The organism is Providencia sp. PROV150 (genome assembly GCF_028481025.1).
Classification (GTDB): Bacteria; Pseudomonadota; Gammaproteobacteria; order Enterobacterales; family Enterobacteriaceae; genus Providencia; species Providencia hangzhouensis.
On record NZ_JAMPPJ010000007.1, the window covers coordinates 115343 to 173013 of the forward strand.

General features: G+C 40.3%; 51 protein-coding genes and 1 other annotated feature (2 of these 52 running past the window's edge). Of the genes, 23 read left to right on the forward strand and 28 right to left on the reverse strand.

Annotated elements, in window-relative coordinates; all coding sequences use genetic code 11:
• The 3 genes in view from hisC to hisG are tightly spaced (at most 6 nt apart) and all read right to left on the reverse strand, a layout consistent with a single transcriptional unit that may run on beyond the window.
• Window positions 1-52, reverse strand: the start of a protein-coding gene (gene hisC, locus PSE83_RS07245) for a histidinol-phosphate transaminase (protein WP_004256456.1). It extends 1019 nt beyond the left edge of the window; 52 of the gene's 1071 nt are visible here — the first part of the coding sequence; its start codon is at window positions 50-52; its stop codon lies off the left edge, out of view.
• A gap of 3 nt (window positions 53-55) precedes the next feature.
• Entirely contained in the window at window positions 56-1372 is a 1317-nt protein-coding gene (hisD, locus tag PSE83_RS07250; RefSeq protein ID WP_004256453.1) for a histidinol dehydrogenase, read from the reverse strand.
• 6 nt (window positions 1373-1378) lie between these two features.
• Entirely contained in the window at window positions 1379-2278 is a 900-nt protein-coding gene (gene hisG / locus PSE83_RS07255; protein ID WP_004256451.1) for an ATP phosphoribosyltransferase, read from the reverse strand.
• Window positions 2279-2332: 54 nt separating this feature from the next.
• Window positions 2333-2460: a sequence feature (His leader region), on the reverse strand.
• A gap of 268 nt (window positions 2461-2728) precedes the next feature.
• Here hisG and PSE83_RS07260 point away from each other — a divergent pair.
• Window positions 2729-3556, forward strand: a complete 828-nt coding sequence (locus tag PSE83_RS07260; protein WP_004256449.1) for an SDR family oxidoreductase — start codon at window positions 2729-2731, stop codon at window positions 3554-3556.
• Here the strand turns inward: PSE83_RS07260 and PSE83_RS07265 are convergent, their stop codons facing one another.
• A complete protein-coding gene (locus PSE83_RS07265; RefSeq protein WP_004256447.1) occupies window positions 3557-4180 on the reverse strand; it encodes a glutathione S-transferase family protein in 624 nt (207 codons plus the stop codon).
• 217 nt (window positions 4181-4397) lie between these two features.
• Here PSE83_RS07265 and PSE83_RS07270 point away from each other — a divergent pair, with 217 nt between their 5' ends.
• Window positions 4398-5603: a serine hydrolase gene (locus PSE83_RS07270; RefSeq protein WP_094960653.1), complete on the forward strand. Its 1206-nt coding sequence runs from the start codon at window positions 4398-4400 to the stop codon at window positions 5601-5603.
• 81 nt (window positions 5604-5684) lie between these two features.
• Here the strand turns inward: PSE83_RS07270 and PSE83_RS07275 are convergent, their stop codons facing one another.
• From PSE83_RS07275 to ybjG, 3 genes are all read right to left on the reverse strand, one after another.
• Window positions 5685-7052 carry an L-serine ammonia-lyase gene (locus PSE83_RS07275; protein WP_036957923.1) on the reverse strand — a complete coding sequence of 456 codons (1368 nt, stop codon included), beginning with the start codon at window positions 7050-7052 and terminating at the stop codon, window positions 5685-5687.
• Window positions 7053-7127: 75 nt separating this feature from the next.
• Window positions 7128-8444, reverse strand: coding sequence for a serine/threonine transporter (locus tag PSE83_RS07280; RefSeq protein ID WP_004256437.1), 1317 nt, complete (start codon window positions 8442-8444; stop codon window positions 7128-7130).
• Between the two features lie 851 nt (window positions 8445-9295).
• Window positions 9296-9904: an undecaprenyl-diphosphate phosphatase gene (ybjG, locus tag PSE83_RS07285; RefSeq protein ID WP_004256430.1), complete on the reverse strand. Its 609-nt coding sequence runs from the start codon at window positions 9902-9904 to the stop codon at window positions 9296-9298.
• A gap of 197 nt (window positions 9905-10101) precedes the next feature.
• Between ybjG and PSE83_RS07290 the strand changes: the two genes are divergently transcribed.
• Entirely contained in the window at window positions 10102-10530 is a 429-nt protein-coding gene (locus tag PSE83_RS07290) for a secondary thiamine-phosphate synthase enzyme YjbQ (protein ID WP_004256427.1), read from the forward strand.
• A 247-nt stretch (window positions 10531-10777) separates the two neighbouring features.
• On the opposite strand, the gene PSE83_RS07295 is transcribed toward PSE83_RS07290, so the two are convergent.
• Complete coding sequence (locus tag PSE83_RS07295; protein ID WP_004256424.1) at window positions 10778-11041, reverse strand: GrxA family glutaredoxin; 264 nt, start codon at window positions 11039-11041, stop codon at window positions 10778-10780.
• 160 nt (window positions 11042-11201) lie between these two features.
• Between PSE83_RS07295 and PSE83_RS07300 the strand changes: the two genes are divergently transcribed.
• From PSE83_RS07300 to rlmC, 3 genes are all read left to right on the forward strand, one after another.
• The gene (locus PSE83_RS07300; protein ID WP_004256421.1) at window positions 11202-11528 is read left to right on the forward strand and encodes a YbjC family protein; all 327 of its coding nucleotides are present in this window, start codon (window positions 11202-11204) and stop codon (window positions 11526-11528) included.
• Window positions 11529-11667: 139 nt separating this feature from the next.
• Window positions 11668-12186, forward strand: a complete 519-nt coding sequence (locus tag PSE83_RS07305) for a YbjN domain-containing protein (protein ID WP_036957919.1) — start codon at window positions 11668-11670, stop codon at window positions 12184-12186.
• A gap of 9 nt (window positions 12187-12195) precedes the next feature.
• Window positions 12196-13329: a 23S rRNA (uracil(747)-C(5))-methyltransferase RlmC gene (rlmC, locus tag PSE83_RS07310; protein WP_004256415.1), complete on the forward strand. Its 1134-nt coding sequence runs from the start codon at window positions 12196-12198 to the stop codon at window positions 13327-13329.
• 69 nt (window positions 13330-13398) lie between these two features.
• On the opposite strand, the gene PSE83_RS07315 is transcribed toward rlmC, so the two are convergent.
• From PSE83_RS07315 to PSE83_RS07345, 7 genes are all read right to left on the reverse strand, one after another.
• The gene (locus PSE83_RS07315; RefSeq protein ID WP_272660754.1) at window positions 13399-14556 is read right to left on the reverse strand and encodes a hypothetical protein; all 1158 of its coding nucleotides are present in this window, start codon (window positions 14554-14556) and stop codon (window positions 13399-13401) included.
• A 142-nt stretch (window positions 14557-14698) separates the two neighbouring features.
• Complete coding sequence (gene artM / locus PSE83_RS07320; protein WP_004256410.1) at window positions 14699-15367, reverse strand: arginine ABC transporter permease ArtM; 669 nt, start codon at window positions 15365-15367, stop codon at window positions 14699-14701.
• The gene (gene artQ, locus PSE83_RS07325) at window positions 15364-16104 is read right to left on the reverse strand and encodes an arginine ABC transporter permease ArtQ (RefSeq protein WP_004256406.1); all 741 of its coding nucleotides are present in this window, start codon (window positions 16102-16104) and stop codon (window positions 15364-15366) included. Before artQ ends, artM begins: the two co-directional genes overlap by 4 nt.
• A 12-nt stretch (window positions 16105-16116) precedes the next feature.
• Window positions 16117-16860: an arginine ABC transporter substrate-binding protein gene (gene artJ / locus PSE83_RS07330; RefSeq protein ID WP_004256405.1), complete on the reverse strand. Its 744-nt coding sequence runs from the start codon at window positions 16858-16860 to the stop codon at window positions 16117-16119.
• A gap of 18 nt (window positions 16861-16878) precedes the next feature.
• Window positions 16879-17607, reverse strand: coding sequence for an arginine ABC transporter ATP-binding protein ArtP (artP, locus tag PSE83_RS07335; RefSeq protein ID WP_004256404.1), 729 nt, complete (start codon window positions 17605-17607; stop codon window positions 16879-16881).
• 98 nt (window positions 17608-17705) lie between these two features.
• Entirely contained in the window at window positions 17706-19187 is a 1482-nt protein-coding gene (locus PSE83_RS07340) for a DUF2867 domain-containing protein (protein ID WP_004256403.1), read from the reverse strand.
• Window positions 19188-19238: 51 nt separating this feature from the next.
• Window positions 19239-20138, reverse strand: a complete 900-nt coding sequence (locus tag PSE83_RS07345; RefSeq protein ID WP_004256402.1) for a lysine exporter LysO family protein — start codon at window positions 20136-20138, stop codon at window positions 19239-19241.
• A 402-nt stretch (window positions 20139-20540) separates the two neighbouring features.
• On the opposite strand from PSE83_RS07345, the gene PSE83_RS07350 reads away from it, so the two are divergent.
• The 3 genes from PSE83_RS07350 (at window position 20541) to macB (ending at window position 25471) form a co-directional block, all read left to right on the forward strand.
• Window positions 20541-22205, forward strand: coding sequence for a DUF2813 domain-containing protein (locus PSE83_RS07350; RefSeq protein ID WP_094960662.1), 1665 nt, complete (start codon window positions 20541-20543; stop codon window positions 22203-22205).
• 213 nt (window positions 22206-22418) lie between these two features.
• The gene (gene macA, locus PSE83_RS07355) at window positions 22419-23525 is read left to right on the forward strand and encodes a macrolide transporter subunit MacA (RefSeq protein WP_094960663.1); all 1107 of its coding nucleotides are present in this window, start codon (window positions 22419-22421) and stop codon (window positions 23523-23525) included.
• Window positions 23526-23527: 2 nt separating this feature from the next.
• Window positions 23528-25471 (forward strand): macrolide ABC transporter ATP-binding protein/permease MacB, encoded by a 1944-nt coding sequence (gene macB / locus PSE83_RS07360; protein ID WP_272660755.1) that lies wholly within the window; start codon window positions 23528-23530, stop codon window positions 25469-25471.
• A 63-nt stretch (window positions 25472-25534) separates the two neighbouring features.
• Here the strand turns inward: macB and PSE83_RS07365 are convergent, their stop codons facing one another.
• The 3 genes from PSE83_RS07365 to PSE83_RS07375 all read right to left on the reverse strand — a co-directional run bounded on the left by PSE83_RS07365 (window position 25535) and on the right by PSE83_RS07375 (window position 28642).
• Window positions 25535-26599: a mannonate dehydratase gene (locus tag PSE83_RS07365; RefSeq protein WP_004256393.1), complete on the reverse strand. Its 1065-nt coding sequence runs from the start codon at window positions 26597-26599 to the stop codon at window positions 25535-25537.
• Window positions 26600-26628: 29 nt separating this feature from the next.
• Entirely contained in the window at window positions 26629-27891 is a 1263-nt protein-coding gene (locus tag PSE83_RS07370) for an MFS transporter (RefSeq protein WP_094960665.1), read from the reverse strand.
• 67 nt (window positions 27892-27958) lie between these two features.
• Window positions 27959-28642, reverse strand: a complete 684-nt coding sequence (locus PSE83_RS07375) for an RraA family protein (RefSeq protein WP_094960666.1) — start codon at window positions 28640-28642, stop codon at window positions 27959-27961.
• Window positions 28643-28843: 201 nt separating this feature from the next.
• Here PSE83_RS07375 and PSE83_RS07380 point away from each other — a divergent pair, with 201 nt between their 5' ends.
• From PSE83_RS07380 to PSE83_RS07400, 5 genes are all read left to right on the forward strand, one after another.
• A complete protein-coding gene (locus tag PSE83_RS07380; RefSeq protein ID WP_036957917.1) occupies window positions 28844-29539 on the forward strand; it encodes a FadR/GntR family transcriptional regulator in 696 nt (231 codons plus the stop codon).
• 436 nt (window positions 29540-29975) lie between these two features.
• Window positions 29976-31322, forward strand: coding sequence for a purine-cytosine permease family protein (locus PSE83_RS07385; RefSeq protein WP_004256368.1), 1347 nt, complete (start codon window positions 29976-29978; stop codon window positions 31320-31322).
• A gap of 10 nt (window positions 31323-31332) precedes the next feature.
• A complete protein-coding gene (locus PSE83_RS07390) occupies window positions 31333-32166 on the forward strand; it encodes a nitrilase-related carbon-nitrogen hydrolase (RefSeq protein WP_004256366.1) in 834 nt (277 codons plus the stop codon).
• Window positions 32167-32255: 89 nt separating this feature from the next.
• A complete protein-coding gene (locus PSE83_RS07395) occupies window positions 32256-32915 on the forward strand; it encodes an IclR family transcriptional regulator (RefSeq protein WP_272660756.1) in 660 nt (219 codons plus the stop codon).
• A gap of 251 nt (window positions 32916-33166) precedes the next feature.
• A complete protein-coding gene (locus tag PSE83_RS07400; RefSeq protein ID WP_004256361.1) occupies window positions 33167-34117 on the forward strand; it encodes a DUF1177 domain-containing protein in 951 nt (316 codons plus the stop codon).
• A gap of 73 nt (window positions 34118-34190) precedes the next feature.
• Here PSE83_RS07400 and cspD read toward each other — a convergent pair whose 3' ends face one another.
• Complete coding sequence (gene cspD, locus PSE83_RS07405; RefSeq protein ID WP_004256359.1) at window positions 34191-34436, reverse strand: cold shock domain-containing protein CspD; 246 nt, start codon at window positions 34434-34436, stop codon at window positions 34191-34193.
• Window positions 34437-34814: 378 nt separating this feature from the next.
• Here cspD and clpS point away from each other — a divergent pair, with 378 nt between their 5' ends.
• Together clpS and clpA are read left to right on the forward strand one after the other, a co-directional pair.
• Window positions 34815-35150: an ATP-dependent Clp protease adapter ClpS gene (gene clpS, locus PSE83_RS07410; protein WP_377145624.1), complete on the forward strand. Its 336-nt coding sequence runs from the start codon at window positions 34815-34817 to the stop codon at window positions 35148-35150.
• Between the two features lie 31 nt (window positions 35151-35181).
• Window positions 35182-37464: an ATP-dependent Clp protease ATP-binding subunit ClpA gene (gene clpA / locus PSE83_RS07415; RefSeq protein WP_004256354.1), complete on the forward strand. Its 2283-nt coding sequence runs from the start codon at window positions 35182-35184 to the stop codon at window positions 37462-37464.
• Window positions 37465-37524: 60 nt separating this feature from the next.
• Here clpA and infA read toward each other — a convergent pair whose 3' ends face one another.
• The 6 genes from infA to trxB form a co-directional block, all read right to left on the reverse strand.
• Window positions 37525-37743: a translation initiation factor IF-1 gene (gene infA / locus PSE83_RS07420; RefSeq protein WP_004244560.1), complete on the reverse strand. Its 219-nt coding sequence runs from the start codon at window positions 37741-37743 to the stop codon at window positions 37525-37527.
• 141 nt (window positions 37744-37884) lie between these two features.
• Entirely contained in the window at window positions 37885-38586 is a 702-nt protein-coding gene (aat, locus tag PSE83_RS07425) for a leucyl/phenylalanyl-tRNA--protein transferase (RefSeq protein ID WP_272660757.1), read from the reverse strand.
• Window positions 38587-38593: 7 nt separating this feature from the next.
• A complete protein-coding gene (cydC, locus tag PSE83_RS07430; RefSeq protein ID WP_004256352.1) occupies window positions 38594-40336 on the reverse strand; it encodes a heme ABC transporter ATP-binding protein/permease CydC in 1743 nt (580 codons plus the stop codon).
• A gap of 2 nt (window positions 40337-40338) precedes the next feature.
• A complete protein-coding gene (gene cydD, locus PSE83_RS07435; RefSeq protein WP_164565394.1) occupies window positions 40339-42105 on the reverse strand; it encodes a heme ABC transporter permease/ATP-binding protein CydD in 1767 nt (588 codons plus the stop codon).
• Window positions 42106-42518: 413 nt separating this feature from the next.
• The gene (locus PSE83_RS07440; protein WP_096864165.1) at window positions 42519-44198 is read right to left on the reverse strand and encodes a DUF7057 domain-containing protein; all 1680 of its coding nucleotides are present in this window, start codon (window positions 44196-44198) and stop codon (window positions 42519-42521) included.
• Between the two features lie 182 nt (window positions 44199-44380).
• Window positions 44381-45340: a thioredoxin-disulfide reductase gene (gene trxB / locus PSE83_RS07445; RefSeq protein ID WP_004256339.1), complete on the reverse strand. Its 960-nt coding sequence runs from the start codon at window positions 45338-45340 to the stop codon at window positions 44381-44383.
• A gap of 535 nt (window positions 45341-45875) precedes the next feature.
• Between trxB and lrp the strand changes: the two genes are divergently transcribed.
• The 6 genes from lrp to PSE83_RS07475 all read left to right on the forward strand — a co-directional run bounded on the left by lrp (window position 45876) and on the right by PSE83_RS07475 (window position 54865).
• Complete coding sequence (gene lrp, locus PSE83_RS07450; RefSeq protein ID WP_004256338.1) at window positions 45876-46370, forward strand: leucine-responsive transcriptional regulator Lrp; 495 nt, start codon at window positions 45876-45878, stop codon at window positions 46368-46370.
• A 424-nt stretch (window positions 46371-46794) separates the two neighbouring features.
• Window positions 46795-50415, forward strand: coding sequence for a DNA translocase FtsK 4TM domain-containing protein (locus PSE83_RS07455; protein WP_272660758.1), 3621 nt, complete (start codon window positions 46795-46797; stop codon window positions 50413-50415).
• An 88-nt stretch (window positions 50416-50503) separates the two neighbouring features.
• On the forward strand, window positions 50504-51124 hold the full coding sequence (lolA, locus tag PSE83_RS07460) for an outer membrane lipoprotein chaperone LolA (protein WP_004256331.1): 621 nt from the start codon (window positions 50504-50506) through the stop codon (window positions 51122-51124).
• Window positions 51125-51208: 84 nt separating this feature from the next.
• Complete coding sequence (locus PSE83_RS07465) at window positions 51209-52552, forward strand: replication-associated recombination protein A (RefSeq protein WP_004256330.1); 1344 nt, start codon at window positions 51209-51211, stop codon at window positions 52550-52552.
• A 108-nt stretch (window positions 52553-52660) separates the two neighbouring features.
• The gene (gene serS / locus PSE83_RS07470; protein ID WP_004256329.1) at window positions 52661-53953 is read left to right on the forward strand and encodes a serine--tRNA ligase; all 1293 of its coding nucleotides are present in this window, start codon (window positions 52661-52663) and stop codon (window positions 53951-53953) included.
• A 183-nt stretch (window positions 53954-54136) separates the two neighbouring features.
• A complete protein-coding gene (locus PSE83_RS07475; protein ID WP_272660759.1) occupies window positions 54137-54865 on the forward strand; it encodes a sulfite exporter TauE/SafE family protein in 729 nt (242 codons plus the stop codon).
• On the opposite strand, the gene PSE83_RS07480 is transcribed toward PSE83_RS07475, so the two are convergent.
• From PSE83_RS07480 to PSE83_RS07490, 3 genes are all read right to left on the reverse strand, one after another.
• Window positions 54851-55744 carry a LysR substrate-binding domain-containing protein gene (locus tag PSE83_RS07480; RefSeq protein ID WP_196731839.1) on the reverse strand — a complete coding sequence of 298 codons (894 nt, stop codon included), beginning with the start codon at window positions 55742-55744 and terminating at the stop codon, window positions 54851-54853. The genes PSE83_RS07475 and PSE83_RS07480 overlap by 15 nt on opposite strands.
• 151 nt (window positions 55745-55895) lie before the next feature.
• Complete coding sequence (locus PSE83_RS07485; protein ID WP_004256309.1) at window positions 55896-56702, reverse strand: BPSS1780 family membrane protein; 807 nt, start codon at window positions 56700-56702, stop codon at window positions 55896-55898.
• A 347-nt stretch (window positions 56703-57049) separates the two neighbouring features.
• Window positions 57050-57517 (reverse strand): Lrp/AsnC family transcriptional regulator, encoded by a 468-nt coding sequence (locus tag PSE83_RS07490; protein WP_004256307.1) that lies wholly within the window; start codon window positions 57515-57517, stop codon window positions 57050-57052.
• 149 nt (window positions 57518-57666) lie between these two features.
• Here PSE83_RS07490 and PSE83_RS07495 point away from each other — a divergent pair, with 149 nt between their 5' ends.
• Window positions 57667-57671, forward strand: partial view of a DUF2000 domain-containing protein gene (locus tag PSE83_RS07495; RefSeq protein ID WP_004256305.1) — the 5' end (the start) only. The gene runs 418 nt beyond the window's last position; 5 of the gene's 423 nt are visible here — the first part of the coding sequence; the start codon lies at window positions 57667-57669; its stop codon lies beyond the right edge, outside the window.

Consider the following 57671-nt stretch of genomic DNA (forward strand, 5'->3'; position numbering starts at 1 on the left):
TGGTTTTAACATTTTCACGTGCAAGACTGGCGGCATTAAATGGTTGGCTCATGACTTACTCCTGATTTTGTTTTTTTAGTTCGTTAACGCGTAAGGTAACGGCATTTTTGTGAGCGGTGAGTTGCTCTGCTTGCGCTAAAGTTTCGATGGTGTTGGCTAAGCCTAATAAGCCTTGCTGCGACAGTTTTTGCACCGTCATTCGCTTCATAAAGTCAGCGAGGCCAAGGCTTGAATAGGTTGCAGTATACCCGTAAGTGGGTAATACGTGATTTGTGCCTGAAGCGTAGTCTCCTGCAGATTCGGGTGACCAGTCTCCGACAAACACGGAACCTGCGCTAGTGATAGAATCGACTAGGTCATCGGCATTGCGTGTTTGTAAAATCAAGTGCTCAGGTCCATAGCGATTGCTAATTTCAACGCATTGTTCGATCGAATCAGCAATAATGACACGGCTGGCGCTCAATGCTTCTCGAGCAATTTCTGCACGTGAAAGTTGCGCTAATTGTTTTTCTGTTTCTTCGATCACGCGTTGGGCAAAGTTTTCATCATCAGTTAATAAAATAACTTGTGAATCAGGGCCATGCTCTGCTTGAGATAGCAAATCAGATGCGGTAAATGCTGGGTTTGCACCGTTATCAGCAATGACTAACACTTCGGAAGGCCCCGCAGGCATGTCAATAGCGGCTCCATCATGGCTTTGACTCACTTGGCGTTTTGCTTCAGTGACATAGGCATTACCGGGGCCAAAAATTTTATCAACTGCAGGAATACTTTGGGTACCAAATGCCATTGCAGCAATCGCTTGCGCACCGCCTACTTGGAAAATATCACTGATGCCACACAGTTTCGCAGCATACAAAATTTCATCGGCAATAGGTGGGGGCGAACACAAAATAATTTTGCGACAGCCTGCGATATTCGCAGGGGTTCCCAACATCATGACCGTTGATAACAAGGGAGCAGACCCTCCCGGAATATATAAACCGACCGCATCTATTGGGCGTGTGACTTGTTGGCACACGACGCCTGCCTGTGTTTCTACTGTAATCGGAGTGGGTTTTTGGGCTTCGTGAAAACGACGAATGTTACCAATGGCGGTTTTCATTGCTGTTTTGATTTCATCACCAAGACGAGCCTCTGCCGCGTCAACAGCATTTGCAGGTACACGCACTGTTTCGATTTCAGTTTTATCGAAACGACGGCTCAGTGCTTTGAGAGCGATATCGCCCTCGTTACGGACTTGGTCAATAATTTGGCTAACCGCAGTACTAATGCTACCAGAAGCCGCTATTGCGGGGCGCATTAATAAAGCGCTTTGTTGCTCTTGGTTACAAGCCGACCAGCGAACAGGTTGGTTAAATCCCATTTTCATGACGGCTTACTCCATCATTTTTTCAATTGGCAGGACAAGAATAGAGCTTGCACCTAAAGCTTTGAGTTTTTCCATGGTTTCCCAGAACAGCGTTTCTGAGCTCACCATGTGCATCGCCACACGGCTTTGTTCGCCTGCTAACGGTAGAATTGTTGGGCGTTCAGCGCCCGGCAGCAAGGCAATGATCTCTTCCAGTGTTTCACTTGGCGCGTGCAACATGATGTATTTGGATTCACGTGCTTGAATAACACCTTGGATACGGGTCATCATGCGGTCAATAAGCTGTTGTTTTTCCGGCGACATCTCGCCATCACGTTGAATTAAACAGGCTTTAGAGCGATAAATAACTTCCACTTCTTTTAGACCGTTTGCTTCAAGTGTTGCACCTGTAGAGACGAGGTCACAGATAGCGTCGGAAAGGCCAGCACGCGGGGCAACTTCGACTGAACCATTTAACAAGCATGATTTAAATTGAATGCCTTTTTGGTCGAAATAGCGTTTTAACAAGTGAGGGTAGGAAGTTGCAACGCGTGAGCCATTTAAGCACTCAGCACCAGTATAGTTGAAATCTAATGGGGCAGCGAGAGATAAGCGGCACCCACCGAAATCAAGACGACGCAGGGTTTTATACTGCGGGTTTTCCCCTTGAGCACGGCGGTTTAATAACTCTTCTTCAAGAACGTTTTCACCGATGATCCCTAAGTCAACGACACCGTCCATGACCAGCCCCGGAATATCGTCATCGCGAACGCGGAGTAAATCAATAGGCATATTTTCTGCATAAGCAATCAAACGTTGTTGTTGTAAATTGATTTTGATGCCACAGCGAGAAAGCAATTCTCTTGATTCTTCACTCAGACGGCCTGATTTTTGTATTGCAATACGTAAACGTGATTTATCCAACATGACTTTACCCTTATCCCTTTTAAAATTTTTTGTTTAGTAACTCTTTGTTCAAGAATAAAAAAACCCTCGGAAGATTATCTTCCGAGGGTTCTCTCAATTCGCATTTCAGCCACCGGAAGATTCGTTGAACGTCTTCCAGCACACATCGCCCGAAAGACTAGTCAGGATGATGGTGGTGATGATGGTTGCGTGAAATACGATTCATAATGTCTTCCGTTCTGTTATTTAAGTGAATGACTAAACATTCATTGTGCTAACTAAATACTCATTGGTATTCAACCTATCCGATTTCCCCCTATGAATGCAACCTTTTTTTAAAAAATAACCAATAATAATTAGTTGATGCGCTTTTATAGTGATAAATCCCTCAGAAATTGTATTCGGAAGTTTTATGGTTTTCAGCTACTCTGTGATTAATTTCAGTCAGTTGAACGATTGGGGAGTTTTCATATGAAAAAAGTCACTGTCATCGGGTTAGGGTGGGTTGGGTTACCGCTCGCCCAAGCCTTATTGTCTCAAGGCATTCATGTGGTTGGAACTAAAACGACACCAGATGGTATTGAAGCCGCTCAAGCGGTTGGAATTGAGTGTTATGCATTGAAATTAACCCCAGAACTTGAATGTGATGACGACGATTTAGCGCAGTTGATGGAACAAAGTGATGCTATCGTTATCTTGCTTCCGCCCTCTAAAATTAATACCGAATACTATGTGATGGCGATTGAAACACTGGTGAATAGCGCAATAGCCTTTCAGGTGCCTAAAGTTATTTTCACGTCATCTACTGCGGTTTATGGGGAACAAAATGGTGAAATGACCGAAAACAGCCCATTGGATGGGGTAACTGAATCAGCTAAAGCCTTGGTGGCGACAGAACAGTGGTTGCATCAGTTACCGAACATATCGGTGGATATTCTGCGATTAGCGGGATTAGTCGGTGAAAAACGCCATGCAGGGCGTTTTTTAGCGGGGAAAACCGGGGTGAAGGGGGCAAACCAACCTGTGAATATGGTGCATCAAGATGATGTGATTGCCGCCATTTTATTATTGCTCCAGCAACCGCAAGGGGGACATATTTATAACCTCTGTGCGCCAGTCCACCCAACACGAGCCGAATTTTATACTCATGCAGCACAATCTATCGGGTTAACCCCGCCTCAATTTATTGAAGAGAAGAATACGTTAGTGGGGAAAACCATTAACGGTAATAGAATTTGCCAAGAACTCGGGTTTGAATACCAGTACCCAAACCCAAGTTTGATGAATATGACCCTGTGATTATTTAATCGGGATCATGACAATTTTTTGGAACGCAGGGCGTGTGGTCAGTTGCTGGTACCAGCGTTCCAAATTGTTAAATTCGGGGCGTTCAGTGACAATTTCATGCCAAGGGTAAAATAGTGGTGCGATAGCAATGTCAGCGATACCAAATTTATCACCACTGAAATAGGCTTGGTTAGCTAATGCATTATCAGCAATGGTTAGTAACCGATTGATATTGCCATAAATAATTTTAGCTTGTTCTGGGTCTCTATCCGCTTCTGGGACACGAACAATTTTGTTCATCATCTGTTTAATGTGGTCGAATAAATTAGCACCACTCCAATCCATCCATTTATCTGCGGCAGCTCGTTCTTGTAGGTCTTGTGCGAGCAATAAGTGAGAATGATCAAACTTTTCCGTAAGGTAACGTAAAATCGCATTCGATTCCCACAGCGCAAAGTCATCATCCTGTAGAGTTGGAATTGTGCTGTTTGGATTCATTTTTATATATTCAGGTGTATCTAGCCCACCAAATGGGCCACCCACATCTTTTTGATTGTAAGCGATATTTAATTCTTCTAAGCACCAAAGTACTTTTTTGACATTGGAAGAGTTGACGCGTCCCCAAACAGTTAACATGGCAGTCTCCTAAATTGATTTTTTGGCATCGACCATGGTTAAGATAGATTAAATTTACTCAGAGGCAAATGTTTATTTGTTATCAGTGGCCTCAGTGAAATTAAAGTCTTATATTAGGTCTAGTTATCAAATTTTGTCACAGCGATGGGTTCTCGTTTAGTGATGTTGAGTCAATGACAGTAATTTAAATGTGTAGAATTAAGTGAAGGAATAACCGATGAGTAAGAAAATGTTGTCTTTAAAAACCCGCCGAGCTGGTATTGGGTTGAGTCTTTTGGTTGCCGTAAGTACCAGTGCTTATGCGGCGCAGACACCGGTTGCTCCTCAAGTCGATGCAAAAGCGTTTGTTTTGATGGATTATAATAGCGGCAAAATTTTAGCGTCTGGGAATCCAGATGAACGCTTAGATCCCGCAAGTTTAACAAAAATTATGACCAGCTATGTGATTGGGCAAGCGGTGAATGCGGGGAAAATTACCCCACAGGATATGGTTACGGTAGGTGAAGATGCATGGGCAACGGGAAACCCTGTTCTTAAAGGCTCTTCTTTGATGTTTTTAAAGCCAAAAGATCGTGTTTCCGTATTGGATTTAAATAAAGGGATTGTGATCCAGTCAGGGAATGATGCCAGTATTGCTCTTGCCGATTATGTTGCAGGTAGCCAAGACTCATTTGTGAGTTTAATGAATCAATACGTGCAAAAGATTGGTTTAAAGAATACCCATTTTAAAACCGTTCATGGCCTCGATTCAGAGGGGCAATATAGTACTGCACGGGATATGGCATTGTTAACCCAAGCAATGATCCGTGATGTTCCCGATGAATACGCACTGCACAAGGAAAAAGAATTTACCTTTAATAAAATTCGTCAACCAAACCGTAACCGTCTGTTATGGAACCAAAATTTAAAAGTGGATGGCGTAAAAACTGGGCACACGAGTGGAGCAGGCCATAACCTAGTCGCCTCTGCAACAGAAGGCGATATGCGTTTGATTTCAGTTGTGTTGGGAGCGCCAAGTGACCGTGTGCGTTTTTCTGAAAGCGAAAAATTACTCACTTGGGGTTTCCGTTTCTTTGAAACAGTCACGCCAATTAAGGCAGATGCCACACTGAAAAAGCAGCGTGTCTGGTTTGGTGATACTTCAGAAGTTGATTTAGGGGTTGCCGATGATGTTTCAATTACGATTCCTAAAGGGCAATTGCAAAACTTGAAAGTGGATATTCAACTAACTAACGATTCACTTGAAGCGCCTCTTGCTAAAAACCAAGCGGTAGGAACGATTAACTTTATTCTGAATGATGAAATCGTCGAACAGCATCCTCTAGTTGCAAAAAGTGCCGTTGAGGAAGCTGGATTTTTCGGTCGTATTTGGGATTACATCATGAAAACGATTAGCGGCTGGTGGAGTGCCATTTTCGGTTAATAATGATTAAATGAAAATGATGTGAACAAAAAAATGCCTGCATTAGCAGGCATTTTTATAGAGACGATAGATAAACAAATGCTATTCGCAGTGAGCCAATTTAATCGCTAATCCCCCTTGGGATGTTTCACGATACTTAGCGTTAATATCTTTACCAGTTTCATACATGGTTTCAATGACTTTATCGAGGCAAACACGTGGGTCACTGACACGGCGTAATGCCATGCGTGCGGCATTTACGGCTTTAACGGAAGCAATGGCGTTACGTTCAATGCAAGGTACTTGAACTTGCCCTCCAACAGGGTCGCAGGTGAGACCTAAGTTATGCTCCATGGCAATTTCTGCTGCGATACACACTTGCTCAGGGCTACCGCCCATTAATTCGGCGAGCCCCGCAGCGGCCATCGAACAAGCAACACCCACTTCTCCTTGGCAGCCCACTTCGGCGCCGGAAATTGACGCATTCATTTTATATAATGCACCAATGACACCGGAAACTAGAAAATAACGGGTATAGGAATTTTCATTCACAGGGCGAATGAATTTGTCATAGTAAGCTAATACCGCAGGAATAATGCCACAGGCTCCATTCGTTGGTGCCGTTACAACACGACCACCCGCTGCATTTTCTTCGTTAACGGCAAGCGCATACATATTGATCCAATCAATGACGGCCATTGGGTCCATATTGGTGTTATCGGTTGTTACGAGTTGACGACGTAACGCTGCTGCTCGACGTGGCACACGTAATGGGCCTGGTAGTAAACCTTCGGTTGTCACTCCCCGTTCAATACCGGATTTCATGACATCCCATACGGACGAGAGATATTGCTGAATTTCTTCTTTACTGCGTAACGCTAATTCATTCTGCATCACGAGTGCGGAAAGTGATAACCCTGTGTCTTTACAATGTTTTTGCAGGTCGGCCGCATATTTAAATGGGTAAGGGACTTGAACTGCATTTTCGTCTGACTGGCCAAAATGTTCTTCATCGACAATAAAACCACCGCCGATAGAATAGTAATTTTTGCTGTAAATAACATCATCACCACTGAATGCCGTAATACTCATTCCATTTTCATGGAGGGGGAGATTGGTTGTATGAAAATTCATCCCCCCTTCAGTAGGGAAATCAACTTCATGTTGCCCTTGTGCAAGGGAGAGCCTTTCAGTTTGCTCAACATTACGCATAAAAGCAGGAATAGCGTCAATATCAATGGTATCCGGTAAGTTACCCGCAAGACCCATAATAATCGCCATATCCGTTGCATGGCCTTTACCCGTTAAAGATAGCGAACCATATACATCAACTGCAATTCGTGTTGTGCGAGAGAGTAATTTTTGCTGGATAAGGTCGTCAACAAACTGTTTGCCCGCTTTCATTGGGCCGACGGTATGGGAACTAGAAGGGCCGATGCCAATTTTGAAGATATCAAATACACTAATCATATTCAGTGCTTCCTTTTGTAGAAAGTCATTGAAATTAGGTAGCTTCCGTTGTTGGTCGCTACCTAGTGGCTTCAATTAGAAGAATAACTTATATGTTGCCGCAGAGATAGCGACCAGACCCATAATTACGATAAATACATTGCTGATTTTACCTGAGTATTTACGCATTGCTGGTACCTTGCTAATTGCATACATTGGCATTAAGAACAGTAAGATAGCGATAACTGGGCCACCGAGGCTTTCAATAATATCTAGCACACCTGGGTTCAATGTTGCCACTAACCAAGTTGTGACTAACATGAAGATTGCAGTACCGCGGTTTAACTTGCGAACATCAATTGTTTTACCTTTTGCACGGTAAGCACGTTCAACTAGGCCATTGAAACCTTCACGAGCACCTAAATAATGACCAAGGAAGGATTTAATAATTGCAATAAAGGCAATGATTGCAGCTGCATATTTAATGAATGGCTGGTCAAAATAGCCAGACAGGTAGTCAAGAATACTGATATTTTGTGCTTTAGCTTGTGCAAGATCCGCTGAAGATAAGGTAAAGACACAGCTTATCACGAAGAACATAACTGTCAGCACCATCAGAATGTGTGCAGAAGCAAGGATCCGTGAGCATTTTTGTTCAGCTGCATCACCGTATTCTTCACGTTTTGCAACGGAGAAAGCGGAGATAATTGGCGAGTGGTTAAATGCGAATACCATCACTGGGATTGTTAGCCAAATAGTGACCCAGATGCTTTGTCCGCCGGTATTTTTTGTTGCTTCAGTGATACCTTCCCAAGTTAATGTATTTAGTACATCACCAGACCAATGTGGGATCATATACAGTGAGAATGCAACCAGCACGGCGATAAATGGAAACACTAACATACTCATGACTTTTACGATGTATTTTTCACCGAATGCCACAATCGCCATCACTCCGCCTACAAGGATCAAGGCAAGTAACCAGCGTGGTGGTGCGCCAACGCCCAATAATTCGGTTAAGAATTTATTGACGTTATTGGTGATGGAAACACCATAAACAAGAAGAATAGGGTAAATAGCAAAGAAGTAGAGTAGGGTGATCCAGTTTCCTGCTGTGCGACCAAAATGTTCTTCTACAACTTCAGTGATATCACCGTCAGGTTTTGAACCAGAAAGAACGAAGCGTGTTAACCCACGGTGAGCAAAAAATGTCATTGGGAAGGCTAATACCAGCATCAGTAAAACAGGTAATAAACCACTCATACCTGCATTGATTGGCAAAAACAATACCCCAGCACCGATAGCTGTACCATATAAACCCAGCATCCATACTGTGTCAGTTTTGCGCCAAGCACTACTATTTACTGTTTGCGAGGCCGTTTTGTCGATGGAACCAACTTTTGTTGCATCCATAATAGTCTCCGAAAATATAAGTCAAAAAAATCATTTAGCGTAACTGCAAATGCGTTACGACCTTTTAATCTTTTGGTACGAACAATTACTCAATAACAATTGTTTTCTTTTGCGTAACAATCTGATTGGAAATAAAACTAAAATTGACGGTAAATTGATTTTCAATCAGTTTTGTATTTTTATCATTAAATTTTAACATTGGATTTTGAGTGTGTGAATTTATAGTTTACCAGAATAAAATGCCGTGATCATTATCTCAAAAGAGAAATATCCCCCAAGATTGCGAGATATAATTATATTTTATAAAAATGTTAAATAAATTTGTGTTAAGTTTGTTTTTATTAGCAATTAAATAGTGGGTGAATAAGTTAAGCTTTACTTAAATGTGAGCAGAATTAAATTCTGTTAGAAAAATATTATTATATTAATGATTAAAATTGAGCTGATTAAAATATCATCCATATCAATATAAATATTGAACTGTACTGTAACAATAGTACAAGTTAATTGTTAGGGTTGTGATGTAAGTTATTGAAAATAAATAAAATATTTTTATCTTTTAGATTGATTCATTGAGTAACTAATTAGTTTGAAAATTGGAGGAAAGATAACTATATATTAATTATTTTACGTTTTTTTTGTGCTTATATTTGCCACTTTTTTTGCAACGAAAAAAATAATTAAAATAGGTAACAAGATATTTGTTAAGTAATTGTTTTAATAATTTTATTGATAACTTCAAAAAAGTTTTAATCATGAGAATGGAAATAAACAGAAACTTTGATTTAGCGCAATTTTTATAATGCTAAACATACTGGCATTAATTAATGCCAGTATTTGAATATACGTTGTTATGGTTGAAACCAACCTTTACGAATAAGAGAGGCAAAAATAAAACTATATAGCCGAGTGATAGGTAATTGAATTTTATACGCACCAACAGACCAGAGGATCTGGGCCAAACCGCATGCGACAATCGCCAGTATAAAGGCACCTGCCATATCTAAAGGCCAATGAACACCGAGGTAAATACGTGACCAAGCAATAACGACAGCGGGGATCATCATCACGAGGCCAACCCAAGTTCTTAGCCAGAAAAGAAATGCAAAAGCGAATGTAAAGACAATCGTACCATGGTTACTTGGGAATGAAGGCGTGGCTTCATGCTCGGAGAAATTAGTGCCAATTCCCATGACAAATGGGCGGTCATGCGGCGCGAAATAGCCCACTAGCCATGAAATGGTTAAGCCAATGACGATAGCAATGGCTGCTTTACAAGCAAAGGCACGTTGGCGAGTCATATTTGGCTGGGCGCCCCAAAACCAACAAGCAACAGTAAATAGTGGAAATAATAGAATTAAGCGTTTCGCAATCACATTCGCTACAGCAATGGTTCCACTAGCGGTTTCTGGAGTCGCATTGATCAAATTGAATAGATCAAGGTTAAGTTGTTCCAGCACAGTTCAGTACCTCGGTCAGATGGTTAGTGAGACAGAATAGATATAAAAGGGGGAGATTAAAGTTTCTTAATGAGCAGGTAAAGTCCCTTTGTCTTATTATTGAAAGCTATATGCGACAAATTTACTTGCGGTTTAACATTTACTCAATAATTATTTAGTGCAGTAATGAGTTTAGATAAGTCAAGGGAGAAAAAGTGATGTGGTGGCAAAAAGAGATACAACTTAGCGCAAAAGCGAGAGGGTTTCATTTAGTGACAGAAGAAATTCTCAAGCAACTTCCTGAACTTAGCTTAATCAAGGTTGGTTTAGCGAATATTTTTATTCAACATACATCAGCATCTTTAACAATCAATGAAAATGCAGATTACACTGTCAGGGAAGATTTCGAGAGCTTTTTCAATCAGGCCGTTCCTGAAAATGAACCTTATTATAAGCATGATTATGAAGGAAGTGATGACATGCCTGCGCACTTAAAAAGTAGTTTATTGGGTACAAGTTTGACTATTCCAATTACTAAAGGGTGTTTAAACATGGGGACGTGGCAGGGGATTTATTTATGTGAGCACCGAAATTATGGTGGAAAGCGTAGGTTAATCATTACATTGCAAGGCGAACCCAGCCGTTAGAAACAAAAAACCCGATAGCATGAAAACAAATAGTTGGCTATCGGGCTCCTCAATATGGGGACATCAAAGAAAAGCAGTGGCACTAATTAAGACCCCGTCTAAAAAAGAAAGTTCTCACCTAGATGAAAAAAAGTACAATATTTTTATTAAATTTGGCTTAAATAGCACAAAAAGAACAAGCAAAGTGTTAACACCTATAAATAAGTGAACAACTTTGCTTGTTGAGATGAAAAACGGAAGGGGCTAATTATTTGTATAGATTCAAATTTTCTTTTGCATAAGCTTCGAAATCTGTACATCCACCAATGTGTTGCTCATCAATAAAAATTTGTGGAACGGTTTCAACAGGTTTGCCAACGGTTTTAGATAAATCTTCTTTAGAAATACCTTCAGCTTGAATATCAACGTAGCGGTAGTCAAAATCTTCACGTTCATTTTTCAGTTTTTCAGCGAGTTCTTTTGCACGAACACAGTATGGGCAGCCAGGACGACCAAAAATAACAGTATACATAGTATCTCCTTTTTATCTTGAGCTCAGATTCTAATTGCAATGCTCAATACTATGCCTACATAAGTTATGAAATAAAAGTCGAATTTTCCTGTTATACCTATAGGTATGACATATAATTCTCAGTTTGAGAAAGTGACACAATAATGAGAGGAGAAAAAGAATGAGCAATAAACCTCAGTCTAAAGGGACAATGCGTTCACTAGCGGACATGCCAAAGCCCATTATCGTGTTAGAAGGTGTGGGGATCATTCTGCTTATTATTGTTTTGTTAGCAACAAATGACTATATCACATTGCCGGAGCCTTTAATGCAGCCAGGGGCGATCGTGAGCATGATTATGGTCGGCATTGGCTGTTTGGTGCCCGCAATGGTCAATATTGTCTGGCGAGCAATTCATGGCCTGAGTTTTTTGGGCATTGATAATAAACAACCAGAAAAGAATGTATCTAAAAAGCCAGACTCTACAGATAATAAACCAGATGAATAAGTAGATTGAGCGTGGTTTTACTGGTGTTTCGCTCTACAATGTGTGAGAATTATTCGTTTTTTAGTTAGGGGGAAAATGTGCCAGAACCCTAACAAATCGATATTGCACGACTATTTTGAGTTGAAGAAGGTTACTATCCATGGATTCTATTTGTTACCCTGACATCACTAAGTTACGTGAATGGTTAGACCAACTCAAAACCTCTTATTTCGAGTGTGATTCCTGCTCTGCATTACATTTACCTCATATGCAAAATATAGACGGTATTTTTGATGCAAAGCTCGATATTTTAAATAATGTTTTGGTGTTGTCTGCATTAGCTGAGCTCAAACCGACAGCGATTGTGACGTTAGTGGCGAATATCAGCCAAATTAATGCCAGCTCATTAACGGCAAAAGTTTTCCTTGAAATAAACAATGAAAACTTGCCTAAATTGATTGTTAGCCAATCATTTTCATTAGAAGCAGGAATGACGTATCGTCAATTCTGCCATTTTTTACAGCAAGCGGAAGAGCAAATTTCAGCTATTGTCTTTGAAATCTTTAGCAATAATTTGTTGTATGCAAATCAAGATGACTTTAGTGAAGATGATGACAGCTCTGAAGAAGAAGGCTCTGAGCTTTCTCTTGATGACAAACCTTCAGTCATTCTCCACTAAGTTTTTGCTATGCATTGTGAAAAATATGCCACAGGGCAATGCCATTCATGCCAATGGCTAACATTAACGCCTGAACAGCAAATTACCGAAAAGCAGAGCCAACTACAGGCTCTTTTGCCTGCTATTGATACTTCTTTATTTCAGCCTCCAGTGACAGGGCCGCAAACGGCTTTTCGCAATAAAGCCAAAATGGTCGTTAGTGGTAGTGTTGAGAAGCCAATTTTAGGTATTATCGGCCATGATGGACAGGGCGTTGACCTGACTGACTGTCCTTTATACCCAGCTGAGTTTTCTGACGTATTCGCGTCTTTAATTCCTTTTATTGCGAGGGCGGGTCTGACGCCTTATAACATTGAGCGCAAACGCGGTGAGCTAAAATATATATTACTGACACAAAGCAGACATACAGGGCAATTTATGCTGCGTTTTGTCTTACGTTCAGACAAAAAATTAGAGCAACTAAAAAAAGCCTTACCTTGGTTGCAAGAGCAACTGCCACAACTAACGGTGATCACGGCCAATATGCAGCCTGTCCATATGGCAATACTTGAAGGTGAGCAGGAAATCTTTCTGACGAAAGAGCAAACACTACGTGAAGAATTCAACCAAGTCCCGTTGTTTATTCGCCCACAAAGCTTTTTCCAAACTAACCCCGTTGTTGCAGCCAAACTGTATCAAACAGCAAGGGAATGGGTTAAAGCGTTAGATATTCATAGCTTGTGGGATCTGTTTTGTGGCGTGGGCGGCTTTGGGCTGCACTGTGCTGAAAAAGACACTCACTTAACAGGGATAGAAATCAGTGCGCCAGCGATTGCCAGCGCACAGCAATCAGCGGATGAACTTGGATTAAAGCATGTTGAGTTTAAAGCCCTTGATTCAACGCGTTTTGCCACGGCGAATCAGGATATCCCTCAGCTTATTTTAGTCAATCCGCCACGCCGAGGAATTGGTAAAGAGTTATGCGATTTCCTTTCCCATGTGCAGCCTGAATATATTTTGTATTCTAGCTGTAATGCACAAACCATGGCGCAAGATTTACAACTGTTGGCTGGCTATCAAGTCTGTAAAGTACAGCTATTTGACTTATTCCCTCATACTGCACACTTTGAAGTGCTGACGTTGTTAAAGCGTATTGTACAGTAAAATCCATGTGATGGTTTTTACTGTATAAAACGACAATTCAATATTCGTTATATCATTTGGGTAATTAATTTAATGTTTCAGCAGGAATGAATCCATGGATAATACTCTGAACTTAAATTCATCGATATGATTCGGTATAGGTTTATCACTATGATAGGAGAGCAAATGTTTTAGGTTTTCTAAAAAATCATTTTCGTTATCATATTTTTTTATACCTCTGTTAGGGTCAAAAAACTTATATATATAATTATTTTTATCGTGTTTAATTGAAATTGCCATACAATGGCCATCATAAGAAATCAGTGAATAGTAATCATTGTTATATTTTAATTTATTCTCTATATCAGCTTTTAGTTTTTCAATATTTGATTGGTTTTTATTTATTTGTAAGTTTGCATAGTCACAAATAGGTAGGCTTATATCATTGATTAACCCAGAATTTATATTCTTAGCTGTATTTTTATACATTTCTAGCTTAGATATAAACTCGAAAGCATTAGCTAGAAAAATTTTAATTTCTTTATCATCTAATGGTAAGTCAGATATTATTTTGTTTTTTATATTCTCATTCAATATTTTATGACAATAATAAATTTCTATTGAGTCTTCTTTGTTTTTTCTAACTAAATTATAGTAAAAGGTAACCAACTCTATAATTTCGTATTTACTATCTAAATAACTTACATTTTTATTTACACGAGATATATTTTTCATTAGTAGATGGGTTATATCGTATAGATTTTTTATATTAAGGTCATTTTCCTTATTCTCTAATGGTATTAAATTTTTATCTACTTTAATATCTGTGCTTTTATTGATTAATGATGTTTTTTTCTTTTTATTATCAATGAGTAATGAATCTATTTTGTGTGCAATTTTATTGAAATCATATGCGCGTTCATAACTGATCTGAATATTCAGGCCATTGACTATCTGTTTATTTAATAAACTTACTTCAACATCATTCGGCTTTCTGTTTTTTAAATGGTAACTTTGTGCTTTTATGGATTTTAAAGCGGCCCCCATCGATTCAATTAGTTTATCCCCATCACTCTTGTTTTCATTAAGAAGGTATAGGTTTGATAGACCATGGCAAATTCCATTGCTAGCATTAGAGGTATTTCTGACTTGAGTGAGCTTTTTTCTTAGGGCATTATTTTCTTTTTTATTAAAGTATGTAAGCAGTTTGTCTTGATCAAAAGGAATGTCAAATTGAATTTTTTTCATAATAAACTCATCAATCATATCTATTTAATTAGTTTAATTATTACATTATTCAAATAAAGTGCTCTTTAAAAATCCGATTGAGCGAATAAAAAAAGCTTGGTATAAGACCAAGCTTTTTTTACTTGTCGGAGAGAAAGAAAGACTAACCTCTGTGCTCAAATTCCAACGCTTTGCGTTCAATTAAACGCATTAGCACTGTTAAAATTGCATTGACCACTAAATAAATAATCCCCGCAGCAACAAACGCCATGACATTCCAGCTTTGACCAAAGATCAGTTGGCTATAGCCCATGACATCTAACATTGTAATCGTACTGGCAAGTGACGTACTCTTGAAAATCAGGACGACTTCATTGGAATAGGACGATAACGAACGCTTAAAGGCATAAGGCAAAATAATACGCATGGTTTGCATTTTGCTCATACCGAGGGCTTGGCAAGACTGCCATTGGCCTGATGGGATGGCTTTAACTGCACCGTGGAATAACAAAGTGGAATAAGCCGCACTGTTTAAGGCCAATGCAACCATTGCACAGATCCAAGGCGTGGAAATAATCTCCCACAACATGGGATAATCTTGCAATGATTTAAATTGACTTGGACCGTTATAAATTAAGAAAAATTGTACCAATAACGGCGTACCAGTGAAAAGCGTGATATAGATTTTAACGGCTTGAGAAACCACAGGGGTTTTCAGCGAGAGAACTAAAGTAAATAATATCGCTAAGATAAAAGCCACAATGAGTGCGCTAAACGTTAGTGATAAGCTGGTTGGTAGCCCTGGAAGAATATCTAAAATTAAATCCATCATTTTGATTCACCTCGCTCAAAGCGAGTAGTACGCAATTCAATACGTTTTAAGATAACTTGACTGACTAACGTAATGGCAAGGTAAATCAAACCCACAATGGCGTACCATGTGAATGGTTCGTGAGTTCTATTGACGATTGTTTTTGTTTGTAGCATCAAATCATTAACACTGATGAGTGAAACTAACGCGGTATCTTTTAATAATACAAGCCATTGGTTGCCTAAGCCTGGAAGCGCATGGCGCCACATTTGCGGCATAATGAACCGAAAGAAAATAGTGCGTTTGTTTAAACCTAATGCAAAACCTGCTTCCCACTGGCCATAAGGTACTGCTTTTAAAGCTCCTCTTAATGTTTGTGATGCATAAGAGGCGTACAACAAGGCAAGGGCAATAACACCACAAACAAATGGGGTATAGTCAAATTCGCCACTATTAGCAAAAAAAATGCTGGGGTCGATTTGAATAGTGGTTTGCCAAAAACCAAGGTTTATATCGAACCCATCACCAAACAAATTGATCAGTTGTAATGTACCGAAGTAGACAAATAATACGACCAATAATTCAGGTAGACCGCGGATCAAGGTAACCCAGCAGGTCCCTAAAAAGGCAATAGGTTTAAAACGAACGGACTCCCACGCAGTAAATAACATGGCGAGGATCAGCCCCAAAACCAGTGCAGAAACAGCAAGGCCGACGGTGATACCGGCGGCACTTGTTAAAAATAGAAAGTTGCTCATTAATTATATCAATTACTGTTGAAACCATTTTTTGTGGATAGCATCATAAGTGCCGTCTGCTTTAACTTCGGCTAAGGCTTTATTCATTTTATCCAACAGCTCTTTATTCCCTTTACGAACCGCAATACCTAAACCAATACCGAAATATTGTGGGTCAGTCACTTTTTCACCAACAGCAGCTAAGTTTTCGTTACCTTTAGCTTTTAACCATTCGTCAGCAACTGCGGTATCACCGAAGACGGCATCGATACGGCCATTTTGTAGGTCTAAAATAGCAGATTGGTAGTTATCATAAGGAACGGTTGTCATCCCTTTATGTTGTTCCATGATGTATTTTTGGTGAGTGGTTCCGTTTTGAACACCAATTTTTTTATCTTTTAATTGGTCTACTGAACTGATTTTTTCTTTTACAGCAATAAATTCTGCTGAGTTAGGGTAGTAAGTCTCAGTGAAATCTACTTGCTGTTGGCGCTCAGGGGTAATATCGATACCTGCCATTAATGCTTCAAAGCGACGGAATTTTAAGCTAGGAATTAAGCTGTCGAAAGATTGGTGAGTAAATGTACAAGTTGCATTCATTTTTTCACACATTGCATTGGCTAAATCAACGTCAAAGCCAACGATTTGGTTATTCTTATCGAACATTTCAAAAGGTGCGTAAGTCGCTTCTGTTGCAAAACGGATGGTTTCTTTTTCCGCAGCAGTTGCAGATAGGGTTACAGCGCCCAGCAGTGCAGCTAATATAATTTTTTTCATTGCTTAATCCTATATCTATTAATGTGACAGATAATTTGCAAATGCTTCTGTTTGAGGTGCAGTGAAATGGCTTGCATCCCCTTGTTCTACTATATGGCCGTTTTCCATATACACGACACGACTAGCGGTTTTGCGAGCAATTTCCACTTCGTGAGTGACGATGACTTGTGTAATCCCAGTTGCAGATAGTTCACGAATAATATCAACAACTTGAGCAGTGATTTCTGGGTCAAGTGCAGCGGTTGGTTCATCAAATAATAAAACTTTTGGTTCCATCATTAGCGCTCTTGCAATCGCAACACGCTGTTGCTGACCACCCGATAAATGTAAGGGGTAGCGATCAGCAAATTGCGACAACCGTAAGCGTTCTAATAACTTGGACGCTTTTGCTTGCGCTTCTTGCTTTGATAATTTTAACACGCGGCAAGGTGCTTCAATTAAGTTGTCCATAACGCTCAGATGAGGCCACAGATTATATTGTTGAAATACCATCCCTACATTTTGACGCAGCTCACGAATCGCTTTCGCATCTGGAGCTGAAGAAAAGTCAAATTGCTGACCCACAATATTCAAGTGGCCTGAACGTGGCATTTCTAATAAATTGAGGACACGTAACAATGAGCTTTTACCAGCCCCGCTTGGCCCAAGTAATACCATAGTCTCACCAGCAGAACACTCTAGATTGATATCAAAGAGTGCCTGATGGGAACCATAGAAACAGTTGATGTTTTTTAATTGAATGCTCATGTGTACCAATAATATCTTATTTCACTACCCGCGATATTAATCCTATGAGCATATTTATGCAATAATTTCTGCATAAAAATTTGGTTTTTACGCTAAAATTATTCCGATTTAACGGTCAGTTGCTCTGCTTGCTGTTCTTTAGCGAGTTGTTTATCTCGCTCATAAGCCAGTTCGCTGATGCGTTTTGCCATCCCCTTAAAGATAAATAAATGTGCGGGCATCATGGCAAACCAATAGAGTAGGCCGCAAAAGCCAGCTGGGTGCCACCATGCCCGAACATCGATTGAACGGCGGTTTCCGCTATCATGAATAGTAAAAGTTAGGCGGCCAAGTCCTGGCGCTTTCATACCAAATAACAAGCTAAGTTGTTTATTAGGCTCAAGATTAATCACGCGCCAGCCGTCAATTTCATCACCGAGTTGGAGCTGTTCACGATCGGGGCGGCCGTACTTCACTTTATTTAACATCATATCGTCCATGATGGCGCGAGTTTTCCACAGGCCATTGGCATAGAAATAGCCGTTTTTTCCGCCGATTTGTTGCACTGTATACCAAAGCGATTCTGAACTGGCTGTTGTTCCAAGGGTTGCTCCCGCTTGTTTTGGGTAATAGCCATAGCCGGGACGCCAGCGTTTTCTGACTTCTGGGTCATAACCCCAATCTGCGTTATCAACGGCATCGGCTTCTTCTGCTAAAGTCGTTCTAACGGCATCATCAAAAGAAATTAAGGTTTGGGGGATCAGTTCTCGTAACGCTTTATCATCCGCGGGGAGGTCGTGCTGCAAGCCTTGAATTAACTCCTTAGCGATTGACGGTGGTACGGAGGTGATCAAACTGATGAAATGCACGGAAATCATACTAATGGGGATCGGAATAGGAATAAGTAAACGCCGCTTACCACTGACTTTAATAAAGCGCTTAAATAGCTCTTGGTAGCTAATAAACTCAGGGCCACCTGCATCAAAAATCCGATTCTCAGTTGTTGGTATTTTTGCCAGTTGCGTTAAATAATACAAAATATTCGATAGAGCGATAGGTGACGATTTAGAACGAACCCAACGTGGTGGCGTTAAAATCGCTAAGTTGTAGACCATATCACGCATAATTTCGAATGCGGCAGAACCAGACCCAACGATAATTGATGAGCGGATTTCGGTAACAGGGATTTGGCTTTCACGTAGAATATCACCGGTTAAACGTCGAGCAATTAGGTGTGGTGAATAGGTGTGCCCATGTTGTAATGCACTGAGATAGATAACATGTTTAACGCTTGAGCCTTCAAGGGCTTGTTGCACGTTGCGAGCGGCTGCACGCTCACGCTCGACTAAATTGGCTTGGTCGGCCATGCTATGAACGAGGAAATAAACAATATCGATGCCTTCCATGACACCTTTTAGTGTTTCAGGGTCGTGAAGATCCACATAAATGCATTGGGTATCTTGCCAGCCTTGAGATAACATCCAATCAACACGACGTGCACCTGCTGTTACGTCATATCCTTGCTCAATGAGTTTAGGGATCAGATTCTGACCAATATAGCCACTAGCGCCCAACACTAAAACACGTTGTTTATCTGTCATGTTAATTTCCTGATTCACGCAAATTAACAGCTATTGTGACTGAAATTTTACCTATGTAAAGAAGGCCATGAGAATTGGCGTAATAAGACTCAGTACGAAGCCGTGAACAATAGCAGCAGGGACAATTGAAACCCCACCACTGCGTTGTAAAACAGGCAGTGTAAAATCCATTGATGTTGAACCACAAATGCCAAGAGCGGTTGAGCGGTAACGGTTAATAATAATTGGGATAAGCATGATTGCAGCAAGTTCCCTTGCTAAATCATTGAAAAAAGCTGCGCTCCCCATGACTGGGCCATAAGCATCGGTGAGGACAATCCCTGTTAATGAGTACCAGCCAAAGCCAGAAGCCAGCGCTAACCCCATTTTCACGGGAAGGTCTAGTAAGAACGCGGCTAACGCACCACCCGCTAATGCACTGACTGCCATGACAAACGCAATGGTTGTACCGCGGCGGTTGATTAAAATTTGCTTGATGCTCATGCCACTGTTACGTAGCTGGATACCGACGAGTAATAGCAGTAGCATTAACGCCAACTGGCTCCCTTTGTCGGCATAGTGCAGAAAATCAAAATGAGTTAGGCCAACGACAAATCCGAGTAGTAACACTCCGCATAGTTGTAAGGATTCGAGCACCATTTTGATTCGTGAAGGTGGTTTTTCTTGTTTATGTTGCGGAATTTTCCAAGGATCAAATTTATCCAGCAATAACAGTGAGATTACATTCAATGAAAATATGCAACCAAAAAAGGTAACTGCATAAATTAAAATAGAAAATAAGTGAACACTTAAATTTTCAAGAAGTGCGAGAGTAATTCCCATTAAAAATAAAATAACATACACCATTGAATTCAAGGATTGGTGTACTCGATGGAGAATTTGCTTGTTTTTAATAGGAATAAGATAACCAAGCGTTAATGGTAGAAGAATAATTAAGAGTCCTGAATACATGGCCGCATCCTTAGAGGTTATCCCATCGACTAGCTAAATATAAACAAAGGGTTATGCAATTTTATTTATTTAGGTTATTGAAGTACAAACCCGATTTAACGCCCCGTGCTAAAAGTTCTTTTTGTTATAAAATGTTTTTATTGGTGAACTAATAAAAAATAGGTCAAAAACACTAAAAATAAAAGTTTTACTATTTTATAACACTGCAATTAGATGCTCAACATAGTTTGCTATTTTGCTATGAAGAATTTTTATTTTACATACATAGTTATAGTAATAAAGAAGGTTAATCGGTAAGCTCTAAATATTGTTCTTTAGTATATCCAATTGACGGAATCACCCGATATGTAATGAAAACTAATAATATTTAGGGTGAACTAAAAATATTCCAAGGAGAGTGATATGTACCTGGAACGTGTGGAAATATACGGATTTAGAGGGATTAACCGCCTTTCATTAGAACTGAATAACAGTACAGTTTTAGTTGGCGAGAATTCATGGGGAAAGTCGAGCTTACTTGATGCTCTTGACCTTCTTCTTTCTCCTGAACATATAGATTACCAGTTCAGTCTTCATGATTTTCACTATCCCGCAGGGAATGATGAGTCACGTTACCGTTCATTGCAGATAGTCTTAAAATTTTGTGAACGCCGCAAAGGGCGTCATCAATCCTATCGTTTTCATAACTTAGCCTCAGTTTGGGTAGATAACGGTGATGACCTTAAACATATTTTTTATCGTGTTAGTGCAGAACTTAAAGATGATGACACGATAGTTGTCGATAAAAGCTTTTTAAATGCAGGTGGTAATAAACTTTCATTGGACAACGTCGGTAAATATATTAAAGAAATTATTCGGTTGTATCCTGTTATTCGCCTTCGTGATGCGCGTTTTTTACACTCACTTAATCCAGAAACGATTGTTTCAGGGCAAAAAGAGGTACGTGACTTATTTAATGCTCGTATTAAGGAACTCACTAGTGCATTGGTCAACAACCCTGAACGCTTAAGTGATGAAGATCTCTGTGATGGGGTTGATGCCATGCAACAGTTGCTTAGCCATTACTTCTCTGGGCAAAGCTCCCATATTATTCGTTCAGATAATTCAATGGTTAAAATAGAACCGCGTAAACGCGGTTGGAAAGCGCTTGATAATATTAACCGGTTAATTGCCAAACCAAATCAACGTAATATTCGGTTAATCATTTTAGGGATGTTTTCTTCTTTATTACAATCAAAGGGCAATATTCATTTAGATAAATACGCTCGGCCATTGATTATTGTTGAAGACCCTGAAACGCGTTTGCACCCAATTATGCTCTCCATTGCATGGGGCTTATTTAGCTTATTTTCTCTACAGAGGATCACCACGACGAATTCAGGGGAGCTACTTTCATTAGCGCCTTTGGAGGATTTATGTCGTTTGGTTCGTAATACGAATAAGGTTTCAGCTTATCGTTTAAATGAAAATGATTTGAGTGCTGAAGAATTACGTAAAATTTCTTTCCATATTCGCTTTAATCGTCCGTCAGCCTTGTTCGCTCGCTGTTGGTTATTAGTTGAAGGGGAAACTGAAATTTGGCTGATGAATGAATTCTCGCGCCAGTGTAACTATTACTTTGAAACAGAAGGAATAAAAGTTATTGCATTTGCGCAAAGTGGTTTGAAACCACTGCTAAAGTTTGCCAATAAAATGGGAATTGAATGGCATGTTTTAACTGATGGTGATGAGGCAGGGCGTAAATATGCGGCAACAGCGACGCATTATGCTAATAAAATTAATTCCTCAGATAGGGATAGGCTAACGATGCTACCCGCACCAGATATGGAACATTTCCTATATCGTGAAGGGTTTCGAAAACTTTATCATGAAATTGCTGATATTCCAGATAATGCGAAAGTTTCAACAAGGCGAGTGATTATTAAGGCGATCTCTCGTACATCGAAGCCAGATTTAGCGTTAGCAACTGTTAATCGGGCGGCTGAGTTAGGTCCAGATAGTATCCCTCTACAGTTGAAAAGTATGTTTTCTCGTGTGGCATGGTTGGCAAGGGGTAAAGCAAATTAATGGTGATATCGATAAATTTTACGGGTTGTTGATGGATTATTGAGAAATCCCACTCTTAGGTTTATCTCATGTTGAATCAATTGATAACTTAAGTGATATATAATTTGATCATTAGTTTTTAGCTGGCAACAAATTGGAAAGTCACCTCCTTTTACAAGTTGCAGCGATCTTAGAGGGCAATGCCCTCTTTTTGTTCATAGGAAGCGAATAAACATGAAGGCAAAGCCTAAGAAAAAGTGGCCGATTTATTTGGCAATCATTATTGTTGCCCTAGTCACTGCTGGGTTTCTTTTTAATCGTGAGGAAGAAGAGGTTTTTCAAACTGTAGATGTCACTCGAGGCGATTTAGATAAACAAGTGCTGGCAACGGGAAAACTTGACGCTGTACGTAAAGTCGATGTGGGGGCTCAAGTGAGTGGGCAACTACAAACTCTGTATGTTAAAGAGGGTGATTATGTTAAAAAAGGTGATTTATTAGCCGTTATTGACCCGAAAAAAGCCCAAAATGATGTGACTGAGTCTGAAGCGATGACTCGTGAACTTGAAGCGAATCTATCATTAGTTCAAGCGGAACTTCGCCTTGCTCAACTGACTTATCAACGTCATTTAAGCCTAGCGAAACAGCAAGCCGTTTCCCAACAAGAGCTTGATAAAGCCAAAACTGATGTAGAAGTGAAAAAAGCGCAAGTTGCCACTTATCAAGCGCAAATTAAGCGTAACCAAGCCACTTTAGATTCGGCAAAAACAAATTTGAAATACACTCAAATTACGGCTCCAATGGATGGCATTGTCACCTTTATTAAAACATTACAAGGGCAGACGGTTATTGCTGCTCAGGAAGCACCAACGATTTTAACACTTGCGGATTTAGACACGATGCTAGTAAAAGCGGAAGTTTCTGAAGCCGATGTGATTTATTTGGAGCCTGGGCAAGATGCCTCGTTTACCGTCTTAGGCGCTCCAGATAAAAAATTCTCAGGGCAACTAAAAGATATTTTACCAACACCTGAAAAAATCAATGATGCCATTTTCTATTATGCGCGCTTTGAGGTACCCAATCCGCAACATTTATTGAAATTACAAATGACCGCTCAGGTCACTATTGAATTAGAGTCACGTAAAAATGTTCTGTTACTACCGCTATCTGCATTAGGCAATGAAATTTCACCACAAACCTATGAAGTGGATATCCTTCAAGGCAATAAAGTCGAGAAAAAACACGTTGAAATTGGTGGTCGAAATGATGTGTATGTGGAAATTACCAAAGGCCTAAATGAAGGTGACAAAGTGGTCATTGGCCATAGCGAGACGGAATACTAACTATGTCTGCGTTAATTGATCTTCAAGGGATCACTCGCCGCTACGGGGAAGGCGAAAACCAAGTTACAGTCTTAAAAAATGTCTCACTGCAAATTAATGCAGGTGAGATGGTGGCGATTATTGGTGCTTCTGGTTCAGGTAAATCCACGCTCATGAATATTATTGGGTGCTTAGATAAACCAACTGAAGGGAATTATTGCATTGATGGTCAAAGCGTTGCAACGTTAGATAACGACCAATTGGCAGAACTGCGCCGAGAGCATTTTGGCTTTATTTTTCAACGTTACCATTTACTGAGTCATTTAAGTGCGGAACAAAATGTTGAGGTGCCTGCGGTGTATGCAGGGGCGGGTAAAAACCAACGTCGTGAGCGAGCAGCCCAGCTATTACAGCGTCTAGGGTTAGGGGAGCGAGTTGATTATCGCCCAAGTCAGTTGTCTGGTGGGCAACAACAGCGCGTGAGTATTGCTCGCGCTCTTATGAATGGTGGGCAGATAATTCTCGCGGATGAGCCAACAGGAGCACTGGATAGCCATTCGGGGGAAGAGGTCATGAATATTTTAAAAGACCTCTGTGCCCAAGGGCATACCGTAATTATTGTCACGCATGACCCTGAAATTGCTCAACAAGCGGAACGTATTATCGAAATTAAAGATGGCGAGATTTTGAATGACTCGGGTAGCAAAGCCATGAAACGAACAAATTCATTACCAAAAGCTCCCCCACGAAAATTCTCTTTAGCTCAGGCGTATGGGCGGTTTAGTGAGGCCTTATTAATGGCTTGGCGTGCCATGGTCGTTAATAAGATGCGTACATTGCTGACTATGCTTGGGATTATCATTGGCATTGCGTCGGTGGTATCAATAATGGTGATCGGTGATGCTGCTCAAGGTATGGTCCTTAATGATATAAAATCAATCGGGACGAATACCATTTCAATTTATCCAGGGGAAGACTTTGGGTACGATGATGCAAAAAATCGTCAGTCCTTAAGAGCCTCAGATATTGATGCATTAGCAAAACAGCCTTATGTGTACGCGATTTCTGGCGAGCTCAACCACTCAACACGCTTAAGAAAAGGGAATGTTGACGCTTCGGCACAGCTCACCGGTGTTGGTCGGGATTATTTTAATGTTTATGCCTCTAAATTTTCAGAAGGTATGAGTTTCACGCAAGATATGGTGGATAAGCGCGCACAAGTGGTGGTTATTGATGCCAATACTAAGCGCCGCTTTTTCCCTAAACAAGAAAATGTTATTGGCGAAACTTTGCTCATTGGTAATATGCCTGTAACGGTTATCGGTGTGCTTGAAGAGAAAAAATCGACTTTTGGTTCGAGTAAGTCGCTATCGGTTTGGTTACCGGATACTACGGTGAATAGTAAAATTCTGAACCGTCCATACTATGAGAGCTTTGTTGTTAGGGTGAAAGACGGTTACGATGCGAAAACGGTAGAACAGCAACTGACCCGCTTACTCACGTTGCGCCATGGTAAAAAGGATATTTTCACCTATAACCTTGACACTTTTGTAAAAACAGCGGAAAAAACCACCCAGACTATGCAACTGTTTCTAACATTAGTCGCGGTTATTTCGCTGGTGGTTGGTGGTATTGGTGTGATGAATATTATGCTGGTTTCTGTTACCGAAAGGACGCGAGAAATTGGTATTCGCATGGCGGTAGGGGCTAGGACTAGCGATGTGATGCAGCAATTTCTTATCGAAGCCGTACTAGTCTGTTTAATGGGCGGGTTGATGGGGATTGGCCTATCGTATGGGATTAGTTTATTGGCTCAAATGGCACTACCAGGCTGGACTTTTTCTTTTGACCCGGTGGCATTAGTCAGTGCCTTTGTTTGTTCAACAGCCATTGGCATTATTTTTGGCTTTTTACCTGCTCGAAATGCAGCTCGCTTGAACCCAATTGATGCGCTGGCGAGGGAATAAATTGTTCGTATAAAGCTCTCCATGCACATTTATCAAAATAGTGCATGGAGCATTATTTATATATTATTTCAGTACTTTAAGTAATGCTTGCATATATCCCATCGCATAAGCCATACCTGCGTGCCATGGCGCATCACATGACATTTGTGGCGTATGGTCAGGGATTAATACACCTGTATAATTATTTTCTTTTAATATTGTTAATACCTTCAACATGTCAATATCGCCCTCATCAATGAAGGTTTCATGATAGTGTGGCACTTTACCTTTAACGTTCCTAAAATGGACGTATGCCATCGCATCTTGACTTGCATATTGTTGCACTGCTTCGTAAACGTTGCCCTCAGACATTTCGGCAATGGTTCCAAGACAAAACTCTAGCGCATTTGATTTACTTGGTTTTATATCTAGTAATTTTTGATATAAGTGAGGTTGATTGACTAGCCTTGGCTGACCTCTGACAAACTCTAGTGGAGGATCGTCTGGATGAGCAGCTAGGCGAACGCCTGCTTCTTCAGCGACAGGGATAATATGGTTTAAGAACCAGGTTAACCTTTCCCAGAGTTGCTCTGTTGTTGTTTCAGGACGATAACCAGCACTATGGTTATTGATTTTCATATTCCATGCCATATTATCCGGCATTGGTTCTAGAATGTCTTCGTTGATGCCAGATAAACCAACAGTTTGAGCACCTCCTCGTGCTTTGTTTTCGATAACTCGCCCTGCGACTCCTGCCAGACTGAAATTATATCCAAAGACAGGAATACCTGCTTTCCCTACATTTCTAATAATGTTTTTGACGACTTCAAGCTGTTCTAATTTTTTAGGACCGTCAAACAAAATGTCATCCCAGTGGCAAGGGTCGAAATTTTCAATTGCATAAAATGTTAAGCCAAACTCTTGCATCCGGTCACGGATTTTTATTAGTTCATCTACTGTCCAGACATCACCAACAGCCGTTCCCCAGCCATCATTATCGCCAATTGGCTGGTCGCTACGTGAAAATCGTTCATTACTGTTAAAGTAGTCGACCATATGAACAACGATATGAGTTGCTCCACATTGTTTTGCAAAAGCATAATGTTCATCATTAAGCATATGTCGATATAAACCAAATCCTAGTTTCATAATTATTAACCTTTTAATTTGAAAATTTCTTAGTTAGTGAGATTTAGTGGTTTTACATATAATGCGACACTGATTGCGCCAACAATACCGATTCCACCTGCCACAAAAAATGCGATGCTATACATTCCAGACCATTCAATGATATAGCCTGTAATAATAGGGCCTAAAATTCCGGCAACATTTGCCATTGCGTGTACAAATCCACCAACCGCACCAATATTATTTTTTGCAACGGTATCTTGTAGAATTGCCCAATAGGTTGTAGCAGATAAATATAAGAAAAATATTCCGAATGCCATGAGTGCTACGGCACTTTCAACACGAGTAACATTACCGACAAGAAAGACAAGGATTGCCGATATTCCTAGACAACTAACCAACACGATTTTTCTGGAGAATAATGGTTTATTTGTTTTCTTTAAAACAAAGTCACAAAGTATTCCCCCTAAAGCCATTCCAATAGCACCTAATAGCCAAGGTATAATACTTACTATACTCATATCTTTTATACTGAGATTTTGAACATTAGATAAGTAACTTGGAAACCATGATAAAAAGAAAAATAAAATATAATTCAAACTGAAGAATGCAAGAGTTGTTGCTAATATAGTCGGACTCTTTATATAAAAAGATAATGGTTTAGATATAGTATTTGTGGTTTTTGATTCTACATTATTATCGTCAGATAAAATATATTCTAATTCTTCTTTTGATATTTTTTTATGTTGTTCCGGTTTATCTTTGGCAATTTTTAACCACCCAATTAGCCATATAAAGCCTATTGCAGCAAGTATAAAAAATGCAACACGCCAACCAGTTGTAATTATTAATATTCCCATTATAGGGCCAGCAATAGCTCCACCTATTGGATTACCCGCAGTTGCTATACCTATAGCAGTAGCAACTTCTTTTTTAGGGAACCAGTTATTAACCATTTTATTGAGTGTTGCTGCAAAGGGGCCTTCAGCTGCACCAAACAAAGTTCGGATAATAAGCATAGAGATAAAACCAACAGTTACCCCAATCATGCCGCAAAAGATAGACCAAAGAGCCATACTTACGGCAAAAACCTTTTTGGGACCATATTTATCTGATGCGTATCCGCCAATGAAATTAAATAAAGCATATCCAATAGAAAAACTACTGAAAAGTATACCCATTTCACTTGGTGTTAAGTTTAAATCTTTAGAAAAAACAGGAGCTGCAATAGCAAATGCAGAGCGATCCATATAGTTTATCATTCCTCCAAGAGAAATAAATAAAACTAAATTCCATCTTATTTTTTTAAACATAAATCACCTTTGATATAATGATATGTTTATTATTAAATTTAATAATACATATCTATTTTTATGTTTATCACATGACGCCAAATTTATTATATGCTTCTACAGCACCCATTCCATTTGCTATTTCTTTTTGTACTTTATTCTCCATTTTTTGTTTTTCAAATGCATGTTCAATAACGTAAGATTCTACATTTTTAGGAATAATTAATACGCCTTCTTCATCGGCAACAATTAAATCACCTGGTTCAATTAAAATATTATTGATTTTGATTGGAACTCGATAATCTAATACTTTACCTCTTATTTTTTGATCTTGAGCATAACTACCTAATGAAAATACAGGGAAATCAAGTTCTAGTATTTCTCTCTTATCTCTTGAATAGCCATAAATAATAGCGCCCGCAGCGTTAAGTTTTTTAGCTCTTGTCGACATTAATCCACCCCACAGGGCGTAATTATGCGAAGAACCGGAAGCGATATAAACTTCACCTTCCTTTAAGCTATCTAGTGCTTCAAACATAATACCGAAATCTTTATTTCCTAGTGGCCCATTAGATGTAACGTCAGGCGGTAACATGTAATCAGCTTCTAGTACAGGCATTGCTCGACCTACAATCTTCATATCCTCAGATAAAGGTTTGAGTATAGGAGGTAAGAACTGATGGTGTAATCCTATTTCATCTAAAATATCCCCTAGAAGAGCTACGGGTAATTCCTTTTTAATCTTGTCAAACAAATCATTATCTTTATTCATTTCATATTCCTATGTATCTAAGATCTTAATCTTCCTGTTTGGCTGTCAACCTGTCATACAGGCTAACAGTCTAGCCTTAATATTAAAAGAGGGTTAATATAGGTTTTGTGATACGACTCTAGTTTTATTATTGTTTTAATCACAGGAAGATTATTTTTTTGATTTTAAATCAAATGGATATTGCTAATTTTGGGGGTTAGATTGCATCCTTTAATTGAAAAACAAACACTTTCAGAACAAGTTAGAAGCTATGTTCTATCTTTAATATCTCAATCAAATCTAAATCCAGGTGATGAAATACCAAGTGAAAAAGAGATTATTGAACGTTTAGGGGTGAGCAGGGGGGTGGTTAGAGAGGCTTTTCAAAGCCTTTCTATATTAGGTATTTTAGATATTAGTAGTGGCAAAAAACCTAAAATACAAAAAATTAACTCAAACCCGTTAGAAACTATTTTTAACCATGCCATTGTGACTCAGCAGGTTAATTATCAGCAAATCTTAGGCCTTCGACGTGCGATTGAAGTTGATTCTGCAGTGTTGGCTGCAATGCATGGAAATAAAAATGATTATATCAAGTTAAGAAAAATTGCAGATAAAATGAGGAAATCCTTGTTGAGTTCTAATGATTGGGATTTGTTCATTGAGAGTGATATTGATTTCCACTTAACATTAGCTGAAATGTCACAAAATCCGTTATATGCATTGATGCTAAAAGCATTAAGAGGCGCATTAGGTGGTTCTATTTCAGCTGGTTTATTAAACCAAAACAACCATGATGAACATAAAAAGATCATTGATATTCATTTTGATATTTTAGAGTCAATTGAAAAACAAGACTTTGTGGCAACTGGGTTAAAGATGGATACTCACTTTAAGTTAACCATGGATAGTTTTTAGATCAGCCACCCATAATAATTTTTCTTAGTGAGATTTTTGAGTGGCGAAGGATAAGCTAAATTCCTTCGCTCTACTTTCTGTGTAACTCAGCTTTAAGGTCAATTATCAATATGTGAATCATCTGCTTGTAAATAATTTGATTTAGGGATAGTCCCATTTTTCGGAACCAAGTTCCTCAATTAAATTCTGCTAATTAAATGCGTTATTTTTAACTCCTTCATTTCCCGATAATATTTTTTTCAGTCTGTATATTCCCTCGTTTCTTAAAATATTTCATAATAAAAAACTGTCTGAAAAGATAAATTCTACTTGCGAATTGGTATCGATCATGGATATGATTTGCCTTGTAGAATAAATGAAACCTAGTTCCATATAATGGAACTTATAATAAAGCCAGTAAAAAACTAAGCAAAGACAACCACACAGCAGGTGCGATATGGCGAATAAAGCAGGTGAAGATTATTCTTTGGCTCGGGTACCCCAAAGTGCTCGTAGGCCGTTCTATGAAGTGTTAATTCTACGAATTGGCGCACTAGCTTGTGTTTCACAAGTTATGTTAGGTGCGGCTCTTGGGTATGGGTTAACTTTTTGGCAGGCGTTTTGGGCAACGATGCTTGGATCTGTAATTTTACAGGTTGTCAGCTGGGGGCTTGGAGCGGCTGCGTGCCGCGAAGGAATGTCAATCAGCCTACTGTCTCGGTGGGCGGGTTTTGGTAAGTTAGGCTCAGCACTCATTGGTGGCGCAATTGCTATCTCCTTAATGGGCTGGTTTGGCGTCCAAAATGGTTTCTTTGCGGATGGAATGTATAAAGCGACTAATGTGCTAACACCAGGGACTTGGTCACTTATTACAGGTATTGCGGTGACGGTTATAACAGTATATGGGTATCGATTTTTATCTATTACTGCCAATATCTCAACGCCGCTATTTTTATTCGCGTTAGGCTGGGCGACATATAATTTATTATCAGGTCAAGATATTGGTACGCTTATTAATGACACTGAACCCGCCGGGCCATTAATGACTATGCCTGCGGCCATCACAATGGTTGCTGGTGGTTTTATTATTGCAGCAGTGACAACACCCGATATCAGCCGTTTCATGAAAGGGCCTAAAGATGTGTTTTGGATGACGCTTATCGGCACATTTTTTGGTGAGTTACTGGTCAATATGATAGCGGTACTAATGGCGCTGTCATTACGTACAAGCCAAGTATTTGATTTAATGATGGCGCTGACAGGCCTATTAGGTGCATCGATTGTTATCTTCTCAACAATAAAAATGAATGATATCAATTTGTATTCATCATCGTTAGGTTTTTCAACACTGTTAAATGCCATATTTAATAAGCGTTTTGACCGTCGTTATTTAACGTGGGTGATTGGTATCTTTGGCACAATCGCTTCAATGTTAGGGATCTTAGATAACTTTATCGGTTTCTTAATTTACTTAGGAATAGCCATTCCTCCTGTCGCAGGGATTATGGTTGTTGACTATTACTTGTTAAAACGTGATCGCAAAGAACTAGATATCACTCGAGAGCAAGGCATATTACCACCGAGTTGTGAAGCATATAACCCAGTAACACTCGTGGTGTGGGTGATCGCAGTACTGGTTGGCTGGGGGACATCAGAGTTAGGTCCGCTGCATGCAGACTACGGTATCCCAGCGCTTAACTCTTTGATTACTGGTGCAGTTGCTTATTGGATAGGCATGCGCTGGCAGGCGAAAGCGAGAGGTGTTGAAACGGTACACTTTCGCAAAGTCTCTCATTTAGATTAAGGATTAAACAATGTCAGGTACAAAAGTTAAAGTTGCTCTGGCTCAGTTTGATTCAGAACTTGGCAATAAAACCAATAATTTACAACGCATGGCACAGTTGTGCCAACAAGCCGCAGATTCAGGGGCAAAACTGATTTGTTTCCCTGAGCTGGCGACAACGGGTTATCGTGGTGACTTACTGACCACTAAGTTGTGGGATTTAAGCGATTCCATCGGAAGTGAAACTTATACGCTATTTAGCGAACTTGCTACTCGTTTAAATATCACTATTGTTAGCGGTTTTGTTGAGCGCGGTGAATATTTAGGCGATATCTATAACTCTGTCGGTGTTTGGAACCCGGGGTGTGAGGGTATTAGTGGTGTTTTTCGTAAAGTTCATGCTTTCGGCATAGAAAAACAATGGTTTGGACGAGGTGATAGTTTCCCTGTGTTTGAAACGCCGATCGGTAAAATCGGTATCATGATTTGCTATGACATGGGTTTTCCAGAAGTCGCACGAATTTTAACATTACAAGGCGCGGAATTGTTATTAGCCCCTTCAGCTTGGTGTGTTCAAGACCGAGATGTGTGGGATATTAATAGCGCCTGTCGAGCACTAGAAAATGGAACTCACTTACTTGCAGTGAACCGTTGGGGTCATGAAGAAGATCTGCATTTATTTGGTGGTAGCAAGGTTTTAGGTCCTCGCGGCCAAGTACTTTGTGAAGCGAGCTGTGAGGGCGAAGAGCTATTAATCGGTGAGGTTGATTTTTTAAACCAAGCCCATACACGTTTAAAAGTGCCTTATCTGAGAGACAGAAAGCCACAAAGCTACAGTGTATTAACCCAAGGTTTAGGGTCATGAGTATTTTATCTAGCGTGGTTGATGTTTACCAATTGTTCTTACGTTCAGGTAATGAACTGACGGTGACAACGTTGGTTAATGAATAAGGTATGCCAAAAAGCTCGGCCTCCCGTCTTTTAAAGCAAATGGCTGAACTCGGATTGCTGGAAAAGAAAAACAATGCACCGATATATCGACCTGGTTTGCTGATTATGGAATTAGCTCATCGGGCTAGGGGGATGAACCCGCTAATCGATATGATGCTTGAAGCACTTGATGAACTTGCGAAAGATAGCGGGTTTACCAGTTATGTCTCAGCACTTGATGATGATATGGTTCGTGTTGTTCATGCACGTTTTGGTAATAGCATGCTGCAAGTGATCACTCAACCGGGTACCCGCTTACCCATACTGGGAACGTCAACGGGGCGTGCACTATTAGCAAGGTTACCGCTAAATGAGCGGTCAAAAATTATCGACCGTGAACCAAAAGAAGAACGGGGTAAATTAGTTGAGCGTTTGGACTTAGTGGCAGATCGTGGCTGGGAATTTTCGATGGATGAATCCGTTGCTGGAGTCGCTTCCATATCCAGCACGGTGTTCGACCCTGCACAAAATACGTTATATGCCTTGTGTTTAAGTTTGCCTGCTGCACAAATGAATGATGAGGTTATGGTGCAGTTATCCAAGAGCCTTTGTCATAAAGCCGCTTATCTTGGGTGTATGGTGGGTGACCCGTATTGGTTGCAAAAAAGCATGAATAAGCCATGAGATTATTTCATGTTATAAAAGCAAAAAGTAGTAAGTAGTTGAAGTAAGTAGTTGAAGTAAATAGTAAATTATAAATATTTAATATTGTTAGCATTTTAAGTGCGTGAATACGCCTTCATCAGGAAAAATGGAACCTCTATTACGTGAGATTCCATCTAGAGTGAAATGAGATTAACTCGCTATTCTATGCGAGTTAATCTCAAAGTAGCTCTTTACTCTCATAAAAAATAATTAAAATTAAAGGAAGTACAATGAGTCTAAAACAAACTCTTTGCGTATATGATCTAATCGATTGCGCTAGTGTTAAAGGTGAAGACATTGTTGCATTGTTCCAAGATTTCCCACACATTGAAGTCATGTCTAAAACGGTTAAGGATCACAAAGGACAAAGTGACTTTGTTCGCATTCTTATTCCAGGAACACAAGGTAAATCACAGCATAAAGATGCGCCAACACTGGGAATCATCGGGCGTTTAGGTGGAATTGGTGCTAGGCCTTCTCGAATAGGTGTTGTGTCTGATGCAGATGGTGCGATTGCCGCACTTGCAGCAGCGCTTAAACTGGCACAAATGCATGAAAAGGGTGACCAGTTACTCGGTGATGTCGTGGTCACGACCCATATTTGCCCAAATGCGCCAACACGTCCGCATACACCTGTTGATTTTATGGACTCGCCCCTTGAAGATGCCACGATGAATCAACATGAGGCGATCCCTGAAGCGGATGCTATTTTGTCCGTAGATACCACGAAGGGAAATCGTTTACTCAATCATAAAGGGTATGCACTGTCTCCAACAGTAAAAAATGGTTATATTTTACCCGTGTCAGAGGATTTAATTCGTTTGATGGAATGGAGTAGTGGCCAAAAAGCGGTGACATTTCCATTATCAATTCAAGACATTACGCCATATGGTAATGGTCTACATCATATCAACAGTATATTACAACCTGCGGTATCAACATCTGTACCAGTGGTTGGTGTCGCTATTTGCTCAGAAACGGTAGTACCAGGTTGCTCTACAGGGGCTAGCCATGAGGTTGATATTGCGGCTACTGTAAAATTTATGATAGAAGTGGCTAAAGCATTCACAGGAAAACAATGTGCGTTTTATGATGTTGAACAATATGATTTATTGACATCATTGTATGGTGATATGTCACACCTGCAAACAGCAGGTAATAATGCAGCAAAAAATGATTAATTTATAAATAGTCACAGTTAATTATTAGCGTTGTCAGTGTTATTAAAATAATTAACTGTGCTCTATTGGTGAGCTATAAATTCGATTCTGTTGTGTTGTCTGGAACATCCTCATTTTCAATAGGAACAATGAGGTCTGCATGATTACCTTTTGGGCCAATAGTCACACTAAATTGAACTTTCTGGCCTGCTTTTAGTGTCCTGTAACCGTCCATTTGGATACAGGAATAATGAGCAAAAATATCTTCTCCGCCATCAGCCGGGCAAATAAAACCAAAGCCTTTTGCGTTATTGAACCACTTAACGATACCCGTCTCCATATTTTATCCTTCAAATTTACCAGTATTTGCATTTAGAACGATGTATAAAAAACACATACAAAATAAGTATAAATACGATGTTATTTGTTCGTAAAATATACTGTAATAAATTACCTTCTAAGGTCAAGAGGTACGGTTCAGGAATTGCTGGAAAGTGTTAAGAATTCGCTAATCAATAGCGCTCATTTTCTATAATATTTGATATGGCTCACAGATTGCTAACCATGGAAGCAAAGGTGATTCCCATGATACACTGTCGCTTGATGCAATATAGACAAAAAACAGCATAGTAACTAAATGGTATAGTTTTATGATGTTATCAATATGATTGATAGAAATCGTTGATAATAAAGACTATGCTTAAATTGAAGTTAAACACTGAGCAAGAAAGCAATGAGTGATTTTCTGGGCACATTTAAAACTGACGTCATTTTTAAAGATGAAATAGAACAAACCTTACAGCCACCATCGATGTATAAGGTGCTATTAAATAATGACGATTACACCCCGATGGATTTTGTTGTCGAAGTGTTACAAAAATACTTTTCTTTTGATGAAGAACGCGCTACACAGATAATGTTAGATGTCCATATTCAAGGAAAGGGAGTTTGTGGAATTTTTACTGCAGAGGTTGCTGAAACTAAAGCGGCGCAAGTCAATACTTTTGCTCGTGAACATGAGTACCCTTTGCTTTGCACTATAGAGAAAGTCTAATTTGGCTTAATATCAATTTTGGGAGGTGCTTATGCTCAATCAAGAACTGGAGCTTAGTTTAAACGTAGCTTTTACGAAAGCGAAAGACAGTCGCCATGAGTTTATGACTGTAGAGCACCTATTGCTAGCGTTACTGAGTAATATCTCTGCTCGCGAAGCTTTAGATGCTTGTAAGGTTGATCTTGTTGCATTACGTCAAGAACTTGAACACTTCATCGCGCAAACTACACCTTTGTTACCCGAAAATGATAGCAGAGACACCCAGCCTACGCTGAGTTTTCAGCGTGTATTACAGCGCGCTGTTTTTCATGTGCAATCATCTGGGCGCAACGAAGTCAGCGGTGCAAACGTATTGGTCGCGATTTTTAGTGAGCAAGAGTCCCAAGCTGCGTACTTATTACGCAAGCATGATGTAAGCCGTTTAGATGTAGTTAATTATATTTCTCATGGCACGATAAAAGGCGAAGAGTCGTCATCAGAACAAGATATCTCCTCTAATAGTGTGCAAAACGAAGAGCAGCCGGTCCCAGAAGACCATATGGACAACTTTACGACCAACTTGAACCAGCAGGCCAAGAAAGGGAATATCGACCCTCTGGTTGGACGTCAGGCTGAATTAGAGCGTACGATTCAAGTATTGTGCCGCCGTCGTAAAAATAATCCACTATTAGTCGGTGAGTCAGGTGTCGGTAAAACCGCGATTGCTGAAGGGCTAGCATGGCGTATTGAGCAAGATGATGTACCTGACGTAATGAAAGGCTGCACAATTTTTTCATTAGATATTGGTTCATTATTGGCTGGAACCAAATACCGTGGTGACTTTGAGAAACGTTTCAAAGCATTATTAAAAATGCTGGAAAAAGATCCGAAGAGCATTTTATTTATTGATGAAATTCACACTATCATCGGTGCAGGAGCCGCGTCTGGTGGGCAAGTTGACGCAGCGAACTTAATTAAACCGTTGCTATCAAGTGGTCGAATTCGTGTTATTGGTTCAACAACATACCAAGAATTTGGCAGTATTTTTGAGAAAGATAGAGCGTTGGCTCGTCGTTTCCAGAAAATTGATATTGTAGAACCAACTCCCGAAGAAACAATTCGTATCATCAATGGGTTGAAGCCTAAGTATGAAGCTCATCATGATGTTCGTTATACCGCAAAAGCGATCCAAGCGGCGGTGGATTTATCCATTAAATATATTACCGACAGGCATTTGCCAGATAAAGCCATTGACGTGATTGATGAGGCCGGGGCGCGAACGCGACTGGTTGCACCAAGTAAGCGTAAAAAAACCATTGGTGTGCCTGAAATTGAAACAGTTGTGGCGCGTATCGCCCGTATTCCTGAAAAAACGGTTTCCTCAAGCGATAAAGATAAACTCAAGACACTCGACTCTCGTTTGAAAATGTTAGTGTTTGGACAAGACAAAGCGATAGATTCATTGTCTGAGGCAATCAAAATGAATCGGGCAGGTTTAGGGTTAGAAAATAAACCTGTGGGTTCTTTCTTATTTGCCGGTCCAACAGGGGTGGGTAAAACTGAAGTGACTGTCCAGTTAGCGAAAGCGTTGGATATCAAATTGCTGCGATTTGATATGTCTGAATATATGGAGCGCCACACGGTTAGCCGCTTAATTGGTGCGCCTCCTGGCTATGTCGGCTTTGACCAAGGTGGTTTACTGACCGATGCGGTTATCAAACATCCGCATTCAGTGGTGCTGTTAGATGAAATCGAAAAAGCGCATCCAGATGTGTTTAATATTCTTTTACAGGTAATGGACCACGGAACGTTAACAGACAATAACGGTCGTAAGGCGGATTTCCGTAATGTTGTTGTGGTAATGACAACCAACGCTGGGGTGCAAGAAACTCAGCGCCGTTCTATTGGTTTTGCTGAGCAAGATAATAGCACTGATGCGATGTCTGAAATCAAAAAGGCGTTCTCACCAGAATTTCGCAACCGCCTTGATGGTATCATTTGGTTTAACTCATTAACTCCAGAAATTATTACGCAAGTCGTTGATAAGTTTATTGTGGAATTACAAGTTCAGCTTGATGAAAAGGGTGTATCAATTGAAGTTAGCGCCGCGGCTCGCCGCTGGTTGTGTGAAAAAGGTTATGATAAAGCGATGGGTGCCCGACCTATGGCTCGCACCATTCAGGATAACCTGAAAAAACCATTAGCAAACGAGTTGTTATTTGGTTCACTAACCAATGGTGGCTCTGTAAGTATCGGGCTTGATGAAAAAAGTAACACACTGACATACAGCTTCAGTAGCGTGCACAAGGCCTCTCCGGAGGATGCGGTATTCTGACGAATAGACCACAGGTGTATCAATGCACCTGTGGTTGTCAGGCCTTGCCTGAAGAGAATATCAACGGCTACGGAAAATGATTCGGCCTTTGCTCAGGTCATAAGGTGTTAACTCTACAGTTACCTTGTCGCCTGTCAGGATGCGGATATAGTTTTTACGCATTTTTCCAGAAATATGAGCAGTCACCACGTGACCGTTTTCCAGTTCAACACGGAACATTGTGTTTGGCAGGGTATCTAAAACTGTGCCCTGCATTTCAATATTGTCTTCTTTGGCCATCTAATCCTCTAAGTTTAATAACCGTGATTTTTAACGGGCAAGATAATGCCCAAAAACCCGCACTAAGTAAAGAAGTGTCGCATTTTAACGCGATCTTTATTTTTAAGTGAAGGAATAAAATTAATGTAAAACCAAAATTCATTAATCGAAAATTGGCGGTATTTCAATCGATTGCGGTATCCAGCAGACGGGGTCAATCGCTTTGTCACGCCACCGATAAAGAATATGTAAAAAATCCCTACGGGATATCTCTTTTGCGCCCATTGAGGCGGTATGGTGGTTAAGTACCTGACAATCAAAAAGTTGCCCATTATAGCGCAAAAAATGAAAATAGAATGTAATAAAAGCAAATTTGGATGCATCATTCATTCTACTGAACATAGATTCCCCACAAAATAGGTGCCCCATGTTCACGCCATACAGGCCTCCAACGAGTTTATCGCCATACCAAGCTTCAATGGAATGCGCCATACCTGCTTGGTGTAGCGCTAAATACCCAGCTTGAACTTCGGGTAAAATCCATGTGCCTTCTTGGCGTACAGAACAAGCTTCAATAACTTGCTTGAATGCATGGTTAACAGTAATGCGATAAGTCTGCTTTTTTAAAACTTTTTTCATTGACCGGCTAATATGGAGTTCACCAACCATGAGTACTGCTCTAGGGTCCGGAGACCACCATAAAGGCATCTCTCCAGGATTAAACCAAGGAAAGATACCATCATAATAGGCAGCTTGCAGCCTTTTTGATGAAAGATCTCCGCCAATCGCTAATAAGCCATTGGGCTCCCGCATGGCTTCAGACACGGGAGGGAATAAATAGGAGTCATCATCTAATTGGTACATATACGCCTCAGAGCGGTTGTTGTGCCCAGTGGCGCTGGCGGAACTGATAATACTGGCCTTGCATACCTAACAGCGCTTGATGGGTACCTTGTTCGATGATTTTACCATTATCCATCACACAGATGTTATCCATTTCCTCTAAGCCCTGCATACGGTGAGTAATGACAATTAACGTCTTATCGGCACATTTTTCTTTTAACAGTGCTAAAATCTGCTGTTCAGTTTGTGCATCAAGCCCTTCCGTTGGTTCATCCATTAGAATTAATGGTGTGTTATGTAATAAAGCACGGGCAATACCTAAGCGGCGTTGTTCCCCTCCAGAAAGTTGTCGGCCGCCTTCACCCATCCACGCATTAAGCTTTAATTCGTTTTCTAATAAATTACCTAGACCAACTTGCTGCAATACTTCGCTTAATTCGGTATCCGTCGCTTGTTCATTGGCGAGCAACAGATTATTGCGCAATGTATCACTAAAGACATGAACCCGTTGTGGTACTACAGACATCATATTACGTAACGATTTTTCGCTAAATTCGTTAATAGGCGTGCCATTTAAGTAGATGGTTCCGCTATCAACATCCCAAGCACGGGTTAATAACTGCAGAAGAGTGGATTTACCACAACCTGTTTTACCTAATAAAGCAAGGTGTTGGCCTTTATTTAATGTTAAAGACACATTTTGAAGAACGGCAAATGGCTGTTCTGGATAGGTAAATGAAATATTATCGACAGTCAGGTTTTCCAATGTTGCGATTGAAGGGCTTTCACTTGGGAAAGTTACCTCTGGTTTTGCGGTCATTAATTGGGAAACGCGAGTAGCAGATGCAATCACTTGACCCATATGTTGGAAGGCAACAGCAACAGGGCCTAATGCTTCGAAAGCCGCTAGCGCACAGAATACAAATAAAGCAATCAGTGCTCCCGGTTTTGTATCGCCCCCTACATGGTCGGCAGCCATCCAAAGAAGCAGTGTTGCTGTAACACCAGAGGCAAATAAAATAATGGCTTGAGATAACCCAGTGAGTGCCGCTTGCTGTTGTTGACGCACTTGCCACTTATTTTCGATATTAAGCAAGTTTTGGCGAAAGCGTTCAGTGGCGCCAAATAATGTTAACTCAGCTTGTCCTTGCAGTGCGGAGGTTAAAATAGTGCGATAACTTCCACGTAATTCGGTTAGCTCACGGCCAATGGGTTTTCCTGCACGATAAAATATAAATGGCATTGTAAATAGCAAGAACAGCATGATGCCACCCAGTGTCCAAGCAAGACGAGGGTCGAGATAACTTAAACCAAAAATAAGGACAAAGGTAACAAAAAATGCAGTAATGATCGGCGATAAAACACGCAAATAGAGGTGATCTAGGGTCTCTACGTCAGCGACCAGACGATTGAGTAACTCCCCTTGACGAAAACGACTGATACCACCCGGCGAAAGGGGCAATACTTTACTAAAAGCAAAAACCCGTAAATGAGCAAGTACTTTAAAAGTAGCATCGTGGCTAACTAGGCGTTCTCCATAGCGGCCAGCGGTACGAAAAATAGCGGCACCACGGACACCCGCAGCGGGTAACATGTAATTAAAATAGTAAAGACCCGGAAAACCAGCAATGGCGGTTCCGGCTAAAAACCAACCAGAAAGGGTAAGTAAGCCAATACTTGCCAGTAAGGTCACAATCGCCAAGATAATGCCTAATGTAATTAAAAACCAATGGCGGCGGTAAAGGGCTAAGAAAGGTAATAAAATTTTCATTATCAAAGCTCCTCACTGCGATGGGCAAGTAACTGGGCAAAAGCGCCTTCTGACTTGCTTAACTGTGTATAATTACCTTGTTGAATGATTTGCCCGTTCGCCATTACCCAAATTTGGTCATAATCAAGGGTTTCTTCCAGTAAATGGGTGACTAAAAGGGTCGTTTGCTGACTTGATAGCTGGTTAAGTGTTTGCATAACACGTTGTTCGCTGTGGGAGTCTAAGCTCGCAGCAGGCTCATCTAGAAGGAGCATACGAGAGGGTTTCAACAGGGTTCGTGCAACGGCAACTCGCTGAGCTTGCCCGACCGAAAGGCGAGCGGCATAGTCACCCAGCTTGGTATTTAGGCCATCAGGCAAATGGGCTAAGAATTCGGAAACATATGCATTATCAATCGCCTGTTGAATTTCCGCTTCTGTAGCATTTGGCTTGCCTAAACAGATGTTTTCAACCAGTGTTTGCTCTGGAAGGTGAGGGTTTTGCCCAACCCAACCGAGTAATTCACGCCATTTATCAGGGCATAATTCACGAAGTTCAACACCATTTATGGTGATGGAACCGCGATAAGGCAAAAAGCCTAACAATAAATTCAGTAATGAGCTTTTTCCCGCACCACTTTGACCAACAATTGCAATACGTTGTTGTGGCTCAATATTGAAATCTAATGGCCCAGCAAGGCGCACTCCATCATGGGATAAAATTTCTAATTGTTTAGCCTGAATATAGATAGCCTCATCACTCAGTGTTTGGGTTCCTTGTTGAGCTTTTTGTTCGCCATCACTGTTTAATAGCGTTTCGAGTGTTTCAGCGGCACCAACAGCTTGCGCTTTGGCGTGGTAGTAGGTGCCAAGGTCACGTAATGGTTGGAAAAACTCTGGTGAAAGTATTAGGGCAAGAAAACCCGCAAATAGCGTGACAGGTAAACCATAGCTACCGAAGTTTATTTCACCCAGGTAGGAAAAACCAAAATAGACAGCAACAACAGCAATAGAAATCGATGCAAAAAATTCAAGTACGCCAGAAGACAGAAATGCCATCCTCAATACTTCCATCGTTCTGGAACGAAAATCTTCTGTTGATTCACGAATTTGCTTAATCTCTGCTTTTTCACGAAAAAATAACCGTAAGGTATCAAGGCCTCGTAGTCTATCGAGAAAACTCCCGCTTAAACGACCTAAGGCAATAAAGTTACGACGGTTAGCATCCGCAGCGCCTAATCCGACTAATGCCATAAAGATAGGAATCAGCGGGGCAGTGACGAATAAAATGAGTGCTGCAGCCCAGTTAAAGGGGAAAATAGCAATCAGGATCATAATGGGGATGATCCCAGCTAAATACATTTGGGGAAGATAGCGCGAATAGTAGTCTTGCATATCTTCAATTTGTTCAAGAATAATTGTAGCCCAGCTACCCGCTGGCTTACCTTTAACCCACACAGGGCCGAGTTCTTGAAGTTTATCGAGTACCATGGTACGTATTTCTTGGCGCACCACTTGGCCACAACGAAAGCCAACGCGTTCTCGTACATAAGTGACAATTGCGCGTAAGATAAAAACGCAAATCAGAAGAACAAAAGGGGTTAATAACTGTTCTCGAGGAACGTTATCCATAATCAATGCTTGTAAGATAACAGCTAAGAACCAAGCTTGAGCAATAATCAGTAATCCACTCAAAATGCCTAGTAACATAGAGATCCGCAACCAGCGCTTGGCAGGGGCACTGTGTTGTTTTAACCAACGTACCAATTCAGTCTGTCTTGATTTATCCATAATGATTTAGTTAGCAGGTGTAGTTTTAATGTCATTGAGTATAGTTAGGAAACATCACCCTAACGTTGTTTTTACCATGCGTGATATTGCAGTTGACCTGTTTTAAACCGCATGAGAACGATAAATTTTGATCTGGTAACGCAATTGGTGATTATAAGAAAATCTGCGTTTTTGATCTTACCCACAAATTCGAGTATTAGAGTACATCATAACAGCTTCACCGCGATATGTTACCTAATAAAAGTGGGTTATTTAAAGTGAGTTGTGCTTTGTTATTAAATTGTTTTATAAAGGTAAATTTAATATTTCAGTAAATTTTTAGATGTAATGATATTGGGATATTACTGTATTTCTACGTAATAAAAAGGTGGCTTAACAAAGAAATGTTAAGCCATCGGCATTTTTCACTACAATTAGAATGTGGGGTCTATCATTAACCATTCTTTGGGTTTTAATTCATAGTTTCCTTTTAATAAATTATCCCAAGCCTGATCTTTTTCTTTCATGGTATTAAATGAGCGAGTTTGCGTATCCATTAACTCCCAGGTTTGTTCCGTTTGTTGCCATATATTACAATCAATACTAGAGCTACTTGGATAGGAATAGCACATAACCACATCATCTTGATTGTTTTGGTTAACATCGGCCATAAAGCCTACACACGGGTATGGGTCGTATTGTGAGGTACAATACCAAGCACTACTAAGGTTTTCCCCGAGGTCGAACCAACTCTTCGGTATTGCAGGGCTATTTTGAGCTTGAATTAATACTGATTTTAGCGATCTGCGCTGTTCTTCTTCATAAGGGCTGGTTTGGAATAGTTTTTGATATTCAGGGTTGTTATTGAGTTTTTCAAAAGCTTGTTGCCCTTTCTCACCTAATTGTTTTAAGTCATAAGCAAGCGAGCTATTGACTTTAATTTTGCCATTTTCAACGCCGGCAAGAATACTGTTTAGTGTGATGCGTTTAAAATCAGCAATAGGGCTGTTAATGACCAATATAATGGCAATTAGAGACAAAATTCCCGCTTTATTGATAGGGCCTAAATAGGACATCCAGGCTGATTTTTTATAGATAATTGCGATGCTATAAGCAAAAATCAATACAAATAGGAATAGGGCAATAGTAAAGGCGTATAGGCGCTCAACACTCCAACTATACTGGTTAACTCGTACTAAAATGCCATAGAGCGAAAGCACTGAAAATGCATTAAGTAAAATAATGCTAATTAAGACAAAACCGTTGAGACCCGCACGGAATTGATATTGGGTTGTGCCATCGCCATACACGAAATTGATAAAAATAAGGTTTAAAATTAAAAACCACAGCATTACTGCGGAGCCTAAGCCTGCAGAGGTTAAACCTGAAAAGTATGAAACAACGAAACCGCCTAAGAAAATAACAGCAACAATATTCAATAGAGGTAAGAAAAAACGCGCAATAAAGCTAACAAAATTACTGAATTGCACATTCAGTGCTACGCGTAAAAAAGCTAAACTCACGTTGAACCCAAGAGCAAAGCTCACCCAATAGATAACGTCGTTATCAAGAGCTTCACTCAAAAAAGTTAGGTTAACAATACCAAATAAAAAACTGGCTATTTTTACGATTAAAGTTAGCAACCCACCGATTATAGAAGCGAGAATACCCAGAAAGGTATTTTTAATATATAGCCCCATTAAGCAACCGTAATCAATTTTCCATGTTCTTGTGGTTTGCCACGATTGCATCCAAGGAAGTATAAAAAAGAGTAAGACGGTGAGGGTGATAAAGGCGAAGAATGGGTCTGTATCTGAAGGATTTAGAAAGTCTTGGGCATGCCAGTAATTGAGCCAGAAAATTAACCCAATAATGACCGCAATGTTCAGATAAAAAATAGCGGATTTTGCATTGGTAATTAGGTAACTGATTGCTGAAGGAACAAAAATGGCGAGCAAAATAGGCAGATATAGGGTGGTGGCGCTTAGTTGGCTTTCTAGGCGGATAGAGTAATCAGTAGTGGCTGTGATGACGATGCCTTGAATCACGGCAAGTATGACAATAATAAAATAAGAATAACCGCGAATGGCATCACGTTCTAATTGTTGCCCCATACCTACACCTTATATTAATTAATGTTATGTAAAAACAGTATAGGCAGTATTAAAAAAGTACAATATAAACTTGGTCTTAAAAATATATGCAAAACCAATAGTTAGGATGGGGAGTATAAGTAATAAAAAAGGCTTCAATTGAGGAAAAATTGAAGCCTATCTAAATTACAATCACTTATTGATTATTTTGATGCTAAGCCATCAAGATAACGTTCTGCATCTAAGGCTGCCATACAACCTGTGCCCGCAGAGGTAATTGCTTGGCGGTATATATGGTCCATGACATCACCAGCCGCGAACACACCTTCAACAGAAGTTTGAGTTGCATTGCCTTGGGTGCCAGATTGCACTTTAATATAACCGTTGTCTAAATCTAATTGGCCTTCAAAAATAGCTGTATTTGGGCTGTGGCCGATGGCAATAAATGCCCCCATAACAGGGATATCTTCTGTTGCGTGTGTTTTAGTACATTCTAAGCGCACACCCGTCACGCCCATATCATCACCTAATACTTCATTTAATGTGCGGTCGGTATGCAGAATAATATTACCGTTCTCAACTTTATCCATTAAACGATTAATCAGGATTTTTTCTGCACGGAAACTATCACGACGATGAATTAAATGAACTTCTGAAGCAATATTAGAAAGGTACAATGCTTCTTCTACCGCAGTGTTTCCGCCACCAACAACAGCGACTTTTTGGTTACGATAGAAGAAACCGTCACAAGTTGCACAAGCTGAAACGCCACGGCCTTTGAACGCTTCTTCTGAAGGTAGGCCGATATAACGAGCGGAAGCCCCTGTTGCAATAATTAATGCATCACAGGTATATTCATTTTCATCGCCAATTAAACGGAAAGGACGTTGTTTTAAGTCCACTTTTTGGATATGGTCAGATATGATTTCGGTGTCAAATTTTGATGCGTGCTCATGCATGCGTTCCATAAGCCCTGGACCGGTTAAACCTTCTGGGTCACCAGGCCAGTTTTCAACTTCAGTTGTGGTGGTCAATTGACCGCCTTTTTCCACCCCAGTAATCAATGCTGGGTTTAAGTTTGCACGTGCAGCATAGACAGCCGCAGTATAGCCCGCAGGGCCAGAACCAAGAATGATTAACTTGCGATGTGTTGTTGTGCTCATGAATTCCTCTTTAATCTAAAAAGCATTTATCAGATTGTAGGAGAAATAAGAGGTTAACAAAAGTGGTTTAAGTGCGACTTAGTTTCATTTGGCTTATTTCATCAATAGGTAATACCGATAAAATGTAAAAAAATATGACAAAAAGTTGCTTGTGTCACGCATCACAATTTTTAGGAATTATCTTGAATTAAGGCTGCGAAACGTTTTACTGGAAAAAAAAGCGAAATCTTGTACTGATTTTTATTCATTTGCTTTGACAATCGGCTGCGCATTTGCGAAAACATCAGTGTAAGAGTTAATTATCTAGCTGATCAATGGAAATGGCGCATTTTTGTTCTTGCTGGAAAATTAACTTTACACTACTTACAAATTTAAAATACAAGTAAACATTGTGGATGATAATTACATTCACACTAACTTCAGCATTATGAATAAAATTTGCTCCTGAACACGAATTCCTAAATAAAAAAGGTGGTGGCTAAGGTGCTTATTTTTAGATGTAGAAAATAACAATTAGAGAAAGAGAGATAAAGAGATGATTGACAATAAAAAGCGTCCTGGCAAAGACCTTGACCGTATCGACAGGAATATATTAAACGAACTACAAAAAGACGGGCGAATTTCTAACGTAGAGTTATCTAAACGAGTTGGTTTATCTCCAACACCTTGTTTAGAGCGTGTACGTCGCCTTGAGAGACAAGGATTTATCTCTGGCTATACTGCGTTATTAAATCCACACTACTTAGATGCATCTTTGCTCGTGTTTGTTGAAATCACACTTAACCGTGGTGCTGCGGATGTATTTGAGCAATTCAATACAGCAGTTCAAAAACTGGAAGAAATTCAGGAATGCCACTTGGTTTCTGGTGACTTTGACTACCTGTTGAAAACGCGTGTGCCAGATATGTCCGCATATCGTAAACTGTTAGGTGAAACTCTGTTACGTTTACCAGGCGTAAACGACACTCGCACCTATGTAGTTATGGAAGAAGTTAAACAAAGCAACCGCTTAGTGATCAAAACTCGCTAATTAGTGCTTTTTAACCTCGCTTCAGCACAGCATTTCAGCTTTGTTGCCGCACTGCAGTTTCAACGCTGAGTTTACTCAGCGTTGTTCCGTTTTTCTCGCCTCATTTGTTGCTTTATAAAAACGTAATATTTTGCTGTTTCACAGCTTCAACTGGCTGCTATCCATGCCTTTCTACCTTGTTTTACGTAAATTACTTAGCAACTGATAAGTTTTATTTCCAATTTATTGATTCTAAAGCTATAAATATTTAGGATTTTTGACGAGAAATAGAAATTGAATCATCATACATTAGATGGAATACTGCACCTTAGTGCTTTTGTGAAGCCTTGATATCTCTTAGTCGCTGTAAAACAGGCAGAGTCAGGCGTTTAATGGTAGAATAAACCTAGGTTAGTCAAGAACATCAGTTAGCAAAGAAATAATAATGAGCCAAGAATATACAGAAGATAAACATATCAAATTTAAAAAACTAAGTAGCGGAAGACGGCTATTAGAGGTTATTTTGCTCGCAATATGCTTGAGCGCACTCTTCTTAATGGTGGCTTTATTGAGCTTTAGCCCTTCAGATCCAAGCTGGTCACAGACCACTTGGAATGCCCCAGTGAAGAATTTAGGGGGGAGTGTAGGTTCATGGAGTGCCGATATTCTCTTCTCTGCTTTTGGTATTCTTGCATTTGCCATTCCTGCACTATTACTCCTAGGTTGCTGGGCGATTTTCCAATATGAAAGTCAGCGCCGATATATTGATTTTTTCTCTTTATCGTTAAGATTAATAGGTGGTTTAGCACTTATTTTATCTTCTTGTGGACTTGCGGCTCTCAATTTTGACGACTTACCTAATTTCGCCTCTGGTGGTGTGATTGGCAGTGTATTTAGTAATGCAATTATGCCGTGGTTCAATTCATTAGGTGCTACGTTAGCATTGCTGTTTTTATGGGCGATAAGCTTTACGCTGTTTACGGGATGGTCATGGCTTACAATCGCAGAAAAAATTGGTGCAGCGGTACTTCTCCCTATTACTTTGCTAACAAATCGAGCGAGGGGAGACGATTTAGATAACTATGATTACGACGTTGAAGAAACTGAAGGAGCTTTACAGCGTGCGCAAGAAGCTGAGCACAGAGCCAATGACAGCCTAGAAAATATTGATGCGGATGATGTTTTGTTTTCCGCACCCACTGTGGCTGAATTAGTCACTGAAGTCGCTCCAACAACGGAAAAAAATACGGGTGAAGCGGTTGCTACTACAGAAAACCCAATTCCTTCAGTGAATCAAAACACATCAGAGCAAGATTCGGTACCTGCTTTCTCTGCAGTGGATGAGCCGAGCATATATCATTTTGAAGTACCAGAAGATTACCAGCCTAAGCTCGGTGCAAGTTTTGATTCAACATCAGATACCGTTAATGAGCCGTTAGTTCAAGCGTCACCGTATGTTGCACCAGAAGAACCGATATTTAGTGTTCAGCATAATCAACAAATAGAACAACAAAAACAAGATAATACCGCTTATCAAGAATATTCGGATAAACAAGAAACATCTGTTAATCAAGCTGCGTTTGAAGCTCAAGCGACATCCACGCCCCCACTTATCTCTTCAAATACAACAGAAAGTTTTATTCCATCATCAGTTACTGAAAGGGTTTCTAATCCAGCTGCATTAGCGGCTGCGGGTATTTCAGTCGCTGCACTGGAGCGCCATGCTCAGGTTAAACAAAATATGGAGCCGGAGCTTCCACGGCCAAATCCTGTTCGTTTACCGACTCGTCGTGAGTTATATGGTATTCGCATTCCATCGTTACGTGATGCGGAACTACAGCGGCGTGAAGAAGAGGCTTCTAAACGTGAACAAATATATCAGCAGTGGTCTACGAGTGAGTCTGACCAACCTGAAACTGATGATGAGGCACAACAAGACGAATTATTACGAGCGCAGTTCTTAGAACAGCAACGTGAACGTTATGGTGAAGTTGATGAAACTGATTATGATGTACCGCTTAATAGCCTGCACTCGCATGATGAGCAATTACAAAATGAGCCAATGACTGAAAATAGAGTCAGCGCATTTACGCAGCCAGAAATTGAACACCGTTGGGCGTCAGCTTCACAACAATCCAATAATACGCATACAATTCCAGAGCCTGATGAGGCCGTGCCAGTCGTGGATAATGGCTATCAACCTCAGTTTACACAAGAGCAAGAAGACTTTGAGCCCAAAATTGATTTAAGAAAAGAGTTCTCTGTGCTGGATAGTTTTACCCCTGTTGATGATTTGGTTGACAACGAGCCAGCTGACCCATTATTTATGCCATCATTTAGCGCGACTTCTGTTACAGCAGGTACCCCACAAAATAATATCGCTGAAGGGCTTGCTAGCTCACCATCAGTAACACAAACTTTTGGGCAGCCACAGCAGCCACAGCAGCCACAGCAGCCACAGCAGCCACAGCAGCCACAGCAGCCACAGCAGCCACAGCAGCCACAGCAGCCACAGCAGCCACAGCAAGATAGCTTATTCCACCCGTTCTTAGTGCGTAATGACCAACCATTACCAAAACCAACAACGCCAATGCCGTCTCTTGATTTGCTGGCAAGTCCGCCAGCACAAGAAGAGCCAGTGGATATGTTCAAACTAGAACAAACAGCAAGGTTGATTGAAGCAAGGCTTAATGATTACCGCGTTAAAGCTGAAGTGGTTGGTTTTTCTCCAGGCCCTGTCATTACTCGGTTTGAACTTGACCTCGCACCGGGAGTAAAAGCTGCACGGATATCCACATTGTCACGTGACCTTGCTCGTTCGTTATCAACCGTAGCCGTACGTGTTGTAGAAGTGATACCGGGTAAACCTTATGTAGGCCTCGAACTCCCTAATGAGAAACGGCAAACCGTTTACCTAAGTGAAGTCTTAGACTGCGATGATTTCCGCAAAAACCCATCTCCTCTCACTATTGTATTGGGTAAAGATATTGAAGGTGACCCTGTTGTTGCGGATTTAGCGAAAATGCCTCATTTACTCGTTGCGGGGACAACCGGCTCTGGTAAGTCGGTTGGGGTGAATGCAATGATCCTCAGTATCTTGTATAAAGCCAAACCCGAAGATGTTCGCTTTATCATGATTGACCCGAAAATGCTGGAGTTATCCATTTATGAAGGTATTCCGCATCTATTGACTGAAGTGGTTACTGACATGAAAGATGCGGCGAATGCCTTGCGCTGGTGCGTGAATGAAATGGAACGCCGTTATAAACTCATGTCTGCATTAGGGGTACGTAACCTAGCGGGTTATAACGACCGCATTAAAGCAGCAGAAGAAATGGGGCGGCCAATTCCTGATCCACATTGGAAACCCGGTGATAGCATGGATGTAGAACACCCAATGCTGAAAAAAGAACCTTACATTGTTGTCATGGTTGATGAATTTGCCGACTTAATGATGACAGCTGGTAAAAAAGTGGAAGAGTTAATTGCACGGTTGGCACAAAAAGCACGTGCCGCGGGTATTCATTTGGTATTGGCAACTCAACGGCCATCGGTTGATATTATTACTGGACTAATCAAAGCAAATATTCCAACGCGGATTGCATTTACGGTATCCAGTAAAATTGACTCGCGCACGATCCTTGACCAAGGCGGCGCTGAATCTTTACTAGGCATGGGGGATATGCTGTATTTACCACCAAACTCTTCAATTCCTGTGCGTGTACACGGTGCTTTTGTTCGTGACCAAGAGGTTCATGCAGTTGTAAATGATTGGAAAGCTCGCGGTAAACCACAATATATTGATAGCATCACGACCTGTAGTGACGATAGCGAAGGTGGTGGTTATGATAGCGGAGGTGAAGAGCTTGACCCACTGTTTGACCAGGCAGTTGAGTTTGTTGTTGAGAAACAACGCGTTTCCATTTCTGGGGTTCAACGCCAATTCAGGATAGGTTATAACCGTGCTGCAAGGATTGTTGAGCAAATGGAGCTCCAAGGTATTGTCAGTGAGCAAGGGCACAATGGTAACCGTGAAGTTCTTGCTCCTCCGTCAATGGGGCATTAATAATTTAGTGTGCTAATTGCTGGTTTAATTTAAGGGGTGTATAAAGACGTAACACCTCTTATGGTAATAATTTTAAGGTCTCTCATCGATGAAAAAAATGATGTTATTGGGTGCGTTAGCCCTGAGTTTACATATTGGCCAAGTATTGGCGGACGCAAGCCAAGACCTTCAAGAACGTTTGAATAAGGTCAATAGCTTCCAAGCTAGCTTCTCGCAAAAGGTGACGAGTCCTGAAGGGGATTTGGTTCAAGAAGGTGTTGGGGATTTATGGCTTGAGCGCCCAAATTTATTTAATTGGAACATGACCTCACCTGATGAAAGCGTATTGGTGTCAGATGGTAAAGATTTGTGGTTTTATAACCCGTTCGTAGAACAAGTGACGGTGACTAATTTAGCGGATGCTACGCAGGATACGCCATTTCTACTAATTACACGTAACGACCCGAAAGATTGGAAACAGTACTCAATCATTCAGCAGGGAAATACGTTTGATTTAAAACCAAAACAAACTAATGGGACTCTAAAACGTTTCTCCATTACGGTTTCTCCCGAAGGGACGATTGAGCAGTTTTCAGCGGTTGAACAAGATGGCCAAACCAGTGCTTATCAATTAAAAGAGCAAAAAAATGGTCGCGTTGATGCGAGTAAATTCAAGTTTACAGTACCAAAAGGCGTCACTTTAGATGACCAGCGTTCAAATGCTAAATAAGCTTGATTAGAGAAAATATGAGCCAGCAGTATTCATACTTGCTGGTTAATATAAGATATTTTAAGAAGTAAAAAAGAGGATATAGTGGGTAACCTGTCTCTTGATTTTTCGCAGAATGAATTTCAACCTTTAGCAGCAAGAATGCGGCCTGAAACCCTTGAACAGTATATTGGCCAAAAGCATTTATTGGCTGAGGGGAAACCGTTGCCACGTGCGATTAAAGCGGGTCATCTGCACTCCATGATTTTATGGGGGCCCCCTGGAACAGGTAAAACAACCCTTGCCGAAATTATTGGTAATTATGCACAAGCCGATATTGAACGTATTTCAGCAGTTACTTCTGGTATTAAGGAAATTCGAGAATCCATCGAAAAAGCCCGGCAAAATCGCAGCGCGGGGCGGAGAACCATTTTATTTGTCGATGAGGTTCATCGTTTTAATAAAAGCCAGCAAGATGCATTTTTACCGCATATAGAAGATGGCACGATTACATTTATTGGTGCAACAACTGAAAACCCATCATTTGAATTAAATTCCGCGTTGTTATCACGTGCTAGGGTGTATTTGCTTAAATCCCTTGAAGAAAATGATATTGAACAGGTCTTGTTACAAGCACTGGCAGATTCATCTCGTGGCCTTGGTGGGCAAAATATTGTTCTGCCTGATAACACGCGCAAAATGGTCGCTCAGTTGGTTAATGGGGATGCTAGGCGTTCATTAAATCTCCTGGAAATGATGGCAGATATGGCAGAGGCTGATAGCCAAGGGCAGCGTATTTTAACCGCTGATCTGTTAAAAGAAGTTAGCGGTGAACGTACTGCACGGTTTGATAACAAAGGCGACCGTTATTACGACTTAATCTCTGCTCTGCATAAGTCGATTAGAGGCTCAGCACCAGATGCTGCACTGTATTGGTTTGCAAGGATTATTACTGCGGGTGGTGACCCTCTGTATGTTGCCCGTCGGCTACTTGCAATTGCATCAGAAGATGTGGGTAATGCGGATCCTCGTGCGATGCAAGTCGCCATTTCAGCTTGGGATTGCTTCACGCGAGTGGGGCCAGCCGAAGGCGAGCGTGCAATTGCCCAAGCTATTGTTTATTTAGCTTGTGCGCCGAAAAGTAACGCGGTTTATACCGCCTATAAAGCAGCGATTAAAGATGCACAAATGCAACCAGACTACGATGTGCCAGAACATCTTCGAAATGCCCCAACTAAACTATTAAAAGAAATGGGTGCAGGGAAAGAATATCGTTATGCACATGATGAACCTAACGCATATGCTGCGGGAGAAAATTATTTTCCTGAACCTATGCAAACAACACGTTATTACTACCCTACGAAACGGGGCCAAGAAGGCAAGTTTGCTGAAAAATTAGACTGGTTAGCCCAACAGGATCAAATTAGCACCACAAAACGCTATCGCTAAACTAGGCAATGCGGTAAGGTTATATAGCGAAATACTTTACTTTATTTGTTGTGCTGGAATGCACCTCAAAAAGTATCATTAATTACTAACAATAATCACAGGATAAGCATGCTCGATCCCAATTTACTGCGTACGGAGCTAGACGCGGTTGCTGAAAAACTGGCTCGCAGGGGTTTTACCCTTGATGTGGAAAAGCTGCGTGAATTAGAAGAACGCCGCAAAGTTTTACAAGTTGAAACTGAAACCCTGCAAGCAGACCGTAACTCGCGATCGAAAACTATTGGTGCGGCGAAGGCACGTGGTGAAGATATCGAACCCTTACGTCTGGAAGTTAACCAATTAGGCGAAAAATTGGATTCTGCAAAAGCAGAGCTAGATAAGCTGCAACAAGAAATCCGTGATATTGCCTTGAGTATCCCGAACATCCCTGATGACCAAGTACCTGATGGTAAAGATGATTCTGACAACGTTGAAGTTGCTCGTTGGGGTGAACCTCGCCAGTATGACTTCGAAGTTAAAGATCATGTTAGCCTTGGTGAGTTATCTGGTGGCTTAGACTTCCCTGCTGCGGTAAAACTGACAGGAGCACGTTTTGTTGTCATGAAAGGGCAAATTGCTCGCATGCATCGTGCCTTGGCTCAATTTATGCTTGACTTACATACTGAACAACATGGTTACCAAGAGTTGTATGTTCCATATTTAGTCAACCATGACACACTGTACGGAACTGGCCAATTACCAAAGTTTGGTGAAGATTTGTTCCATACTAAACCACTGGAAGAAGAAGCAGACAGCAGTACTTATGCGTTGATCCCAACCGCAGAAGTTCCAGTGACTAACTTGGTTCGTGATGAAATTTTAGATGAAGACTCACTTCCTCTGAAAATGACGGCACATACGCCTTGTTTCCGTTCTGAAGCAGGGTCTTATGGCCGTGATACACGCGGTTTGATCCGTATGCATCAGTTCGACAAAGTTGAGTTAGTACAAATCGTTCATCCAGAAAAATCTATGGATGCATTGGAAGAGCTGACTGGTCATGCAGAAAAAGTATTACAATTACTGAACTTGCCTTATCGTAAAGTGATTTTGTGCACCGGTGATATTGGTTTTGGTTCACGTAAAACCTATGACTTAGAAGTGTGGTTACCAGCGCAAAATACTTATCGTGAAATTTCATCTTGTTCAAACATGTGGGACTTCCAAGCGCGTCGTATGCAAGCGCGTTTCCGCGGTAAGAGTGATAAGAAAACACAACTTGTTCATACCCTGAATGGTTCTGGTTTAGCTGTTGGTCGTACATTGGTGGCGATTTTAGAAAACTACCAATTAGCTGATGGCCGTATTGAAGTTCCAGAAGTATTGCGCCCATATATGAAAGGGCTAGAGTTCATCGGTTAATTTCCGTTACTCTTTCAAACATAAAGCGCGACTGACGACAGTCGCGTTTTTTTGTGTAAATTTAAAGTGTTCTGGAAAAAGCATCCTCAGGTTAAACCTGATCCCCCCTCAATATTTTCCAAATAGCAGCATTCAATGCATGACATTAATCTACGGTAAAGTAAATTTATCGGGGTGATATTGATGGATGTAATTATTGGTGTTTTCTTATTGGCAGGTATTGTAAAAGGGGTGATCGGGCTAGGCCTACCAACAATCGCGATGGGGTTATTAAGCACATCAATGGAGCCTGCTGCAGCTGCGAGCTTATTAATTATTCCGTCATTAATTACTAATATATGGCAATTATTGATTGGCCCACAATTTATGGCACTAATCAAACGGCTCAGTGGTTTTATTATTGGGGTCATGCTTGGCACATTATTCAGTTTTTTACCTTCTTTAACCTCGGCATCTCGTTGGACACTACCTGCACTGGGTATCGTGCTTATTATCTATGGAATTTGGGGCTTAATTGCTAAAAAAACGCCATCTTTCGAGAAACATGAAACATGGCTTTCGCCAACAGTGGGTTATATTACAGGTGTAATTACAGCAGCTACAGGAGTATTTGTTATTCCAGCAGTCCCTTATTTGCAAACCTTAAAATTAAATAAAGATGAGCTTATTCAGGCTCTAGGGTTAGCATTTACCGCATCAACAGTTGCATTAGCCATCAAGTTATCCATTGACCATCAACAATATGATATTAATTGGAGTTTATCTGCCTTTGCCTTAATACCTGCTATTGGTGGAATGTATCTTGGTCAATATTTACGCAAGATTATTAGCGAGAAATTATTCCGTCGTTGCTTTTTTATTGGGTTAATCGGATTAGGGATTTACATGACGGCAAAATTAGCTTTCAGATGACCAGTTAATTAAAAAATGAATAAACTCGTTGGTATAATCAGGTAATTGGCTGAAATCTCGTGCGCAGATAACTAATTTTCGGCATGCCCAATCTTCAGTCAATTGCAGTATTTTACTAGTAGAAAATTGACTACGCTGTGCCGCTTGTTTGGGAATAATAGCAATGCCAATTCCATCGTTAACCCCTTGCATTACCGCATCTAGTGTTGGCATGCGTACCCGGTAGTTGAGCCGCTTGCCTTGCTGTTTGGCGTTATTATCAATATGCTTTTGTAATGGGTTATCTTCCATTAAACCAATAAATTCAGCATCAATAATATCAGAAAATAGAACGCTTTTTTGGCTTACCCAAAGGCTATCTTTATGGGCAAAAACGACTAATTCATCTGAGCTGAATGGCCGAATATCCAGACCAGTGAGGTCAGTAGAATCTGCGATAATACCAATATCTGCAATTTTATTTTTGATGGCAGTGACGATATTAGCACTTGGCATTTCTTTCACGGATACAGACATAGTGGGTTGTTGTCGTAAATAAGCGCTAACACGGGCGGGTAAAAATTCCATTTGAGCTGAAGTATTACAAAGAATATTAATATGCCCACGCAGGTGTCGACTATATTTTCGCAGTTCATCTTGCATTAATTCAATTTGCTGCAAAATTGTTTTCGCATGCTCAATAAATGCATGACCTGCATTCGATAATGAAACCCCTTTCACTGAACGAATAAATATATCGATGTTTAATTCATTTTCTAACCCACGTATTCGTTCACTTGCAGATTGCAGTGTAAGATAAGTTAGTTTCGCTCCTTGGGTGATGCTTCCTGCATTGGCGACATTAACACACAGTTTTAAATCAGTGGTATCGAAATACATGGAAAACAACTCCAAATTATGAAAAGAAGAGGGAAATTATCATTTAAAGGAATATATGTGAATTTTTTCGGGATAGCAAAAAGGAAAGCAATTGCTTTCCTTTTTTTAGATTTAATGATTTAACAAAGTCGTCAAATCATTAGATTTTGGTTTATTTTACTTGTGAGAAAAACAGGCTGCGATAGCTGCTGTAATAGCAAACATACATAATTGGCATAGAAACTAATAAACCTAAACCTAATGGGATAACTGAAATTATCATTAAGATTGATAAAACGATAAAGAACAGGATACCTGGTAGGAGGTTTTTCTTAACAGCTTGTAAGCTTGCTGAGATTGCAGCGCCAACAGTGAAATCATGGTTCATCACTAATGCAGGAGCAAACCAAGTTAAGGCTGTACCCACTAATGCTGCAATGGCCATTATGATGATTGCAAAGAAGAATGTACCTGAAGACGCAAGGATAGCCGCGTCAGATGGCGAACCGTATTGGTTGCTTTCCATCAGTAAACCGAACATTGCAGAACCACCGATAATAAATGCGATGATCATTCCTACTAAGTTAGCAGCAAAGTTGATGGCTCCAACGGCAAATAGGGTACCAAATTTATTTTGGAAGCCTGCAAATAATAAGCCGATTTCTGCTTGGCCTGTTTTACGTTGATTTTCACTGATAGCAATAATACCACCGATAAAAATAGGTGTAATAAAAGTAATCAGTAAGTTCAAGAATGGGATCATTGAAATGATAAAGATCACCGCAAACAGAACGATGTTAATTAGGATCCACATTCCCAATTTTTCTTTAACGAGAGACCATGATTGGCTGATCCAGTTAACACCTTCACCTGCATCTACTGCGCGAGGTTCTGCGTGAAAAACGAATGTATCGGCTTGAGTTTGTGCGTTAATTGTAGGTGCAGGATTGTTATCTGCACTGAAGTTTTCATTATTCATGATAAAAAAGGAACCTGTTAGTCGTAGTGAATTAGCGATATATTATTATTAATAAGTTTTTTGAGCTTATACTCATTCTTGTAACTTATCGGCAGTAGTATGCAGATAAGTTAGCTTATTATAAAGCAGACTATTCTGGTAAGGTATTTTTGATTAAAATTTTCTTGTATAAAATATTTTCTATCGAAATAAGACGGTTATCTATTCCTTAATGTACTGAATAAAATACGAATATTTAGTATATTTAGTGAAAAAAGCTATTTTTTGGTTCTATCAACAAGGTTAAAATCGTCAATTAAATAATCACGATTCATAATAATTAAGTAAGATTTTATTTAATTTAAAAGCTAAATAAGTGATATTGGGTAAGCATCCAACGGCTTAATTTCTTTAAGTACAAACATACTTTGCATTTCTTTGATTCCCGGTAACCGGCGAATAACCGTCATAGCAAAGTCGGCATAGGAGTCTAAATCATGGGATACAACCTGTAATAAAAAGTCAGTATCACCACCAATACTGTAGCAAGCGACGACATTTTCTAGCTCAGTCACTTCTTGTTCAAATTTTTGTGCTTCAGCCTCGCTATCACTATCAATAATGACGCGAACAAAAACCATCACACCTAAGCCAATCTTTTTACGATTGAGAATGGCGCGATATCCTTGAATAATATTTTCTTCTTCTAATTTTTTAACCCTTCGCCAACAGGGAGAGGCTGACATGCCTACTTTTTCGGCAAGCACTTGGTTAGTTATTCGAGCGTCATCTTGTAGTAACTTTAGTATTTTTATTTCTGTCTTATCTATTGCCATAAATGAAAATCTCTACCTTAAAAATGCTTTAAATGGGATAAATTTACCTAAATCTTAGCGTGTAATGACTGAGTTAGAAAGCCTATTTCTTTCTTTAAATGCCATAATTATTGGGAAATTGAATACACATAAAATCATAGGGGACAGGAATGAT

Coding starts and splice junctions, on each gene's coding strand:
- aat (WP_272660757.1), bottom strand. CDS start 38,586: ATGTACCAATTAGATGATGACTCCTATTTATTCCCTCCCGTGTCTGAA.
- rlmC (WP_004256415.1), top strand. CDS start 12,196: ATGCATTGTGAAAAATATGCCACAGGGCAATGCCATTCATGCCAATGG.
- PSE83_RS07270 (WP_094960653.1), top strand. CDS start 4,398: ATGAGTAAGAAAATGTTGTCTTTAAAAACCCGCCGAGCTGGTATTGGG.
- PSE83_RS07280 (WP_004256437.1), bottom strand. CDS start 8,444: ATGGATGCAACAAAAGTTGGTTCCATCGACAAAACGGCCTCGCAAACA.
- PSE83_RS07455 (WP_272660758.1), top strand. CDS start 46,795: ATGAGCCAAGAATATACAGAAGATAAACATATCAAATTTAAAAAACTA.
- cspD (WP_004256359.1), bottom strand. CDS start 34,436: ATGGAGACGGGTATCGTTAAGTGGTTCAATAACGCAAAAGGCTTTGGT.
- cydC (WP_004256352.1), bottom strand. CDS start 40,336: ATGAAAATTTTATTACCTTTCTTAGCCCTTTACCGCCGCCATTGGTTT.
- cydD (WP_164565394.1), bottom strand. CDS start 42,105: ATGGATAAATCAAGACAGACTGAATTGGTACGTTGGTTAAAACAACAC.
- PSE83_RS07305 (WP_036957919.1), top strand. CDS start 11,668: ATGGATTCTATTTGTTACCCTGACATCACTAAGTTACGTGAATGGTTA.
- PSE83_RS07315 (WP_272660754.1), bottom strand. CDS start 14,556: ATGAAAAAAATTCAATTTGACATTCCTTTTGATCAAGACAAACTGCTT.
- PSE83_RS07375 (WP_094960666.1), bottom strand. CDS start 28,642: ATGAATAAAGATAATGATTTGTTTGACAAGATTAAAAAGGAATTACCC.
- PSE83_RS07480 (WP_196731839.1), bottom strand. CDS start 55,744: ATGTATTTCGATACCACTGATTTAAAACTGTGTGTTAATGTCGCCAAT.
- PSE83_RS07475 (WP_272660759.1), top strand. CDS start 54,137: ATGGATGTAATTATTGGTGTTTTCTTATTGGCAGGTATTGTAAAAGGG.
- artP (WP_004256404.1), bottom strand. CDS start 17,607: ATGAGCATTCAATTAAAAAACATCAACTGTTTCTATGGTTCCCATCAG.
- PSE83_RS07370 (WP_094960665.1), bottom strand. CDS start 27,891: ATGTTTAAAAAAATAAGATGGAATTTAGTTTTATTTATTTCTCTTGGA.
- serS (WP_004256329.1), top strand. CDS start 52,661: ATGCTCGATCCCAATTTACTGCGTACGGAGCTAGACGCGGTTGCTGAA.
- PSE83_RS07300 (WP_004256421.1), top strand. CDS start 11,202: ATGAGCAATAAACCTCAGTCTAAAGGGACAATGCGTTCACTAGCGGAC.
- PSE83_RS07350 (WP_094960662.1), top strand. CDS start 20,541: ATGTACCTGGAACGTGTGGAAATATACGGATTTAGAGGGATTAACCGC.
- infA (WP_004244560.1), bottom strand. CDS start 37,743: ATGGCCAAAGAAGACAATATTGAAATGCAGGGCACAGTTTTAGATACC.
- artJ (WP_004256405.1), bottom strand. CDS start 16,860: ATGAAAAAAATTATATTAGCTGCACTGCTGGGCGCTGTAACCCTATCT.
- lrp (WP_004256338.1), top strand. CDS start 45,876: ATGATTGACAATAAAAAGCGTCCTGGCAAAGACCTTGACCGTATCGAC.
- PSE83_RS07440 (WP_096864165.1), bottom strand. CDS start 44,198: ATGGGGCAACAATTAGAACGTGATGCCATTCGCGGTTATTCTTATTTT.
- PSE83_RS07395 (WP_272660756.1), top strand. CDS start 32,256: ATGCCAAAAAGCTCGGCCTCCCGTCTTTTAAAGCAAATGGCTGAACTC.
- lolA (WP_004256331.1), top strand. CDS start 50,504: ATGAAAAAAATGATGTTATTGGGTGCGTTAGCCCTGAGTTTACATATT.
- artM (WP_004256410.1), bottom strand. CDS start 15,367: ATGATGGATTTAATTTTAGATATTCTTCCAGGGCTACCAACCAGCTTA.
- PSE83_RS07265 (WP_004256447.1), bottom strand. CDS start 4,180: ATGTTAACTGTTTGGGGACGCGTCAACTCTTCCAATGTCAAAAAAGTA.
- trxB (WP_004256339.1), bottom strand. CDS start 45,340: ATGAGCACAACAACACATCGCAAGTTAATCATTCTTGGTTCTGGCCCT.
- hisD (WP_004256453.1), bottom strand. CDS start 1,372: ATGAAAATGGGATTTAACCAACCTGTTCGCTGGTCGGCTTGTAACCAA.
- PSE83_RS07260 (WP_004256449.1), top strand. CDS start 2,729: ATGAAAAAAGTCACTGTCATCGGGTTAGGGTGGGTTGGGTTACCGCTC.
- PSE83_RS07275 (WP_036957923.1), bottom strand. CDS start 7,052: ATGATTAGTGTATTTGATATCTTCAAAATTGGCATCGGCCCTTCTAGT.
- artQ (WP_004256406.1), bottom strand. CDS start 16,104: ATGAGCAACTTTCTATTTTTAACAAGTGCCGCCGGTATCACCGTCGGC.
- PSE83_RS07345 (WP_004256402.1), bottom strand. CDS start 20,138: ATGTATTCAGGACTCTTAATTATTCTTCTACCATTAACGCTTGGTTAT.
- PSE83_RS07400 (WP_004256361.1), top strand. CDS start 33,167: ATGAGTCTAAAACAAACTCTTTGCGTATATGATCTAATCGATTGCGCT.
- PSE83_RS07295 (WP_004256424.1), bottom strand. CDS start 11,041: ATGTATACTGTTATTTTTGGTCGTCCTGGCTGCCCATACTGTGTTCGT.
- hisG (WP_004256451.1), bottom strand. CDS start 2,278: ATGTTGGATAAATCACGTTTACGTATTGCAATACAAAAATCAGGCCGT.
- clpA (WP_004256354.1), top strand. CDS start 35,182: ATGCTCAATCAAGAACTGGAGCTTAGTTTAAACGTAGCTTTTACGAAA.
- PSE83_RS07365 (WP_004256393.1), bottom strand. CDS start 26,599: ATGAAACTAGGATTTGGTTTATATCGACATATGCTTAATGATGAACAT.
- macB (WP_272660755.1), top strand. CDS start 23,528: ATGTCTGCGTTAATTGATCTTCAAGGGATCACTCGCCGCTACGGGGAA.
- PSE83_RS07485 (WP_004256309.1), bottom strand. CDS start 56,702: ATGAATAATGAAAACTTCAGTGCAGATAACAATCCTGCACCTACAATT.
- PSE83_RS07490 (WP_004256307.1), bottom strand. CDS start 57,517: ATGGCAATAGATAAGACAGAAATAAAAATACTAAAGTTACTACAAGAT.
- PSE83_RS07340 (WP_004256403.1), bottom strand. CDS start 19,187: ATGACAGATAAACAACGTGTTTTAGTGTTGGGCGCTAGTGGCTATATT.
- PSE83_RS07290 (WP_004256427.1), top strand. CDS start 10,102: ATGTGGTGGCAAAAAGAGATACAACTTAGCGCAAAAGCGAGAGGGTTT.
- PSE83_RS07390 (WP_004256366.1), top strand. CDS start 31,333: ATGTCAGGTACAAAAGTTAAAGTTGCTCTGGCTCAGTTTGATTCAGAA.
- PSE83_RS07385 (WP_004256368.1), top strand. CDS start 29,976: ATGGCGAATAAAGCAGGTGAAGATTATTCTTTGGCTCGGGTACCCCAA.
- macA (WP_094960663.1), top strand. CDS start 22,419: ATGAAGGCAAAGCCTAAGAAAAAGTGGCCGATTTATTTGGCAATCATT.